Raw genomic sequence first — 57671 nt, forward strand, 5'->3', positions numbered from 1 at the left:
AGCGTTCATCCTGAGCCAGGATCAAACTCTCCAATAAAGTTAGTTTGTCTAGCATCTAAAAATAAAAATTGACGTTTCACGTTGTTTGTTTCGTTCAGTTTTCAAAGAACTACTTAGTCGCTCATTTGCGACTTCCTTATGTTAACATCTTCGTTTTTCGATGTCAACTAAGTTTTTCAATTTCTTTTTGTCGTTTTCTGCGTTTCCGCATCAGCGACGGTTATTAATATATCATGCAGTACATACAGGGTCAATACTTTTTATAAAAAAATTTCACATCCCGTTAAAAATTTAAAAACATGTTCCAAAAGTAATTAAACTCCCCCCTTCATTCTTCATCACATTTCGTATTTCATATCTTATCACTTTAGCACGCTTTTGAGAGAATGAAAATTCTAAATTTTATGTTATTATTATTGTTATAGGAGAGTGGTGAGAATGAGCATTAAGTATTCAAACAAAATTAATAAAATCCGGACCTTTGCATTAAGTTTAGTATTTATCGGCCTCTTCATTGCATACTTAGGAGTCTTTTTCCGTGAAAACATTATTATTATGACAACATTTATGATGGTTGGCTTCTTAGCTGTAATCGCTAGTACTGTCGTTTACTTTTGGATTGGTATGTTATCTACTAAAACTGTACAAATTATTTGTCCAAGCTGCGATAAACCTACAAAAATGCTCGGCCGTGTTGATGCATGTATGCATTGCAACCAACCTTTAACAATGGATCGAAGTTTAGAAGGAAAAGAATTTGATGAGAAATATAATAAGAAGAGCTATAAGTAATAAGTATATATGGAGACAATGCATCCTTACAAAACTAAACATGAAAAGGTGATTTCTTAATCAAGAAATCACCTTTTGTATTTATCTTTAATTAAATTAGGTTGTGTACTGAACATTTTAACTCCCCCTGAACCTAACATAATTCCCCTATATAATAAAGAAAGAGGCTGACGTAAAGCCGTCAGCCTCTTTCTTTATTATATATTACGCCTTATGACACTCTGGACAAACGCCATAAATTTCTAAGCGATGACTATTAATAACGAAGCCTGTCGTTTTCGCAGCTTCCTCTTCAAGCTGTTCCAAACCTCCATAAGGAAAATCAACAATTTTACCACATTTTTCGCAAATCACATGGTAATGTTGACTTGTAACATAATCAAATCTACTTGAAGCGTCTCCATAAGTTAATTCCTTTACAAGTCCAACCTCTTTAAATACACGTAAGTTATTATAAACAGTTGCAACACTCATATTTGGAAACTTACCTTCTAATGCTTTATAAATGTCATCCGCTGTTGGGTGCGTCATAGATTCCACAAGGTACTCTAAAATAGCATGACGCTGTGGAGTAATGCGTACACCCGTATTTTTCAGCATTTCTAGCGCTTCTTTTAATTCTTCTTTGACCACCGTCATGCACCCCGATTCTATACGGATTATTATTTTATAATTCTTATAAATAGTGTACTCCTTTTCTTATAAATCGTCAATATTTCTACTATAAGTATGTGGTTTATTTTTGTATATAGCCTTATTCTTATATATCTTTCCCCATTTTCTATACATTTACATAGAAAAAAAGTGCGACATAATCGCACTTGGAATACTATCATCTGAGGAGGTATGCCCTACACTTCACTTTATGTAAGACGATAAAATATGTATAGACACTCGCCTTACTTCTATATATTTTATCTCCCCAATGAATTTATTTTATATAAGAAAGAACATCTTCAATATGTCCCTTCACTTTCACCTTACGCCATTCTTTTACAAGCTCACCGTCTTTATTAATAAGGAATGTAGAACGCTCAATTCCCATGTACTCTTTTCCAAAGTTCTTTTTCAATTTCCAAACATCGTACAATTCCGCTACCTTATGATCTTCATCTACTAAAAGCACAAATGGAAGTTCATGCTTCTCAATGAATTTCAGATGTCTGTTCGCTGAATCAGGACTTACACCAAGAATAACTGTATCTTTCTCTTGAAATAATCCATATGCATCTCGAAAATCACACGCTTCAGTTGTACATCCTGGAGTCATATCTTTCGGATAAAAATATAGAACTACATTTTTACCACGAAAATCAGCTAAGCGAACTTGTTCCCCGTTACTTCCCTCTAATGTAAATTCTGGAGCCATTTCTCCTACTGTGATCATTGTTATCACTCCTACTCTTTTCTTTTACTATATCAAATGCTATCTTATTTTTCATTGTCTATTACAGACCTCATTACAAAAGCAAACGGTAATGTATATCCAATTAGCGCTTCTGCAATCGCAATCCATCTCCCTATTCCAATCGGAGCTATATCACCGTACCCAACGGACAACAAAGTAACTGCGCTAAAATATAAACAAATTTCTACAAGTTGAAAAGATTGGGCATGCAAGCTTTCTCCATCTTCTTTCAAAACTGCAAAACCCATTTCTTCTAATACAACATAACTTAGCCCAAACGCAATTAGTACCGTTGTATAAATTAGAAATAAGGAGGCTAAATTATACAGCGAAAAGAAACGCCTAGAATCTGAATATGAACTCCATAACAATTGGACACTTCTCAAAATAGCGATTGCTGCAATTAATAGAATAAATCCCCATAACATGTCCTCCACCTCATTTTATATGTATGAGACGGCCATTGGATTTATCCCTTAGAAACAAACAAGCTTCTATAATTAATTGCCAGCACCACGGTACCTTTTTACCCCTTGATTCCAAAGAGTGATTGCAATCATAAAACAGATAACACCAACAAATGGTGTTGCAAATGCATAGCTATTCCACTCTGTTTTTCTTAAGAAATATGCTGCTGGATACACTCCAACAAACGCAAATGGTAAAACAAAAGTTAAAATGAAGCGAATCACCCGGTTATAAATATTAACAGGATAGCGACCATAGTTACCTATGTTATACATTAGCGGCATAATTGAACTTTTCGCATCCGACCAAAAACCAAGGCTTGCAAGCGTAACAAATATCCCTCCGTATACAAGTGCGCCCCCTCCTACCATTAGTAAGAATAAGAAGAAATCGTACCAGTAAAAAGATAATTGCAACTCCACTGCTGCGTAGCCCATTACAACCATCCCTGTAATCGCTCCAATTAAAGATTCAAGCTCCATTCTTTCTAATATAATTTGAAATAAACTATGAATCGGTCTCGTTAATATACGATCCATCTCTCCTTTAATAATATAACGATCATTAAAGTCCCATATGTTAAAGAAAGCAGAGAAAATAGCAAACGGTACTAAAAAGAAACCATAAATAAAGATTACTTCTTCTCTACTCCAGCCTTTTAATGCTTGTGTGTGTCCAAACACAACGAGAATAAAGATTAAATTAACAGCCTGTAGTGATAAATCAGAAAGTAATCCAACGATAAAATCGCCCCGATACTCTAATTTTGTTTTTATATATTGGCTTGCATACTGCAAAAATAGTTTTATATATATCATCTCATCATCCCCCTTGTACAATTAGACGTTTTCTCGCCGTTCTCCACATGAGTACAATTGGAATAATAAGTACAATTGCCCAAATTACTTGGAATAATAATGCCTCATACAATTTACTTCCTTGTATACCTTCTGAAAAAATCATACTCGGAATATAACTAATGGCCTGAAACGGTAAAAACATCATTGCCTTCTGGGCCCATAACGGATAAAAACTAATTGGTAATAATAGACCTGAAAATAAATCAATAACAACACGTTTTGCATACATAATCCCACTATTATTAAATAGGAAGAACGTGAGCATCCCCGTCATTAAATTAATTTGTGTATTAATAATAAAACTAAATATTAAAGATAAGAAGAAATATAACCACGTTTGAAAATTCGTTGTAATTTGCAATGAAAATAATAAGGTAACGATAACCATTCCCGGAATTGAAAAGAACGCAAAACGAAATATCCCTTCACCAAGACCTTGCATCACTTTCATCCCTAAATAGTTATATGGACGGATCAGCTCTACCGCTACACGTCCTTCTTGAATCTCCATCGCAATTTCCCTGTCTATATTATTAAAATAAAAGGCACGTGCCATCCACGCAATTGCGATATACGTAGTCATTTGCGAAATAGATAAACTTTCAATATTCTCTTTTCCGCTATAAATTGCTTGCCATAAAAAATAATACGCGCCGATATTAATTGTATAAATTAAAATCCCGCTATAATAGTTTGTACGATACGCAAGCATCATTAAAAAGCGAATTCGAATCATTTCAATGTACTTACCCATGTTTAATACCTTCTTCATAAATGTTACGAATAATTTCCTCTGTAGACACTTCGTTAATTTTTAAATCTTTAATTTGAAAGGCTTGTACTACTTTAGAAATAAGCATTGAAATAATAACTTCTTCATTCGGTATTTTTGCAATCCACGAGTTTTCCTCTTTCGCTTTCGACCAAACGACATGACTATCTGGCATCACCATTGATAAATCCTGATAGGAAACTGGTGCAACAAACTGAAAATGTATTTCCTTCTCTGCTCCCCACTGCGTACGAAGATTATTTAAAGAACCGTCATACATAATATTTCCTTCATCCAGCATGATAACGCGCTCACATAAAGCTTCAATATCAGTAATATCATGAGTTGTTAATAAAATTGTTGTTTTATAACGTTCATTCATTTCTTTTAAAAATTCACGTATTTTCAATTTCACAAGTACATCTAAACCAATTGTTGGTTCATCTAAAAATAATAACGGCGGATTATGAATTAATGCTGCCGCTAATTCACAACGCATTCTTTGACCAAGAGATAACTTTCGTACTGGCTTATCTAATAAAGGCCCAATATCTAACGTTTCAATCACGTGCTCCATATGTTCTTTATACTGGGCGTCTGATACACCGTACACCTTTTTTAATAAACGAAACGATTCTTGTACAGCAATGTCCCACCAAAGTTGCGAGCGTTGACCGAAAACAACACCAATTGTTCTTACAAATTCTTCTCTCTGCTTATGCGGATTCATCCCATTTACTAAAATCTCACCTGATGTCGGAGTCAAAATCCCAGTAAGCATTTTAATTGTCGTCGATTTACCGGCACCATTCTCACCAATATACCCAACCATTTCACCTTGTTTCACAGTAAAAGATACGTCATTTACTGCTGGTACTATTTTATAATTACGATTTAATAAATCGCGAAATGCACCCTTTAAACCTGGACGACTTGAATAGGCTGTAAACTCTTTACGTAACCCTTGTACCTCAATTACCGATTTCATAACCGGACCCCCTTCCTAAATGTCACAACGAATAGTTTACCCAACTGCCTTCTCTATCACAAACAATACGTCTTTTCGAAAAACATGTTAGAATAATACATAGATTTTTGTAAGGAGATGAATGGTAGTGAAATTCACAAAATCAGAAGCATTACATAAAGAAGCTTTAGAACATATCGTTGGCGGCGTTAATAGTCCTTCTCGTTCTTTTAAAGCAGTTGGCGGCGGCGCTCCTGTTGCTATGGAACGTGGAAAAGGTGCTTATTTCTGGGATGTAGACGGAAATAAATATATCGATTATTTAGCAGCATACGGTCCTATTATTACTGGACATGCTCACCCGCACATTACAAAAGCAATTACAACAGCTGCTGAAAATGGTGTACTTTACGGAACACCAACAGCGCTAGAAGTAAAATTTGCAAAAATGTTAAAAGAAGCAATGCCTGCATTAGATAAAGTCCGCTTCGTAAACTCTGGTACTGAAGCAGTAATGACAACAATTCGTGTCGCTCGTGCTTACACAGGCCGCACAAAAATTATGAAATTCGCTGGTTGTTACCACGGTCATTCTGATTTAGTACTTGTAGCAGCTGGATCTGGTCCTTCTACACTAGGAACTCCTGACTCAGCCGGTGTACCACAAAGTATCGCTCAAGAAGTTATTACCGTTCCATTTAATAATGTAGAAACTTTAAAAGAAGCATTAGATAAATGGGGACATGAAGTAGCAGCTATTCTTGTAGAACCGATTGTTGGAAACTTTGGTATTGTAGAGCCAAAACCTGGCTTCCTTGAGAAAGTGAATGAACTTGTTCACGAAGCTGGTGCACTAGTAATTTATGATGAAGTTATTACTGCTTTCCGCTTCATGTACGGTGGTGCTCAAGACTTACTTGGCGTAACACCAGACTTAACAGCTCTTGGCAAAGTTATTGGCGGTGGACTTCCAATCGGTGCTTACGGTGGTAAGAAAGAAATTATGGAACAAGTTGCCCCTCTTGGACCTGCATATCAAGCTGGTACAATGGCAGGAAATCCTGCTTCTATGGCATCTGGTATTGCTTGTCTAGAAGTTCTTCAACAAGAAGGGCTTTATGAGAAATTAGATGCACTTGGTGCAATGCTTGAAAAAGGAATTCTAGAGCAAGCTGCAAAACATAATATCGATATTACATTAAACCGACTAAAAGGTGCTTTAACTGTATACTTCACAACAAATACAATTGAAGATTACGATGCAGCACAAGATACAGACGGTGAAATGTTCGGTAAATTCTTCAAGCTTATGCTTCAAGAAGGAGTGAACTTAGCACCTTCTAAATATGAGGCATGGTTCTTAACGACAGAACATACAAAAGAAGATATTGAATATACAATTGAAGCTGTAGGCAGAGCATTTGCTGCTTTAGCAGATAATAAATAATCCCATCATTAAAAGGAAAAAAGAAAGCACATCTTTCTTTTTTCCTTTTTTCTATTTCATAAATTCCTTATTAATAGTATAATTATTCATAATTATCTGTTTAATTTTCTTTTATATCCTTACTATCTTTGTATACAAGGCTGCTCACGCCTTAAATAGTAAGATTATTCAAACTTCAATAAGAGGGGGGATTGACGGATGCTCAATAAAACAAATACATGGACACCGTCTTTATTTCGAGATTATAAAAATGCAGAACATGATGCTTGTGGAATCGTTTCCGTTATGGAGAAACGAAAAATTCCTACAAAAGAAAACATTGACCTTTGCATACAATCACTCGTCAAAATGAATCATAGAGCTGGTTTCATTAATGGTGAAGGCGATGGAATTGGCATTCACATTGATGTACCAAAAGCACTTTGGAGTGAAAAACTAAAAAGTAGCGGATATAATCCAACGATCGTGGATCATCCCCACTTTATCGTTGGACATTTTTTTCTAAACAAAAGCGCAAATATAATTAATTTAAAAAATCATATTCGTACACAACTAAACAACGAAAAATTTGCAATCCTTTTCGAAAGTGATGATGTAATAAACTCCGATGCACTCGGTCCACTTGGCAAACAAGAAGAACCTTTATTTTGGCAAGTTGCCCTTATCGCAGAAAATGGAGTTACAAATATTGAGCAAACATTATTTTCAGTAACGATAAAAATAGAGGAAAACGAAGCGATTCATGTTGCTTCCTTAAGTCGTGATCATGTTGTATATAAAGTTCTCGGTGCTGGTGATACACTTGTTGCTTATTATAATGATTTACAACATCCGCTGATCGCTTCAACTATGACACTAGGACATAACCGCTATTCTACTAATACATTATCTAATTTTTTTCGTGTACAACCATTTAGCATTCTCGGACATAATGGTGAAATTAACACCATTGCAAAATTACGCGATCAAGCTGACATGATTCATGTTCCACTTACTGCTGGGGGCAGTGACTCCCAAGATTTAAACCGCACCTTAGAAACTCTACTTGTTCAATACGACTACAGTTTATTTGAAGCAATGGATATACTATTCCCACCAATTATTAATGAAATTAAACTTTATGAACCGCATTTACAAGATTTATATACGTATATACGTGAGGCATGGGGCCATTTTGCGCAAGGTCCAGCTGGTATTATTTCACGTTATAAAGATGAAGCTGTTTTCAGCGTTGATTCCCTTGGACTACGACCAGTATGGAAAGTAGAGACAGCGAGTTCTTATGTTTTCTCTTCTGAACCTGGAGTTGTATCTCCAACTGAATATGTAGCTGAACCGAAACCACTCGCTCCTGGAGAAAAGGTCGGCCTAAAGTGGAATGAACAAGATGAGCTTGTCCTTTATGAATATGACAAATACCAAGCTCAAGTATACGACCGTTTTAAAAAGCGAGTTGATACTAAAGATTATCATTTAAACTTATCTACCCCTGAAACGAAAGAAATCCAAGGATTATGTGATTCTATGCAAGTTGAAACGAAGCAATACGTTGCTTTCGGATGGGATCGTGAACATATTCAGCTTCTTGAACAGATGGCAACAAAAGGCGTTGAGCCAATTCGCTCACTTGGTCATGACTCACCACTCGCTGCACTCGATACTGATAGACGAAATATCGCTGACTTCATTAAGGAGAGTGTAGCTGTTGTTACAAATCCAGCAATCGATCGCGATCGAGAAGTCGAACATTTCTCCACACGGACGATACTCGGAGAGCGCCCAAGTTTATTAAGCGGCGCTAAACAGCCATTTGTAGTTGAGATGCTTTCCCCTATTATTTTAGAAGGAAGTGTAGCACAATCTATTGCAGAGGAATTACACACAATTACGTACGAACAACTTATACAGTTATTCAATACTCATAGCTCTATCGCTACAATCTCTGCTACATTCAGTCCGGCAGAAACTCTACACTGCGCCCTAAATCGAATTAGTTCTGAAGCGATAACAGCCGCGAACGAAGGAGCTTCCCTATTATTAATAGACGATGCCAATGCTCATCTAAATGGACGGTTATGGATTGATCCGCATTTAGTTACAGCTAAAGTACATCAAGTATTAAGCGAAAATAAATTACGCCGAAACTGCTCTCTCGTTATACGTTCAGGTGCCCTTCGCTCCTTACACGATATCGTCACACTATATGGATTAGGAGCAGATAGTATTAATCCATATTTATTATTTGCAACCGTAAATGACGGGACGAAAACACCAATTACGAATTTATATCATGCACTTAATAAAGGACTAGAAAAAGTCATTTCAACAATTGGAATTCATGAATTACGTGGTTACGGTCGCCTCTATTCTTCTATCGGATTACATGAGGAAATCGCAAATATATTACAAATTACGAATTTCCTCGGTTCAAATACTTTAGCTTTTTCGCTTGAGTCACTTGCTGAAGATGCACAAATGCGCGCGGATGATTATAATAATCCTAAAGTTAGAATGCGAAAATCTTTTCATATATTCCCGCGAATTTGGAAAGCAATCGGCGATGTTGCAAAAGGAAATTCTTATGATGATTACCGTGATAAATTAAGTGAGTTAGAGGAAAATAATCCAATCGCGATTAGACACCTTGTTCAAACGAAAGAAACAAAACATGTCGTTCCAGCTGAAGAAGTATCCATCAGCATTCAAAATCATGATTTACCATTTATTATTAGTTCCATGTCATTCGGTTCTCAAAATGAAATTGCCTTTCGTGCATATGCAGCAGCGGCCGATCAGCTAAATATGATTAGTTTGAACGGTGAAGGCGGCGAAATTAAAGATATGATTGGAAAATATCCACATACACGTGGACAACAAGTTGCATCTGGGAGATTTGGCGTAAACGCCGAACTACTAAATTCATCAAACTTAATTGAAATAAAAATTGGGCAAGGCGCAAAGCCTGGTGAAGGCGGACATTTGCCCGGCTCAAAAGTAACAGCAAAAATCGCTGAGGCACGTAATGCTACAATTGGCTCAGATTTAATTTCACCTTCTAACAACCATGATATTTATTCCATTGAAGATTTAGCTCAAATGATTACAGAAATTAAAACGGCTAATCAACTTGCGAAAGTAGCTGTAAAGGTCCCTGTTGTCCCTAATATCGGAACAATCGCTGTCGGTATCGCAAAAGCTGGTGCTGATTTTATTAACATTAGCGGATTTGATGGTGGTACAGGTGCCGCACGTATTCACGCATTGCAACATGTAGGCCTTCCTGTAGAAATCGGTGTGAAAGCCGCTCACAATGCTTTATTAGAAGCAAATATGAGACATAAGGTAGAAATTTGGGCTGACGGTGGTATTCGAAGTGTTAATGATGCCTTGAAAATCATGCTCCTTGGGGCAAATCGTATTGGATTTGGTACATTATCGATGATCGCAATTGGCTGTACAACTTGCCGCGGATGTCATCTAGATACTTGTCACGTCGGAATTGCAACACAAATTGAGTCTGAAGCTCAGGCGAAAGAACACGGATTACGCCGCTTCGTCCCACGCGAATTAGAAAGCGCCGTCGCTGGATTATTACATTTATTCACCACTTTTGGCGTAGAACTAAAACGATTAACAGGAAATCTTGGTTATACAAATTTACAAGAAATTGTCGGGCGGTCCGATTTATTAGAACAAGTTCGAGGCGAAAATTTATTAGACTTATATAATTTACTACAAACGATAGAACATCCATCTGTTACAAACACGGAACAGATGCCTGAAAAACAATTTGAAACAGTTCATTCCCCTCATTCAAAAGAATTAGTAGGCGTTGGTGTAGAGCAACGCGTTATGGGTGGTCTAGAATCTTGCTATCGCGTTCGTAGTAAATTATATGAAGATACAAAGCTTGAACCACTTACATTAAAGTATACGAATGGCTCTATTCCTGGAAATGGGTTAGGTGCTTACAATAGCGAAAACTTATTTATACACGTAAATGGTGGTGCACAAGATGGTATTGGTAAAACCTCCTTTGGTGGTGGTATTTATATAACGAAAGCAAAAGGAAAAGACGGCATATATTATAACGGTTCTGTCGGAAAAGGTTTTGGATACGGTGCACAAAAAGGAGCGCTATACGTTCAGGGTAACGCTGATGCTCGCGCTGGCATTCGCCTCTCTGGAGCAGACATGATAATTGGAGGGCGCATGACAAAGCCACTCCGCGAAAAAGAGCAAGGGAATATAGGAGCATACTCTAATATTAAAGGTTTCGCTTTTGAATATATGACAAATGGGCGAGCGCTTGTTTTAGGGGATCCTGGCCCATGGATCTGTGCTGGTATGACTGGCGGTGTTGTTTATTTACGTCATGATTCAAGCTTAGGTTTAACAGAACAGGCCTTAAAAAGAAGAATCGCAAAAGGGGCCAATGTTACATTACAACCAATTAGTAAAAATGGTGTGCAAGATGTGACTGAGTTATTGCTAGATTATATTCGTGTATTAAATGAGCATGAGCAATACGAGGAAGTTGCTTTATTAACACCGTTACTCGATGATATGCAGCACCAGTTCTTTGAAATTATCCCGAAAAAAGAGCAGGCTGACCCATCTATCTCAACAGAGTGATATAGCTAACTTTCATTTTCAAGAATAAATTGACGAAGTACACTTCTCATAGTAATCTATAGTAACAATTTGAAACCTGCTGAAATTCAGCAGGTTTTTTTACTAAAAATTGATGTTTAAAAAGAATTAGGAAAAAGTATAAATGAATCTTAATTTCTTATTAACGTCACTAAAATATCACTTGCTAACATATTGTAATGAATGTATAGTATCATGTTGTACATTCATTATGACAAGAGAAAGGATCTTATTAAGGGTATGAAACTTGGTGCTCGCATTTTAAAAACGGGTATTGCCATCACATTAGCTTTATTTGCTTGTATTTTACTTCAATTACCGAGTCCGGTATTTGCGGGAATCTCAGCTATTTTCGCTGTTCAACCGTCTGTATACCGCTCGTATTTAACTGCTCTTGAGCAAATTCAAGCAAACGTCATTGGCGCGGTATTCGCTATCGTATTTGCTACTGCTTTTGGACATAATCCTTTTATTATTGGATTAACATGTATATTAGTAATTGCGCTTACACTGCAATTACGATTAGAAAACACAATATCAATTGCTTTAGTAACAGTTATCGCCATTATGGAGTATCAGGGCGAAGATTTCTTTAGTTTTGCCTTACTTCGCTTTGCGACGATTATGATTGGAATTATTGCGGCTTCACTTGTAAATTTAGTGTTTATGCCGCCAAAATACGAAACAAAACTATATCATCGTATCGTTGATAATACAGAAGAAATTGTAAAATGGATTCGAATGAATAGTAGGCAAGCTTCTGATTTTACAACGCTAAAAACTGATATTGATCGTATGAAAGAAAAAATGATCAAATTAAACCATTACTATTTGCTGTATAAAGAAGAAAGAAGCTACACAAAAAAAGTAAAGTTCGCAAAAATTCGTAAGCTCGTTTTATTCAGACAAATGTTAGCGACGACAAGCCGCGCTTTAAGTACGTTAAAATCATTACATCGTACTGAAAATGAACTGCGCTATATGCCAGAAGAATTTCAGGAATCTATTCAAAACGAACTTGATTCATTAACGCATTACCATGAACAAGTTTTATTAAAATTTATTGGTAAAGCAAAAAAACAACAATCCGTTGAAATGCTTGATGAAGTTGAAACAGGTAAACAAGAATTAATTGATATCTTTATGGATTATCAAAACAAAGACGATGAGGAAGCGTATAAAACATGGCTACACCTCTTCCCTCTTATTTCTGCCATTATTAACTATAGTGAAGAAGTAGAGCATTTAGATTTACTTGTGGATAGCTTCTACACATACCATAAACCAGAAGCAGAACTCCAAATCGAAGATAAAAAAGAAGACGAATAAAGAAAACAGCTCCTTTTACGCTAAAGGAGCTGTTTCTGTTATATGTTGAAGTTGATATAAATTGTAATAAAAACCTCTTTTTTTCATTAACTCTTCATGAGAACCTGTTTCTTTAATTTCACCATCTTCAATGTAAATAATCGTATCCACATGCGTAATCGTCGCCAATCGATGTGCAATTATGATCGTCGTTCGATCAGCAGCTAACGTCTGAAGCGCCTGCTGAATATACCGTTCATTTTCTAAATCTAAAGCGGAAGTCGCTTCATCTAATATAAGTAACGATGGATTCTTTAGAAACACTCTTGCAATCGCTACACGTTGCCTTTGCCCACCAGATAACTTCACACCGCGTTCCCCAACGACAGTATCATAACCATCAGGTAACTCTATAATAAAATCATGAATTTGCGCAGCTTTGGCAGCTGCAATCACTTCTTCCTCTGTAGCTTTCGGATTTCCGTATAAAATATTCGCCCCAATTGTATCGCTAAATAACAAATTATCTTGCAGTACAATTCCAATATGACTACGTAAATTTCTCATATCATACTTTCTGACATCTATCCCATCTACATAAACTGCACCTGAAGAAACATCATAGAAACGAGGGATTAAACTAGCAAGAGATGACTTCCCTCCCCCACTCGCTCCTACAAGTGCTACCTTCTCTCCTGGCAACATAGTTAACGAAAGGTTATGTAATATCTCTTTTTCATCTGAATTGTAACGAAAAGATACATTATCAAATATCACTTCACCATTTAATTTTTTCGTTTGTACCGCACTTGGCACATTCACAATATCGTATTTCTCATCTAACAATTCAAACACTCGATCCATCGATGCGAAAGACTGTGTTAATGTTGTAGAGGAATTAACAAGACGGCGAAGCGGACTATATAAACTATCCATATATCCAACAAAGGCAACCATAGTCCCTAACGTTAACTGCCCCTGAACCACCTCATATGCTGCAAAACCAATTACAAGTAATGGTCCTAAATCTGTTAACGTATTTACCGCCGAAAATGTTCTCGCGGTCCAACTCGTATGCGTTAACGCTTTCGTCAAAAATTCATTATTTCTTTTTTCAAACTGCTTCCCCTCATACTCTTCTAATGCAAAGCTACGTGTCACCTGCATCCCTTGAATACGTTCATGTAAATACCCTTGCATCGTTGCTAACGCTTGTGAACGCTCTTTCGTCAATTTTCGAAGACGTCCAAAAAAATATTTCACTGCTACTACATAAATAGGTAAAATTAATAGCGCAACAAATGTCAATTTTACATTCATAGAAAACATAACAATAATAGCAATAGCAATCGTTGCTGTATCTAACCAAACATTCATCAAACCAGTAATTACAAAGTCCTTCGTTTGTTCTACATCATGAATGACACGTGAAATAATTTCCCCTGTTTTCGTATTCGAATAATAGCGTAAACTCAACTTTTGCAAATGACCAAAAATATGTTTTCTTAAATCATATAGGATTGTATTTGCGATACGCTGCGCGAAATATTGACGATAATATTCAATTGGCGGTCTTAACACTGCAAAAATAAAAAAAGCAATCCCAATCGCTGTTACTAGTTGGGACGTTTTATCTTGAAGTGACCCTCCGCCTTGAATTACATCATCGATAATATATTTTAATAACCACGGCATAATAAGCGGGATGCCAAATTTAACTAGACCAATCATAATCGTAATAGCAATAAGCCATCGATATGGTTTAACAAATTGCAAATATCTTTTTATACCTTGCACATAATCCCCCCTCTAATAGGACAAACCTGCCGGGAAATCCCCTGCAGGTTTGTTTTAATTTCTGTACATTAAATATCTTTCATACCACATATCTACAAAGTCTGGCGCAAATGGCCCTTTTCTCTGATGAATCCATTGTGTTAATTGTGCTACATTTCGTTTTAAAATGGTATCAATAACAGGTGGATATTGCATAATTTGACTATGTTTTTCATACTCATCTTCATCTAAAAGCGTATATGTCATATCTGGATACACTTTAATATCTAAATCATAATCAATATACTTTAACGCTTCAGAATCATATGCAAAAGGTGAGCTTAAATTACAATAATAATATACTCCCTCTTCCCTTAACATTCCAATTACATTAAACCAATAGTTGGCATGAAAATAACAAATTGCTGGTTCACGAGTAATCCATGTTCGGCCATCTGATTCTGTCACTACTGTACGATCATTTGCTCCGATCACAAGACTCTGTGTCCCTTTTAAAATTGTTGTCTCTTCCCACATTCTATGAATGGAGCCATTATGTTTATAACTATGTATTTGTACTTTTTCTCCTTCTTTGGGAAATCCCATATATGCTCCCTTCCTTCAACTGCAAATGCTCTTTGAGCTGCATTCACTTTTTTTCTATTATAACTTTTTTGTCGAAATTTTAAAACTAAAGCGACAAGACTCTATTTTTTCACACTGAATACCATATCTCTAATCTTCTTCGGGTACTGGGCTTTCGCTACATTATTTAGAAACGAGGAAATGAGAATAGAAAAAGCCCTTCCTTATTTCTATCTAAAGAAGGACCTTTCACCGAAAGGTAACAATATGTCTTATCCTAAATTCGAAATCATTTTTTCAGTTTCAAAAGATTGAATCACACTATTTGTTTGCTCTTCAAATTTCTCATGTAACAGTTTTAACGCTAATTCTGTTCTATATATTTCTTGGCGGATAAAATGTAATTCCTTTTTATCGCACGTATCCTTTTCACTCATTTCAATTTGCTGATACTTCTCTAGATGAGCTTGTAGCTTTAACAACTCATCCATCGTTTCCAATTGTTCTCCTACCAACTTATCAAAATCGTTCATTACTTACCCCCTTTTAGACTTATTTATCAGTTATTATTCCTCATTACATATTTCTAATCTTTAACTTCCTTTTCCTTTGACTACATTTGTTGACTTATTAGAAGTTATGTCGTTCACTTTCTTTTCATTACCATGCCCCAGGCACAAAGAAAACACTTCTCCTGAATTAGAGAAGTGTTTTTCTTTCATTACTGATTTGAACTAGAAGATTGTGATTGTTTTGCTGCTGATTGTGCATTTTGTTTTTTCACAGCATGCACGTCTGTTTCAGTTGCAAATTCAGTACCATAACTAGTGTTTGCACTTTGTGCACCAGAAGCTTGTGCTTTCTTTGCTTCTGATTGTGCGTTTGCTTGTTTTACTGCTTGTACATTTGTTTCAGTCGCAAACTCTGTACCATAACTAGCATTTGTACTTTGAATGCTAGCGCCAGAAGTTGCCTTGTTATAACCTTGTTGTTTTTTACTCATCTTTCTCACCTCCACAATCAATAATGTAACCAATTAACCTAAGAGCTATCCGTAATTTTCTTTTAAAAAAATTCTGCATATATCTCTCATCACTCATTCAAACTATAGAAAATGGAGGTGGAAATATGTATATAGGACGCGATATGACTGAACTAACGATGGTTTCAAAAAGTGAATGGAAAGAAGATGAATTAGCTTATTTTCATCATTCGTTACAACAGATTCTGCCTTATTTAAATGCAGAAGGTCAAAGTATTTACAAAGAAATTGTAATAGAAATTGAAACAAGAGGCGGCTTACAAGAAGGTGAGGCTAGTTGGACTCATGGGACAAAAATTTCTTACGATTAAAAAAGTGTTCCCAATCTAGGGAACACTTTTTTATTTATCCCGCTTTAATGGGCAGTAAGACCCCCACCTTAAAATTCAGCGAAAGCAAAGAATTTAGGTGGGGGATCAACTGCCCATAAAAGTCCGATTGGTTCAACTAATAATCAGTGGGGGATGAAGAAAACCCCCACTGATTAAAGTTTCACTTTATTGCATTGTAATTTTCTCAACGCAATTTTCATAAATCGTACGATGCGATTTCGAGAAAGGTAACTGTTCAAATGCTTCTTTCGATACAAATTTCAATGTATCTGTTTCAACAATGTCACCAGTTACTTTTCCGTAAAATACGAATATATCCCAAGTACGATGGGTAAACGTATGTTGTACATTCATTGCGTATTCTTCAATAGAAATCGAAAGCTCAAATTTTTCTTTCATATAATCTATAAGCTGTTCCTTCTGATTACGAATCCCTTCGCCAAGTTCAATATTCGGAAACTCCCACATATTAGCTAATAAACCGGTACTTGGACGTTTATTAATGACGTAACGACCATCTTCCGTTTGAAGCACCCCTGCAACAATCGGTACCATCGTAGGAGCTTTCGCTTTACTTTTTACTGGTAACTCTTTTTGAACACCTTCAGCATATCCCCTGCAATGCTCACGTACAGGACAAAGTAAGCATGCTGGATTTTTCGGAATACAAATTAGTGCCCCTAACTCCATCAAACCTTGATTAAAATAAGATGGATTTTCAGCCGAAATAATTTCACGCACAATCTCTTCAAACACTTTTCTCGTTTTCGGTTTTGCAATGTCATCCCATATGGATAAAATACGGGATAATACACGCATAACATTTCCGTCAACTGCCGGCTCTGGTATACCATATGCAATACTTAAAATAGCACCTTTTGTATATGGTCCGACTCCCTTTAATTTTTCAATTTTCTTTACATCACTCGGTACGATCCCGCCGTATACTTCTTTTACTTCTTTTACGGCCGCATGTAAATTTCGTGCTCTAGAATAATATCCTAAGCCTTCCCATGCTTTTAACACTTCTTCATCATCAGCATTTGCCAAAGCTTCTAGAGTAGGAAACTTCCCCATGAAATTCGCGTAATATGGTTTTACAGCTTCTACCCTAGTTTGCTGCAACATAATTTCCGAAACCCAAACACGGTATGGATCTTTATTTTTACGCCACGGTAAGTCGCGCTGCTCTTTTTCAAACCAACCAATTAAATCATTTTGAAACTGCTCTATGTTAAAATTATTTAATATTTCAAGTGTCAAACTTGATCCCCCTCATTTTTTGCATATAAGTACTATTATAAAGATTTTAGGAAAAAATTTAAGTAAGATGACATAGGAAATAGAAGGCAAAGGACTTGAGGTATCGAATAAAAAGAGTTACATTAATAAAAAACGGAGGTGGATTTCTATGGACACAGCCACTCACCTTGTTATGGGCGTTACTCTAGGCAGTTTGGCCACGTTAGATCCAGCCATAGCACAAAGTGATATTGGCCCACAAGCAGTTATGCTCGCTACAATTGCCGGTTCCAATATTCCTGATATCGATACAGTTTTAAAATTGCGTAATAACGCTAAATATATAAGAAATCATCGCGGGATTACTCATTCCATTCCTGCAGTAGTTCTTTGGTCATTCCTTATAAGTGGCATCTCTTTCGCCTTCTTTTCAGACGCTCCATACTTGCATCTACTACTTTGGTCATTTATTGCCGTCTTTCTTCATGTCTTTGTTGATATTTTCAATGCCTACGGTACACAGGCATTACGGCCCTTCACAAAAAAATGGGTAGCGCTCGGCATCATTAATACATTCGATACCGTCATTTTCTTTATCCATATACTTGCAATTGCTTGTATGCTTGTAGGTTCCCACAAAGGGTATACTGCCTTAGCAGCATATATATTGATGATTATTTACTATATCGGACGGATTATGATGCATAGAAATATAAGAAGCGTTGTACAAAAACGTTTCAAACATGTTGAGAAGATAATTATTTCTCCTTCTTATCGATTTTATCATTATCATTTAGCAATCGTTACAACCAATTATTACTACGTTGCTAGATGGCATCGCGGTAACATCATGGTATATGATAAATTCGACCGGGTACCGTTCCCAGACAATGCTATTATGCGCGCAGCTAAACAAGATGAAAACATCTCAGCATTTTTATCTTTCTCCCCTGTGTATCGCTGGGACATTTTCGATTATGATCATTATTACGAAGTTCGATTCATTGATTTGCGCTATCGCAGTAAAGATTATTATCCATTCGTTGCGATCGTTCAACTCGATCATAATTTAAATATTATTAGTTCCTATACAGGATGGATTTTTAGTGAAGAAAAGCTTCGAAAAAAACTGGAGTTACTTCCACATTAAAAAAAGCGACTTAAGTCGCTTTTTTTAATGTTTCAAATGATCTTCTTGATTGATTAAATGGCTATATTTCGGATTATTTGTGCGCATTTCATGAAGACGCGCTCCATGATTATTAATCCATGTTCTTACCACTTGTTCAGTCATTTCATCACCTTGGTAACGTCCTGATTTCGCATAAGTTGTTTGGAAATCTTCCCATAGTAATTCAACCCACGCACGTGCTTGTGCGTAAGAAAGCTTGTCATTTTTTTCTAATAGTTCTTTCGTTAATGCTTCATAAATATCATTCATGTTCTAATCTCCTTTTACCTATTTATCCCTTCATTTCTAAAGGATAGTTTCTTCTATTTTGCACATTCTATAATTGATACTTCTTCAAGAGGTATCAACTGATGATGAGGAGGGCGTTCGCAATGGGTAAACAAGCCGAATTTTGGTCTGAGTCAAAAAACAACAGCAAAATCGACGGTCAACCGAAAGCGAAATCACGCTTCGCTTCGAAACGACCTAACGGCACAATTAACACGCACCCACAAGAACGTATGCGTGCTGCAAATCAGCAGGAAGAGTAGTACAAAGTAAATCAACTTCCTACACGAGGTGATAAAGATGAGCTACCGTGATCGCTTAGATAGTCGTTCTGAATTATTTAACCATACGTGGACTCGTCCGAAACATGCTAAAGCGCAAGTTAACGGACAGACGCAACAAACCCAGTCTCTCATTATATTGGCGAACGAATGTAAAAAACGCCAATTTTAGAATCTCCTATCTCCTGTAACGCCTACCAAAGATGAAAACCAGAGAGATATTCGCTCTCTGGTTTTTATTTTTCTTGCAATAAAGAAATCGGTATTCCAATCTCTTCATTATCATTTTGCTTATGTCCCCAAGCAAATACCCCATTGAAGTACGTAATTTCAAATAATATACCAGGTTCTTCTACTAATTCATATGTCTCACCGATATGGAATTTGTTTATGTCAGTCATATAAGCGCGGGCCATTGCTATCTTTCGCATTAATACATCGAACTCATTTACAATTCCAAGTTGCTCAGCTTTTATCGCTTGCTCTTTCAAAAGCCCAATTTCTTCCCTTAGCTCATGTGGTGTCATTTCACTGTAGCGCTTTGGCATATTCATCTTATTCTCCTCATCCCTCTTCGCGTTTCATTTGCAAAAATACCTCTATTTCATCGATAGAGAATCCTTTGCGGTATAACGCTTGTTTCATCTTATTTTCGAATGTCCATCCATCATACTTCTTATATTTCTCATAATATTTATTCCCATGATAGTGTAACGCCTCTTGTTGCTTTTCGTCATCTTTTTCGTCTTTCAATTCTTCTAAACAAATTTGAATCACATCTCTAGAATATCCTTTACGAACAAGCATCTCGTCTAACTTGAGCTTCATTTGTAAAAAAGAATGCTTTTGATAAGCTTTTTTCTTCTTCTCTATAAGAATTAAAGCATTTTCAATTTGCTTTTCCTTCGGATATTCTTGTAAACTATGCGTAATAATTAAATCCTGAACACCTTTATTTAACAACTCTCTTTTAATAACAGTGGGACCTTTTCGATTCACATTGCTTTGCGTTCTCGTATATAAAACAGCGTACTCTTTATCATTAATATATCGGTCATGTAATAATTTCGAAACGACTTCAGAGATGATGGCCTGTCCCACTTCTTTTTTTCGTAAAAAATCTTCTATTTCTAGTTTCGTTCTCATTTGATAGGATAAATAGGAGATTGCTTGTAAATATGCTTTTTGTACCTCTTCATTGTACAAAATATTTCCTAACGCTATTTCATCAATTTCTAAGCCCTTTTGTAATCCGTGTTTTATTAAGATTACTTCATTCACACTAAATCCGTACTCTTCACCTTGACCTTTATCAATATAAATATTAAATCGTTCTTTCGATCGTTTTTGTACTTCTATTTTTGTAATGACAGCCATACTCTCACCTCTCTATTATTTTAACATAGTCAAGGAACGTTTTTGCTTTTCAAGAATATATATAATGAGGAGGAAATAATTGTGAAAATCGCAATTTCTGGTGGTACCGGCTTTATCGGTAAATACCTTTCTACTTTTTTTATTCAAAAAGGATATACGGTTTACATTCTGACTCGAAACAAAACTACTGAAACTTCCGACCCTAACCTTCAATACGTACAATGGACACCAGATTTACAAACCTTTCCCCTCTCCTCTATTGATATAGTTATTAATCTAGCTGGAGAGTCCATTAATAGTAGATGGACAAAGAAACAAAAGAAAGCCATTTTAAACAGTAGAATTCAAACGACAAAAGGACTCATTAAACAATTACAAACACTCAACATAAAACCGCACACATTTATTAATGCAAGTGCTATTGGATACTATGGAACGTCTGAAACCGAGTCTTTTACAGAACAGCATGAGACTCCTGGAGATGACTTTTTAGCACATACAGTATATTCATGGGAACAAGAAGCATCTAAAGCTCGTTCTCTCGGAATGCGAACAGTATACGCAAGATTTGGAGTCGTATTAAGTGCAGATGGAGGAGCTCTTCCAAAAATGCTACTCCCCTATCAATTCTATATCGGCGGTACAATTGGATCTGGAAACCAATGGTTATCATGGATCCATATAGACGATGTCGTTCGCCTGATTGATTTCATCATACACAAAAAAGAAATTGATGGACCGCTTAACATTACAGCACCCCTCCCTATAAGAATGAAGGAATTTGGAGAAACCATTGCAACTATAATGAAAAAACCTCATTGGTTACCTGTCCCTTCATTTATGCTTCATACTTTACTTGGTGAGATGAGCATACTTGTACTAGAAGGACAACATGTATTACCTAGTAAAGCAATTGAACATGGGTATGAGTACACATTTCCGGCAATAGACCATGCATTACAAAATATACTTTCGCATACAATGTAGTACTTCTAAAACACAGTTTTACAGGGGCCCTTTTCAAAACTTTCATTTTCTAGAATCCGGAGCATTATTACACAAATAATCTTTCAGTTACTTTCCCTTAAATTCCATTAACATTGTAAAGTAACAGAAATGAGGTACCTATGAAAATATTGCTCAAGCAAGCCATTGTCTATCCTATTACATCCCAAAAATTTCAAGGGGATGTACTCGTTATAGGAGAAAGAATTGCCGAGGTCAAGCCTTCCATTCAACCTACTCAAGATATGACTGTTATAGACGCTCGTGCTCTTCATCTTTTACCTGGATTTATCGATGTCCATACTCATCTTGGTCTCTATGATGAAGGTACTGGTTGGGCTGGCAATGATGCAAATGAAACATCTGAAGTTTCAACACCACATATCCGTTCTTTGGACGGAATCCACCCTCTTGATATTGCATTTCAAGATGCTGTACAAAATGGAATCACAACCGTTCACGTTATGCCAGGAAGTCAAAACATTATCGGTGGTACGACTTGTGTAATAAAAACAGCTGGAACTTGTATTGATCATATGATTATTCAAGAGCCTGCCGGCTTAAAGATTGCCTTTGGAGAAAATCCTAAAAAGGTCCATAGTAATGGAACAAAAGAATCCATAACACGTATGGGAATTATGGGGTTACTTCGAGAATCATTCTATGAAGCACAGCACTACGGGCATGAAGCTGATTTTCGAATGCTTCCAATCTTAAAAGCATTACGCCGCGAAATACCCGTACGTATCCACGCTCACCGAGCAGATGATATTAGTTCTGCTCTACGCTTTGCAACAGAATTCAATCTCGATTTACGCATTGAACATTGTACAGAAGGACACTTTATTGTTGATGAGCTTTCGAAACACAATTTGAAGGTTTCAGTTGGCCCCACTCTTACACGCCGTTCTAAAATCGAACTTAAAAACAAAACATGGGATACTTACCATATATTATCGAAAAATGGAGTGGAAGTTTCTATAACAACAGATCACCCTTATACACCAATTCAATATTTAAATGTTTGTGCTGCTGTCGCAGTAAGAGAAGGATTAGACGAAAAAACTGCACTAGAAGGAATCACTATATTTCCAGCACGAAATTTACGTTTAGAGGATAGAATTGGGAGTATTGAAGTTGGAAAAGACGCTGATCTCGTGTTATGGACTCATCATCCTTTCCATTATTTAGCCAAGCCTGTACTAACCATGATTGATGGAAAAATAATTTACAAAAAAAATAAAAAAAACTAGTTTATTTTTTTGACTAGATAAAGTATTATACGATTATAAACTGAATGAAACCATAATCAATTTGTGTCGTGATTATCATTTTCAAATTGATGAATGGGGAAGGCAAATGGTGCGCCACCAGCGTTAGAAACTGGTTCTAGTGGGTTCGATTCCCACCCCGAAATTTTTTAAAGATTGATATAAAAATTTCGAGGGTGGGGTGTTTTTTCGTCATGCTACCCTCGTGTGAGGAGGAGTTAGTATGTTGAAAAAACGCGACTTACACGACAGCCACGTTCTATACGAGTTAATGGTGGATCCAGCTGTCTTCCCTTTTGTGCGTCAAAAGGCTTATTCTTATGAGGAATATTTATTTTTAACGAAACAAACGATTGAAGCTGAAGAGCGTGGGGAATTAATTTCACGCACAATTTTAGATGAATGGGGTAACCCTATCGGAACAATTACTTTATTTGATGTGCAAGAAAAAGCCGGATTTCTCGGCACATGGCTTGGCAAACCTTATCATGGAAAAGGCTATAATAAATTGGCGAAAGATTCATTTTTTAGTGAACTTTTCTATGAATTAGATATCGAAACAATCTTTATGCGTATTCGTAAAATAAATATTCGTTCTATTAAAGCTGCCGAAAAACTACAATATGTTAATCTAGCAAACGAAACAAGAAAAGCCGTTTATGATGAAATTAACGCAAATGAAGAAGTATATAACTTATATGAAATTCCAAAAGATCAATATACACTTGCTACAATGCGAGATACAACGTTCCAAGATACTCACCAATTAAAAGAAGCATAATCTAAATTTTTAGAAAAAATAATTAATCATTAACATTTTGCCATATGCGTATATCACCCGATGTCTTTGGAAACGATAGATAGTGACTTTAGGACACGAGGTGATTTGTAATGGATAAAAAGAAACGTGACAAAGCAAAAAACACATTATCTGGTACACAAGAAGTTCTCTACCAACGAGAATTTCGCAAAGCAGATCGCGCAGCGGGTTATCGCTCGAAAAGTATTTAAAGTGAGAATGAATAATTAGAAGTTTTCCCCCCTAATTATTCATTCTCATTACATATTTTTTCTACGTGATAGAATAGACAAAAAGGTTCCTTATAAATAAGGAACCTTTTTTGTGTGGATAACGTTATCCACACAATTTATAGAATTGTGAATAAATTCAACAAATCCTTCACACGTTTATATGTTGTAACGCATAGTAAATGTTATAATTGTGGATATTTTTCTAAAAATTGTGGACAATGTGGATATAGTTGTTAATATTTCGACTTTACTGTTTAATGAAAGCGTAATCTTCATGTGGATAAGTTACTACTTTATTTTATAAAAACAATAAAAAACCCTCTTTAAACATATAAAAGAGGGTTTCATATTAAGTAAATAGTTGTGCAAGAGCAGGTGATTTAATAGGTATATGATTCGGTTCTACATGATTTTCTGCCAAAATTGTATCCACAATATGACCAGCTGGCTCCGGACGATAAATGCTTCTCATCGCTTCTTTCATTTGAAGAAGCTTCATATCATCTTGTAATAATGCCTCTGTCTTTGCAAAAACCTCACTATCATCACGAATGACAACTGCAGCTCCTTTTCTTTCAAAGTACATCGCATTTTCATTTTCTTGTCCTGGAACAGGCTTATATAAAATGACAGGTACTTGCAATGCTGCCGCTTCACTTAACGTAATACCGCCTGGCTTCGTAATCATACAAGAAGTAACACGGAATAATTCATCAATATTTTCAACATAACCAAATACTTTTAATGCATCAGGATTTTTTTCCTGTAACCCTAATAAATCCTGTTTTAACGCTTCATTTTTCCCACAAACGACAACTACTTGTAAATCAGATACCGACATAAATGATTGGCATAGTTCTTTTACACTTCCTAATACCCCATGAGCACCTGCTACAATTAGTAAAATCTTTTTATTCTTACATAACTGATATTTATTATATATAATGTCTGGATTGATCTTTAGCTCAAAACTATTACGAATCGGAATTCCAGTTTCAACAATTTGCTCCGCAGGCACACCGATATCAACCATAACTTTTTTCACGTGATCAGTTGCTACAAAATAACGATCTACTTCCCGATGAATCCATATTTTGTGCACACAAAAATCCGTTAATACGTTATACACAGGAATTGAAATACCTGTTTGCTTTTTTAATTCTGGTACAGCTATGATCGGAAATGTATTAATAACAATATCCGGTTTCTCTGCTTGTAAAAGTAATTTCAAACGTTTTCTTCCAAAGTTCGCATACCAAGATGCTATTTTTTTATCATAAATTTTTTCTACGCCGTAATAAAACAAGCGGTATAATTCTTTTCCTATTGTATAACTTTTTAAATATAAATATTTTGTAATATCGGTTATAACTGGATGTGATTCTCCGAACAAATCGCATACAATTACATCTTCAATTCCTTTTTGGCGAAATGTTTGTTCTAATGTTTTCGCTACTTGCACATGCCCATTACCGTAATGTGCAGTTAATATTAAAACCTTGGGGTTTTTTATCAAACAAATCCACTCCTAGCTTATTGTTTCTCCATATTGCATATACGACAATAGGAAAAACATTTTCCTTAAAAATTACATAAACAGATTCTAATACTTCTCTTTCAGCTATGTACCTGTCGTGGATATGCAAAGCATATAAGATTGACCCCTTAATCCTATCTGTGCTCATATCTTTACATTATACTTTCCTATAAGAGCTTTCGCAATAACTTACAAATGTTCTCTATTCCATGATACTCACTCTTTTACTTCTTAATTCTTTTTACTATTTTGATTTCCCTTTACAATTATGTAAATTTCTCCACTTATTCCTTACAAAAATATGGATATTCTATTTTCAGTATACTCTTTTCTCTATATATACTCTAGGTTTTATTGTAAAGAAAGCAAAAAGCCTAACCCCATATTTGGATTAGACTGCATGTAAAATATGTCTTGCTTGTTCTACATTTTTTTCAGTAGGTGGTTCTACATTCGCAAGTGGATACTTATGTCCAAGTGCCTCCCATTTATATACACCAAGCTTATGGTATGGTAGCACTTCAACTTTCTGAACATTAGACAGACTTTGAATAAAGCTAGATAATTTTTGTAGATCCTCTTCATTATCCGTAATACCAGGAACTAATACGTGTCGTACCCAAATTGGTTTATTTTTATCCGATAAATAACGAGCAAATTGTAAAATATGTTCATTTGGTTTTCCTGTTAATTTACGATGTTTCTTTGAATCAATATGTTTCAAATCCAATAAAACTAAATCTGTGTAATCCATTAAAATGTTTAGCTTGTTTTGGAATTCTGGTTCCTCTGAATAACAACCACCCGAAGAGTCAATTGTTGTATGAATTCCAGCTTCCTTACATCTCTTAAATAATTCAATTAAGAAATCTAGCTGTAATAATGGTTCCCCACCACTAACTGTTATACCGCCTCCGGAAGCTTCAATAAAAGGAAGGTAACATGTCACATCCTGCATTACTTCTTCGACTGTTATTTCTTTTCCTTTACCGATCTCCCACGTATCAGCATTATGACAATATTGACAACGTAATAAACACCCTTGTGTAAATATGACATAACGAATTCCTGGGCCATCAACAGTACCACAAGACTCTACAGAATGAATTCTTCCTTTTACCATGTTACTTCCTCCTTTATTGAAACAGCCTCCCTCTGCTATTTATAAAATGCAGAGGGACACTTTTTTCACTTACATGCTTTCATGCATTGTACGGTTAATTACATCAATTTGTTGTTCACGAGTTAATTTAATAAAGTTTACAGCGTAACCAGATACGCGAATTGTTAATTGTGGATATTTTTCAGGATGTTCCATTGCATCCATTAATGTTTCACGGTTAAATACGTTAATATTTAAGTGATGTCCTTCTTTTACTGCATAACCATCAAGCATTGATACTAAATTACGTACTTGTACATCATCTTCTTTACCAAGTGCTTTTGGAATAATAGAGAATGTATTAGAAATACCATCTTGTGCATCTTCATATGGTAATTTAGCTACAGATAATAATGAAGCTAATGCACCTTTTGTATCACGTCCATGCATTGGGTTCGCACCTGGTGCAAATGGTTCTCCAGTACGGCGACCATCTGGAGTGTTACCAGTTTTCTTACCGTATACAACGTTAGATGTGATTGTTAAGATTGACATTGTATGAACAGAATTTCTGTATGTTTTATGTTTACGAAGTTTATTCATAAATGTTTTCACAAGATTTACAGCGATTTCATCTACACGGTCATCATTGTTACCGTATTTAGGGAAATCTCCTTCGATTTCAAAGTCAACTGCAATTCCGTTTTCATCACGAATTGGTTTTACTTTTGCGTGTTTAATTGCACTTAAAGAGTCTGCTACTACAGATAGACCCGCGATACCTGTTGCCATTGTACGAAGAACATTTGTATCATGAAGTGCCATTTCAATACGTTCGTAGCTATATTTATCGTGCATGTAGTGAATAACATTTAATGTGTTTAAATATAGACCTGCTAACCATTCCATTGTCATATCAAACTTATGCATAACTTCTTCATAATCTAATACTTCAGAAGTAATTGGTGCGTACTCTGGGCCAACTTGTGCTTTAGATTTTTCATCTTTACCACCGTTAATCGCATATAGTAATGCTTTTGCTAAGTTTGCACGTGCGCCGAAGAACTGCATTTGTTTACCAATTCTCATTGCAGATACACAACAAGCAATTCCGTAGTCATCACCGTAGTCAGCACGCATAATGTCATCATTTTCATATTGAATTGCTGATGTTTTAATAGACATTTTTGCACAGTAGTTTTTAAAGTTCTGTGGTAATTGTTTAGACCAAAGAACTGTTAAGTTTGGTTCTGGAGCTGGTCCTAAATTATCTAATGTATGCAAGAAACGGAATGAGTTCTTTGTTACTAATGGACGACCATCTAATGCCATACCACCGATAGACTCAGTTACCCAAGTTGGGTCACCAGAGAATAATTCATTATAATCAGGTGTTCTTGCAAATTTCACAAGACGTAATTTCATAATGAAGTGATCCACAATTTCTTGTACTTCTTCTTCTGTTAAAGTACCATTTGCCAAATCTCTTTCAATATAAATGTCTAAGAATGTAGAAGTACGTCCAAGACTCATTGCAGCTCCGTTTTGCTCTTTAATTGCTGCAAGATATGCGAAGTATAACCATTGGAATGCTTCTTGCGTGTTTGTTGCTGGCTTAGAAATATCAAAGCCATGAGAGGCAGCCATTTGTTTTAACTCTTGAAGTGCACGCATTTGCTCAGATAACTCTTCGCGTAAACGCATTGTATCTTCGCTCATTACACCGCCAGTTAAATTTAAATCTGCTTTTTTCGCTTCAATTAAATGATTAATACCATATAATGCTACGCGTCGGTAGTCACCGATAATACGTCCACGTCCGTATGCATCTGGAAGACCAGTAATTACACCTGATTTACGTGCATTTCTCATTTCTGGTGTATAAGCATCGAATACACCTTGGTTATGAGTTTTTCTCCAATCTCTAAAAATACGACTAAGTTCTTTGTCCATTTCGTATCCATAAGATTCACAAGCTTGTTCCGCCATACGAATACCACCATATGGTTGTAAAGAACGTTTAAATGGTTTTTCAGTTTGGAAACCGACTACTTTTTCAATATCTTTATTTAAATATCCTGGTTCATGTGATGTAATAGAAGAAACAATTTTTGTATCCATATCAAGAACGCCACCGTTTTCACGTTCTTTCGTTGTTAAATCCATTACTTGATCCCAAAGTTGTTTCGTTGCTTCAGTTGCTCCCGCTAAGAAAGATTCATCTCCTTCGAAAACGTTTACATTATTTAAAATGAAATCGCGAACATCAATCTCTGCTTTCCATTTTTCACCTTTAAAGTTTTCCCATGCGTTTTTAACATTTTCTAATACTTGAGTCATCCTAATCTCCTCCATTTTTGATTAGTACAGGACTAAGATTTTTTATATAACAGCTTACACACTTAGAATACTACTTTTTGGCGAAAGTGAACGAAATAGTTGTGACATGTTTGTGAAATGTTGAGCAAACTACTATATACATAGTGTTAACTTCACTTAAAAGTCTTTATAATTAACCCTTCCCTTAATTGTATTTTTTTGGTATCCTTATATACGAGTCCTATTTTGTAATATAAGAACAATACCCATTGTAGAGCTGTAATACTCTTATCTCCTAATCTGTTATAGTTTTTATAACAGAACAAAAAGTGTACATATGTTGTACACTTTTTTTGTTACTACTCTAAAACATCTCTTTTTCTATCCCCATCATAGAATCCACCACGATTGCCTTCTAATGCAATTAATTGCTCTAATCCTTCTATATGATCACCTATAATTCGCAAAACAGCTGGAGGATGACCTATTTTTGCAAAATGTTCACTGGGACGAATACGGTTCATCTTATCGACCTCTACACGACTTACACATGCAATCTCGAATCCCGACAGAATCGCTTTCACTTGTGCTACACAAGGTGAGAGTAAAGATCTATACCCAATTTCTTTCAAACACTTACGACTGAACGCATTCGGTACAGCAATAAGAGAGCCTACTCCTAGATCTTTTCTATCACAAGCTAAATTTAATGCATATTTAAATGCAGTTACAAGATGAAGTGGTACTCTTAAATCTAAATAATGATTTAGATCATTTAAGGCGACATCCATTCCATCTGCAATAGCTTTTGCGAAAGGATATAACTCCCTTGCCGAAATAACAAAGTCGCCGTCTATAAACAGTACAATATCCCCTTTAGCAAAGTAAGTTCCAAGTGAACGCCCTACATCGTTTCCAAGTGCTTCTTTATATACAATTGTTGTTGCTCCCTTTTCTTTTGCAATCGTTGCTGTTTGATCAGACGAACCATTTACAACAACGATAATTTCAAAAGGTTCAATTTTTCGAAGTTCATCTATAACATTTCCAATTGTTTTTTCTTCATCTTGTACAGGAATAATGACCGATAATTGCTTTCCTTTATACAATTTAGATGTGACGCCCCATCCTTGATAAAGATCTTCGAAATCTAAAGTATGATACACACTATCTCTTTTCCTATTGCCATCGTAATATCCTCCGCGCTCATCGCTACCTACTATTCGCTCCGCTACAGCTTCTATATGATCACCTATCATCCGTTTTTCAGATTGCGAAAGACCCGTGCCATACGCAGCATGCTCGGTCGGCCGAAATTTATTTGGCGTAATAACGTCAATTGCACAATGACGACTAATTCTCCATTTACTTTGAACTAAACGTAAATGAGCGACAATAGGATTAACAAAGCCTTCATATCCAATACTTTGAACAACTTCTTTCGTCAACGCATGAGGTACAGATAATAAAGAATCAACTTTTAACTCTTCACGCTCTAACATTGCATTTAATATTTGGCGCCATACTGCCACAGAATGCGGTTTTTGTTTCTTTAAAAATAACGCATCCAAATTATTTAAAACGATGTCAGCCTGATCATGTAAAATGGGATTCAGGAATAATTGTAATTTTGAAGTTTGAATAGCAAAATCTCCATCTATAAATAGTAATACATCACCTATCGCATGTTTTGCGCCAACCGCACGGCCAACATCGTTCCCTAGTAACTCTGTATACTTAATTACTTTACATCCTAAACGATCAGCAACCTCTTCTGTACCATCATTACAACCGTTTGCTACTACAATAATCTCTACTGGATTTAATCCTTTTGCCGATTGAATAACGTCTGAAATCGTATCGATTTCATTACATGCAGGAATAATAACTGATAACGACTTAGCCATTGTTTTCTTCACGAAACCAATTAATTGTTTCTTTTAATCCGTTTTCCCACGTTACTTTCGCCTGAAATCGAACAAGTTCTTTTAATTTCGTTACATCTGGTCTTCTATTTGGAATTTCTTCAAAGCCATGTGGATATACCTCTTCGAAAGAAACTTGAACAATCTTTGAAGAAGATTTCGTTAGTTTTTTAATTACTTCTGCTACTTCTTTTATACTCTTTTCATTCTCAGAACCTATGTTAATAATTTCACCATTTACCTTTTCATCCATCGCTCGAATCGTTGCCTCTACCGCATCACTTACATACGTAAAGCAACGTGTTTGCTCTCCATCTCCATATACGAGAATGTCTTCTCCCTGCAGGGCCGCACTAATAAATCGCGGGATTACCCCTGCATATGGACCATCTTTCGCTCTTGGACCATAAATATTAAAATAACGCACAATCGTTACAGGTAAACCTTCTAAAGCGTATCCTAAACATAATGTCTCTTCTAATGTTTTACACACTGCATAACTCCAACGTATTTTAGAAGTTGCCCCGTATAATCGATCCCCCTCTTCAGAAAAGGGTGGTTTTGCCTTACCATATACTTCTGAAGTAGACGCAAAGACTACTTTCTTCTTTCCATTTAGCGCTGCTTGTAAAATGTTTCTCGTTCCATCAAAATTCGTTTCAATGAGCTCTATACTCTTTTCCATTGTCGTTTTCACACCTAAAATTGCTGCTAAATGAAACACTACATCATGTTGATTTACTAATTCATAAATAGAATTTTTATCTAAAACGCTTATTGGAATAACCCGAATTTCTTTCATTAACTCATCATGATATTTATTTTTCCCTTTATAGAAGTTATCAACGATCGTAACCCCATACCCTCTTTTCACCAGCTCTTCAGCTAAATGTGAACCAATAAATCCTGCTCCACCTGTAATTAAACATTTCTTACTCATACACTCACCTTCTTTATAATTCCACGTGTATCTATTACTCGCTTCATACCTTTAAAAAGCTTCCAATCGATATTAGAGTGATCAGTTAAAATTAAAATACAACCCGCTTGTTTAACGACTTGTTCATCTAAAGAAACAGATTGGTACACCTTATCTTCAAATTTTGCAGAAGAAATATATGGATCATGATATTCGATTTCATATCCTTCTTTTATTAACAATTCAATAATTGGTAAAGCCGGTGATTCTCTTAAGTCATTTACGTCTTTCTTATATGCAATCCCTACAATTAAAACCGTTGCAGGTGATTGCACCACACCTTTTACTTTCCGGACTATTTTCTCTGGCATTTCTTCATTAATCACATGTGCAGCTTCAATTAATTGACTAATTTCCCCATTCCTTTTTATTCTCCATTGGAAATATAAAGGATCTACTGGAATACAGTGTCCCCCTATCCCTGGCCCTGGCCAATATGGGGTAAATCCAAACGGTTTTGTAGATGCTGCTTCAAGCGCCTCATAAAAATCAATTCCTAAACTTTCACATAGTGTGTTTAACTCATTTACTAATGAAATATTGACTAGACGCTGAATATTTTCAAATAACTTACACATTTCCGCTACTTTCGGAGAACTAACTGGAACAACTACATCAAATGTAGTGCTATACAACTCCTGTACTTTTTGTTTACACTTTTCTGTTTGTCCACTAATAACTTTTGGAATCGTTTGAACGGAATAGTGACTATTAGCCGGATCAATTCTCTCAGGGGAATATCCGATATAGAAATCTTCTCCTACCTTTTTACCTGTTTGAGAAATAATAGGAATGATAACTTCCTCGAGTGTACCTGGATATGTGGAGCTTTCGAAAATGAAGGTTTGTCCTTTTTGAAGGTGTTGTTGTATATAATGCGAAGCTGAAATGAGGGCACTTAAGTCTGGTTCTCTTTTTTCATTAATCGGAGTCGGGACAGTAACAATAACATAATCACTATTTTGAAAATCAGCAATGCCTTGATCCGGTGTGTTCACTATTAATTTTTTTTTCATCAATAAACTTTGTAACTCTTTGGAAGAAACATCCGGAATGTAGCTTTCTCCTTTTATAATTGATACTATTTTTCTAGTATCTTTATCTAACCCAAGTACTGTATGCCCTCTCTCTGCAAAATGGACTGCTAAAGGAAGGCCAACATACCCTAACCCAATAATAGCTACTTTACTACTATTCATTTGTATTCTCTTCTTCCCTTCTCAATTGTTGAATGATATCCCTATCTCTATCTCCATCTGTAAAACCACCGCGTTCGTCCGTACATTGTAATAAATACGCAATCGCCTCAATTTGATCACCGAAAATACGATCAAATGCTGAAATACGCCCATTTATAAATTCGTGTTGCTCTGGACGTACTCGATTTGTTTTTATAACATCTACTAACTCTACTGCTGTAACAGAGAATCCTTCTAAAATAGCTTTCATCTGAGCTAATGGAGGGATCACAAGAGAATCATAACCAATTTTCTCTATTACTTTTTTATGCATAGCGTGTGGTACTGCTGTTAATGAGTTATTCCATAAATCTGGTCGCTTCGCTATCAAATTCACAAAATATTTTCCCATGCTAATTGGATCTGCTGGATGAAACATATCTAATAAACACTGTAAATCATTTAATGCCACATCACTTCCATCTTCAATAGCGCGCAAAAATGGAATTAAATTTTTTGCTGGAATAGCAAAATCACCATCCACAAATAAGCAAATATCTGCCGTAGCATGCATGGCGCCTATTACCCGTGCTACATTATGTCCAAGCACTTCTCCAAATTCAACAACAATAACATTCTCTAGCTTTGCTTGTTTAACAGTCTCAATATGTGCTCCATGTGCAACAACAATAATTTCATCTACACCTGCTGCTTTCACTTCTTGTATAACAGACCTTATAGTTGTTTTCTCTCCTGATATCGGGATAATGGCACTATATTTCGCTTTTTTCCTTTGTAATAAAACTGGTTTATACTTTCCTACAAATTCCCTATCCTTATTGCCCTCTAAAAAACCACCGCGTTTACCGTATGTTTCGATTACGTATTGTAAAGCTCGCAAATGATCACCCATAATACGACTAGTCGCTTTCGGATAAGGAGAGCCAGGTGATGTACCCGTATGCACAGGACGAACTTTATTTGTGTAAATGACATCAACTGAAGCCATATCAGAAATATCTACTCCTCTAGACATCGCCATCGCTTGAAATAGTGCTGGATCCGCTAAATTCCACCACCCTAGTTTTTCAATTACTTCACGACTTATCGCATGTGGTATCGCAATTAAAGACCCTACAACAAACTCTTTCTTGTTCAAATAACGGTTTAACATATATTTTCCAACCGTCGTATAATGCGGTCTCATCTTCAAATAAACGGACCATGTTAAATTATTTAAAACAATCTCATGTCCTTGCTGTATTCCTTTAATAAAATTGTATAATTCTTCACTTTTCATGACGATATCGCCATCTAAAAATAAAACAATTTCTCCTTTTGCTTCTCTAGCACCAATTGCCCGTCCCACATCATTACCAAGAGAAGATCTATAATAAATCACACGGCAATTATGCTGTAATGCTATTTCTTTCGTACCATCTGTCGATCCATTATCTACTATGATAATTTCATATGGTTCCAACTTCCTTACTTCTACTAAAACTTTTGATAAAGTACTTGCTTCATTATGCACTGGAATCACAACTGACACTCTCATACTTGTATCACTCTTACCCTTCCAAGCGAACATAAGCAATAATAGGAATACGTACAACTACATCTTCTGGTGGTCCATAAGAAGGAGAAGTACGAACAATTACTGCCCCATCCGTCACAGATAAAAGAACGCCTGCAATGATTTCTACAGCTGTCACAACTTGCACTAGTTCACCAACATGGTTACGTAGTTCATCAGTAAATAACATATATAACTCTCCTTTCTTACGCTTCTTTAATTGATATAATACTTGTAAATGGTAATAACACTTCTGTTCCTATTCCTTCTTGCAGTGTTAAAAAATCATCCCCAACTGCTACAATCACACCCGTTAACTGTCCAACTGTCACATTAATTTCTACGTTTTTACCCAAATACTGCTCTGCAATTTCTTTAAAAGGTGATGTGTTACATTCTTTTAAAATGTTACAAATAATAGATTGAAATCTACTTGATTCAATAACTTCTTCCGTAGCTTGCTTAGAATTTCTTTGAATAAATCTCGCGAAGTTTTGTGAAAATAAAAGTCTTTCCACAGCGGGCAATAACTTATTGTCTAAAAAATAATCTAATTGCCTATTAAACAATCTCGATAACTTTTTCCAATACTTACCGAACAGACACATATATTTCTCCTCCTATTATTTTTAAATTATAAAAATACATCCATACATCTTAATGTATACAAAGCAGGCTTTTTTTGTGATAGGTAAGACATACATTTTTCAAGGAAACAATCTTTTTTAATCGCATAAAAAAGACTATCCAATAGGATAGTCTCTTACACTTCAACATTTCGCAACATCGTATAAATGTCATTATTCACTTTACCAAACGATTTAATATTGTTTTGGATATTAGATAATAAAACAACATACACACTTCCGTTTTTACTAAATCCATTTAAGCAATTCCATCCTGGCATTACACCGTGATTCGAATAACTTCCCGGGTCTACGTACCATCCAAATCCGTAATCTTTTTTTCCGCCTGTAAACATTTGATCATAGCTCTCTTTTGAAATTAACTTTCCAGAGAAGAGTGCTTCATTAAATAAATATAAATCATGTGCACTTGTATATATATCACCACAACCATATAGTTGTGACATACTTGGAATATTCGGTGTTGTCATATTGTTATTTACTATTTTATAACCTGTCGATGGAAACCTTGTTTGCTCTAACGCTTTACCGAAACCAGAATGTTTCATACCCGCAGTAGCAAAAATATGTTGTTTAATATATTCTTCTAACGGTTGTCCACTTACCTTCTCAGCGATGTAGGCAAGTATCGAATAGTTCGAATCGGAATATTTCCATTTCTCTCCCGGACTCCCAACACGCTTTTGTTTTCCTATTCGTTTTATCAATTCCTCATGAGAAATATCCTCTGTTCCCTGTTCATACTCTGGAATCCCTGATGTATGTGTTAGTAAATGTTTTAACTGAATACCATTACCTCGAGGGAAATCTGGAATATACTTTGCAACCGTATCCTCTACGTTCAACTTATTTTGATCTTTTAATTGCATAATAGTAGTTGCTACAAATGCCTTTGAAATAGATCCAATATAAAAAGTTGTCTCTGAATTATTCGGCACTTGTTTCTCTTTGTTCGCCATACCGTATCCTTTATTCAAAAGAACTTTTCCGTTCTTCACAATAACAGCTGTCCCGCTAAATCCTGCGTTTTGTAAATATTGATCTAATTGAGCGTTTTCATTAATTTCTTGAGGTGGTCCCTCAGCAGGCTTCTCCACAGCTTGCGCTTGCTTCACTTGTTCTTCCTGCTCTTTTTGTTTTTGTGCTTCTTGCTTCTGTTTTTCTTCTTTCTTTTTTAGCTCTTCTTGTTTCTTCATTTCTGCTGCTGCTTTTAAAGTTTCTTCTTTCTTATTATCCGCAACAATTTTTGTATACATGAAATATACAACTGAAAATAGTAAGACGAGAATGATTGTTCTTTTTATGTATACAATCGGCCGACGTGCTTTCCCATTCGCATTATTTTTTTCCTGATCCATGATTGCTTTTTTCCCCTTACTCAACAATAATTTACTCCCTCTACTAAAGATTTTTTTTAGTAGATTATGGATACTCCATTCTATGTCATCCCTACTTTATCACGCACTGCACATATTACCAACCCATATGTATAAAAAAGAAAAAGAAAATTTACAAAAGTAAGATTGCTGTTAAATTGTTAACAAAAAAGAGGATATCCTCTAAAAAATTGATGTCATCAATCTTTTCGGATATCCTCTTATCTCATTATTTATACGTGTTTTTTCATATCATCGGCAACAGATTCAACATTTGTACCTACGATAACTTGGACACTCGTATTACTTAATTTCATAACACCTTTTGCACCAGCACGTTTTAATGCTGCTTCGTTTACTTGACCAGCATCTTTCACTTGTAAGCGTAGACGTGTTGCACAGTTATCAATAACTGTTAAGTTTTCTTTTCCACCTAAAGCTGCTACGTAAGTTTCACCAATTGAACCTGCAACTGGAGCTTCTTCCCCTTCAGCTAGCTCCTCTTCGTCTTCACGACCAGGAGTTTTTAGGTCGAACTTCTTAATTAAGAAGTAGAATACTACAAAGTAAATTGCTGCGTAAATTAAACCGATTCCTGCTAGTAACAATGGTTTTGTTGCAATACCGAAGTTTAAGAAGTAATCGATTGCCCCGGCACTAAATGAGAAACCATCGTGAATGCCAAGTGTTGTTGTAATGAATAGAGACAGACCTGTTAATACAGCATGAATTCCATATAATACTGGTGATAAGAACATGAATGAGAATTCAATTGGTTCTGTAATACCAGTTAAGAATGAAGTTAATGCTAGACCACCTAACATACCTGTAACCATTTTACGTTTTTCTGGTTTAGCAGCTGCAATCATTGCGAAACATGCTGCTGGTAAACCGAACATCATGATTGGGAAGAAACCAGTCATGAACATACCTGCTGATGGGTCTTTTGCAAAGAAGCGTGCAATATCACCATGAACGATATCGCCAGCTGCATTTGTAAAGTCACCAAGTACGAACCAGAAGTATGTGTTCATTACGTGGTGTAAACCGATTGGAATTAATAAGCGGTTTAATAATCCGAATAAACCAGCACCAACTGAACCTAAGTTCACGATACCGTGTGCTACTGCATCAATACCACTTTGAATCGTTGGCCAAATTTGACCGAATACTAATCCTAAAAGAAGCATTACGATTGAAGTAATGATTGGTACGAAACGTTTTCCTGCAAAGAATCCTAACCATTCTGGTAGTTTAATCTTATGGAATTTGTTGTATAGTAACCCAGCAACAACCCCTGCAATAATACCACCGAGTATGGCCATATTAATTTTCGGCGTTAACGCCGCTGCTTTTGAAACCTTTGTCATTGTATCTGCTAATTTAGTTGGATCCACTGAACCGACTAAATCTTGAACACTTTTTAATTTATCATTTAACTCTGCTGCTGAATATGTCTTACTTAGAGCATTCGTTGTATTTTGTAAAACAAGATATCCGATTGCTCCGGCAAGTCCAGCTGCTCCACTACCGTCAATAGACAAACCGATTGCAACACCAATTGCAAAAATAAGTGCTAAATTATCAAAAATTGCTGCACCGGCCTGTGCCATAACAGGAATGTTAAATACGTCTTCTTGTCCTAAACGAAGCAATAATCCTGCTGCTGGTAGTACGGCGATTGGAAGCATTAACGCTTTACCAATACGTTGTAGAAACTGCAACATTTTAATTCCCCCTATCAAATTTATGAAATCGTTATCATTATAAGTACGCCTTAGAAAACGCTTTCTATTTACATAACCATAATAACATATAGTTGTATAGATGTGTAGTTTTTATTTTCGAATTTTTTATGGATAAATCTCCTATTTCCAAACTGTTATATAAAAGGAAAATTCTCCTTTTTCACTAGAGAATACTCGAAACGAAAGACCTGCTATAGAACATGTAACTTTCGTTTTATCATTCCACTTTTTCATGTTATTATTTATTTCCGAGCATATCGGGAAAAGTAAACTTAGTTAATTCGAAATAGGAGCGTTGGTACTATGCAGTGCATTGAAACAAACAACTTACAACAGTTGTTAGAACAAGTAAAACCATATACAAAAAAAGGAAAGCTTGCTACTTATATCCCCGAACTAGGAAATGCAAATCCAGATGATTTAGGGATTGCCATTTTCCATAAAGAAACAGAATACATCCATGCTGGCAACTCACAAACACTATTTACTCTTCAAAGTATTTCAAAAGTAATTACACTTGCACTTGCCCTTTTAGATCGTGGTGAAGAATATGTATTTTCTAAAGTTGGAATGGAACCAACTGGTGATCCATTTAATTCTATTATTAAGTTAGAAACGACAAGCCCTTCTAAACCACTTAATCCAATGATTAATGCAGGGGCACTAGCTATTACAAGCATGTTAGCAGGAAAAGATAATGAAGAAAAAATGGAGCGTATCCTTCATTTCGTACGTGAAATAACAGATAATCCTACTATTAATTATTCTTCTAAAGTTGCCAATTCAGAATTAGAGACAGCTTACTTAAACCGTTCACTTTGCTACTATATGAAACAAAACGGAATTATCGATTGTGACATCGAAGAACTTATGGATTTATACACTCGTCAATGTGCAGTTGAAGTAAACTGTATCGATTTAGCACGTATCGGCTTAATTTTTGCGATGGATGGCTATGATCCATATAAGAAAAAACAAATTATCCCTAAACATATTACAAAAATTTGTAAAACATTTATGGTTACATGCGGTATGTATAACGAGTCTGGCGAATTTGCGATTCGCGTTGGTATCCCTGCAAAAAGTGGTGTAGCTGGTGGTATTTTTGGCTGCGTAAAAGGAGAAATGGGAATTGGTATTTTCGGACCAGCTCTAGATGCAAACGGAAATAGTATCGCTGGTTTTAAAATCCTTGAACTTCTTTCTGCTCAAGAAGGTTGGAGTATTTTTTAATTGAGAGTTATCCTGCTATACTAGCAGGATTTTTTTATTCCATAAAAACCTTAACTTTATCAGCCACCAATCCCTTACAAAAACCGTACTGAAAGTTTCTCTATATTATGCATATTTGCTCCCCCACCCTGAATAGTATAGTACAACCTAGCGCTATATGTGGAGGTGTGAAGGATGAAACTAATATTTCAGATGGAGAAACAGCCTGTTCTTGAAAAAACAATTCTTCTTTTTATATTGAGTATTGTAGAAAGCTTGAAGTTAAAAGTGGTTTCACTCGATGAAGCTCACCGATACATATTCAATTTAGAAGTACTTGAACTGCTAATGGATCGGAACATCGATGATCAAGTACTTGAACTTATTCATTTCGGAATGGGACTTGAAGACATTCATCATGTACTTCCTGAAGAACTTGAACATACGATTGAAGAATTAAAGTGGCTTTGCATTCAAGTTTTAAGTGAATACAGCATGCACGAAGAATCTGAACAACTCATTGAAGATATACGCTAAAAAGCACCTATGTAGGTGCTTTTAATGTTTTTTCAAACTATTTTTATACGTCTCAATATTTACTGGTAGCTCTTCCTCTTCTAAAGTATGTTCATTTACATCTTTATGAACGAACGCACCTTTAGGCGGTTGATGGTCATGCCCTTTTTTCTTATGATCAAATGCTTTTCCTCGTCCCATACGGATCCCCCTTTCTTTAAAAGAAATCCGTATTAGTATGGAGAAAAGTACGTCGATATATGCAATCCTTTGCCATATTTCCAAGGAAATACTCGAACATTGTTTTCTGTTCTCCTTACAACAACTGATCAATCCCAATAAGAATTAATAAAACTCCCGCAATAATAGTAGCCCATTTCCCTAAGTATGCTGCTAAAAATCGTTTTCCTACATACGCAAACCCACTAATACAAATAAAACTAAACACCCCAGAAATAGTTGCTGTAAGCCACAGATTCAAGTTTGTTACCCCAGCATCAAATCCACCCGCAATATTATTAATAGATAATGCAACTCCTAAAACAATTGCTTCTGAAAAACTAATTGTTTTAGAACCATCAAAATCTGCTTTTTCTGGATCACGTAAAATCCCCATAAGTACATTACCATCTTTAGAGCTTACGGTATTTCTTTGCCCCAAGAAAGGCTGGTACAAAATAAACACCCCGATTATCCCTAAAACGATTGCTCCAATCAAGTTTGCAGTAAACTCTGAAATAAATAACGCAAGCCAGTTCCCAAAAAAGCCAGCTAATAAAGTAAATAAAAAACCAAAAAATGCGATGATAAAATTGTTAAGCCCCGAAATTCGAATTTTACGAATGCCATATGCAATCCCGACACCTGCATTATCTAAATTAGAAGCAATCCCAATTAAAAAAATTGAAAATAGACCTGCCGTACTCATAAATAGCCACCCCTTTTTCTCACTTTTCAATGTATCTTATGAAAATGTTGAGCAACTGTGCCTGTCTGTTTCATATACATGTAATAAATGCTCAACATTTTTTCAACAATAAAAAAGGAGTGCCTTCACTATGCCTAAAGAAAATCCAAATGAGCGGCTTAGTACATTAATAAAAAAACTTTTAAAAGAACGTGCCTTATCTATGCGCCAACTCGGAATGCTTACAAATATTGATCCCGCAACAATCTCAAGAATTATGAATGGTAAACAACCACCAAAACAAAAACATCTACAAAAATTTGCAGAATGTTTGCAAGTTCCGCCCCAATTATTATTTGATGAAATGTATCCTGATTCTCCTCACATTAATAAAGAAAAAACGGATATGTACACATCTCTTGATACAATCCAGCAAACGCTGCAATCCTCTAACTTATTTGACTTCGACTACACAACAACTCGCGTAAAACAAGAACTTAAAAACTATGAACGCTATGCTCAAACAGCTGAAGGTGAAAAGCGTATTCATGAAAGTTTCGCGAGTAAATTAGAACAAATTGATAGCGCTGGCCCTTTTATTGAACAATTAACAGATATGTATCAACAATTTTGCAATGAGACTATTTCAAACGAGGAACGTGCGGTTCTCGGAGGCGCATTATTGTATTTCATTTTATCAACAGACATTATCCCCGATTATCTCTTTCCGATTGGCTATTTAGATGATGCAATTGCTGTTGAATTAGCGAAAGAGAAATTAATTGAATTAAAACGAAAGACATAGAAAAATATAGAACTATTTCAGTTGTTTCTATTTACCTCTGAAATAGTTCACAAAAAAATCGTACAAGTATACATACCTGTACGATTTCAACATACTAATCTATTTTTTTGTATGACACCATTCGTATATAAATGCCGTTATTACTTTTGTAAATTCGATTAGCTGTTCTACTTCAACTTTCTCATTTATTGAATGAGCTTCTTCTAATGTACCTGGTCCGTAAATAACAGCTGGAATATGAAATTCACTAAACCAACCACCGTCTGTTACCGTTGCAGACATATCTAAAATTGCATTTTTAGATAGAATTGATTCGTGTACTGAGCTAAGCGTTTTTACAGCTGCATGTTCACTATCTACTTCTAAAGAAGGGAAAATTTCGCCACGATCCACAATCATTGATTCTCCGCCCCACTTAAATTGTGGTGGATTTTCACTTAACCATGGATCAGCAGCCGCTACTTTCCCAATATACTCTTCAATTTCTTTTATTATTTGTTCATGTGTTTCATTCGGATAAAAGTGCACCGTTATCCATAATCGGCACTCATCCGCAATAAACGCTGCATGCCGTCCGCCTTCAATAACAGCTGGATTAATCGTTGTTGTTCCAGATGGATAGCCTTCATATGTTTTCATAACTGCCCAATGACGCTCTAACTCTTGTAAACTTTGCACAATTTTCATCATTTTTTCAATCGCACTCGCCCCGAATAAACGTCCTCCAGCATGGATCATTTGTCTGCGTGTTGCATCATGAAACGTCTCGGGGCTTTTCACAGTAATCCATCCAGTAATTACGCCGCCCTGTCCTTGCATATGTAAATCACTCGTATCCACTACGACTGCAAAATCAGCATCATAACCTCGCCTGCAGCATTGAAGTGTACCTGCCTCTCCAACTTCTTCCCCAATTACGGATTGAAAAATTAAATCTCCAGGTAATTCAATGCCAGCTTCTTGTAAAAGCTGAATAGCAAATAGCGCTCCAGCCAGTCCACCTTTCATATCTGCCGCACCACGCCCGACTAACCAACCATCCTTTATAAACGGCTCAAACGGATTCGTTTCCCACGCCTCATCTGCTGAAACTTCAGCTACATCCATATGTCCGTTAATAATAAGACTTTTATGCGTGTCACTTTCTATTCCTTTTTTCACCCCAACAACGTTCGGGTCATTCGGATATACATCCCATTTATCAACACTAAAATTTCGTTTTCTTAGAAAATGGGCAACAAATTGTTGCGCCTCATTTGTATTTCTCGCCGGCGGTGCTGGTGTTTCAAAACGAATTAATGTTTTTGTAAGTTCTAGTAATTCCTCTTTCCTTAAATCTATTTGTTTTAACAGCTGTGAAACCTCTTGATTCATCGCTAATTCCCCTTTGCATACATAGTATGTTTCCAGCTTTATTTTCACAAAAAAAGAGACTGTTTACAATTTTACAGTCTCCAAATTAATCACTATTATAAACTCTCTATTTCTGTTGTCTTTGTCTTTTCAATATGTTCTACCTTACGTGCCTTATTTCTTGTCGCACGGTAAAACAGTAAACAAACAATCATAAATGGAATACCACAATACAATGCCATTCTTTGTTCTGGAATAAAGGCCATACCAACAATTACTGTTACATTTAATACTAACGCAAGCAGTGGTACGAATGGATACAGCGGTGTCTTAAATTTCAAGTCCTTCACATCCCCGCCCTGCTTCACATATGACCTTCTAGCTAATAAGTTAGATAGAGCAATAGATGCCCAAACTAATATCGCCCCGAACCCGGCAATAGAAAGCAGCCATAAATAAACTGTATCTTCCGCATAAATACCTGATAGTAATGAAAGGCACCCTACAATCGTACTTACAATCAATGCATAAATAGGAACACCATTTTTAGATAACTTACCAAAAATCGGACTAATCATTCCTTGATTAGACATAGACCATAGCATACGAGAAGTTGCATATAATCCTGAATTCGCAACGGATAATACTGCTGTAATAATAACGAAATTTATAATATCGGCTGCATAAGGAATACCAATTTTATCAAATACAACTACGAATGGACTTTCTATTACTCCCGCTTGCTGCCAAGGGAATAGTCCCGCAAGAATGAAAATAGATAATACAAAGAACACAAGTATACGCCAAACTGTATTATTAATTGCCTTCGGGATCGTTTTCTCTGGATTTTCACTCTCTCCAGCTGCAATACCAACTAGTTCCGTTCCTTGGAAGGAAAAATTAACTGCAATCATCGTAATTAAAATAGCTGATAGTCCATTTGGAAACAATCCACCATAATCAGTAAAGCTAGAGAACATCGGTGCTGGTTCATTTCCTTTCATATCTAGAAAACCAAACATTGCTGCCCCGCCCAAAATAATAAATGCAATAATTGTAATTACTTTAATACTTGCAAACCAAAATTCAACTTCTGCAAAACTTCTTGAAGATAACGCATTGATAGCAAAGAGAAGCACCGCAAACACTACACACCAAATCCATGACGGTACATCAGGAAACCATCGTTTCATTAAAATACTAACTGCAATTAGTTCAATACCTATCGTAGCAGACCAGTTTAGCCACGACATCCATCCGACTACATAACCCGCTGCAGGGGAAATGTGCTTTGTAGCATACGTTTGATAAGATCCTGCATCAGGCATCGCAACAGCTAACTCTCCGAGACAGAGCATCGTTAAATACATAACAAATCCTCCAACAAGATACGCTACAATTGCTCCTCCAGGCCCAGCTTCATGAATTGTATACCCAGATCCTAAAAAAAGACCGGTACCAATAACTCCTCCAAGTGCAATCATAAATATGTGCCTACTTTTCAATTCTCTTTTTAACCCTTGGTTTTGATCCATCATATAAATCCCCCCATTTCATGTAAGCGTTTTTAAAAATGTTCATAATAAGAATAATTATTAAAAAGAGCAAAATACATAGTATTAATCACTACCTGTTATTAAAAGATCATCCCTCACTGTTATTAATAGCTTTTTATCAGCGATAGCTTGTCCTTCTACTACTTCTAATGATTCGATATACCCACTGATTCCTACCTTAATTTCTACTTTCTGTTTATCTATTGTTTCAATTAACGCTAATTTCTCCCACTCGTATACGTAAGAACTTTCCGCAACAAATAACTTCTCTACTTTCCCGTAACAAGGACTATACACGCCTTCTATGACCGTCTTCACTTTATAAACTCCTCCTTCTTATTAATTGGTACTGAAACGTTGCATATCCCTCCTTTAGAGATTTCAACTCTTATTTATGCAAAATGCGTACCAATCTTCAATTCCTACTTAAAATGAAGGTTCCTAACAAAAAAATCTTCATAACCGCAAAATTTTTCTATCATGTAAGAAGTTTTAAAAGAAAAATAGCAAAAAAATTTTGCGGTTTTATAAGAATTTTAATAAAATTATAAAAAGTCAGTCTTCATAGGGTGAAATGAGGAGAAGATAATCTATGCGTACAGAAGAAATTAATTTAAAACAGATCGTTGAAATGAATATGCTATATGAAACTTTACTCAATGAGCTCGATATCGGGATTCATATTATTAATGAGGAAAGTAAAACGATTATCTACAACCGCAAAATGATGGAAATTGAATCAATGGAACGCTCAGATGTATTATATAAAAGTCCTTTAGAAGTATTTGCATTTGAAGAAAATAAAAATAGTACTCTTATAGAGGCATTAAAATTAGGAAAAACAAACAAAAATATAAAACAAACGTATTTTAACAATAAAGGGCAAGAAATTACAACGATTAATAATACTTTTCCTATAATAAAAAACGGAAAAATTAAAGGTGCGATTGAAATTTCAACAGAGATTAACCATTCCAAACAAACAATGAAAACAAGCCTTTCTCGAAAACAAAATAATAAGTTTACCTTTGATCACATAATCGGTGATTCTAGTGCTATTCAATCTGTCATTACAGAAGCTAAAAGAGTCATTCGTACATCCTCCTCCATACTTCTCGTAGGGGAAACAGGGACCGGTAAAGAACTATTTGCACAAAGTATCCATAACGAAAGTCAGCGTTCAGGCAAACCATTTATTTCACAAAACTGTGCCGCTATACCTGATACACTCATAGAAAGCTTATTATTTGGTACGAACCGAGGTGCATTTACAGGAGCTATCGATAAAGCTGGTTTATTTGAAGAAGCGAACGGAGGAACTTTGTTATTAGATGAGATCAACTCATTAAGTACAGCACTTCAAGCGAAGTTACTGCGAGCTATACAAGAAAAAACAATACGAAGAATCGGAGGCACACAAGAAAAAGAAATTGATGTTCGTATTATAGCAACTATTAATGAAGACCCTCTTGAAGCTATTACACACAATCGATTACGAGAAGACTTATATTATCGATTAAGCGTCGTTACTTTATGTCTTCCGCCTTTACGTGAACGAAAAGAGGATATTCCGGCTCTTGTTCAGCACTTTATCGAAAAATACAACATTCAATTTGGACTTAGTGTAACAGATGTAGATGTGCATGTAAGAGAATTTTTGTATGTATATGATTGGCCTGGAAACGTAAGAGAATTGGAACATATCATTGAAGGTTCAATGAATTTAGTTGAAGATGAAAACATCATTACAGCGTTTCATCTTCCCACTCGCTTTCGCGAACGAATAAAAAAGGAATTCAATATGCAACCTCTCCTAACTAATAACGATACTGATACACCTAAAACGTTAAAGCACACAATAGAAGAAATGGAAAAAAACTACATCACTCAAATTCTGAAAGAGTATCACGGTAATATTTCACAAGCTGCAAAGTTTTTGGGGTTAAGTAGGCAAAACTTACAATATCGAATTAAAAAACTGCATTTACACATATGAAATGAAACTTGAATGAGTCGATTACTAACTCTCACCTATTCGACTTTTATTGCTTATTCATATAGCAGAAATCTGCTTTAAAGTACAAATAAACATTTGGTAAAATATGCTATAATAAACATATAACATACTAGAAAGGAACGATATATATGAGTAATGATAACAAATTAAAGTTATTACAATACTTAGCCTTCTTCCCTACCATTGTATGTATGATGTTACTAGTTGATATAAACGCCTATCCTTATGCAAAACTATTAGCAACAATTAGCGGCTCTTTTGCAGCTATTATGCTTGCTGCTTTTTGGAATTTGAAGATACGTATGAAGAGAGAAAGATCTTCTTAACTCCAAACCATAAAAAAAATCGAGCCTACACAGCTCGATTTTTTTATTACTATTAAAACTCAACATTCTCCAAATACAAACCACTCGCCTCAGCAAGGCAATTAATTTGATTACGTTGTTTCGACTCTAAAATGTGTGGAATTGCTTCTGCATCTAATTGTCCTAATCCAACTTCAATTAATGCTCCAACAATTTTTCGCACCATGTTATGAAGGAATCCGTTACCACTTACTCTAATTTGTACGAATCCTGCATCTTCCATCACTTCAAGTGTATATACTTCTCGAACCATAGACTTTTTCTTTGATTTTGCATTTGAAAAGGCAGTAAAGTCATGTGAACCAACTAAATGTTTCGCAGCTTCTTTCATGCTTTTCACATTTAATTTTTTATTCACATGCATGCTATATTTACGCATAAATGGATTTGTGTGCTCTTCATTCCAAATTTTATACAGATATGTTTTTGCTTTAGAATTGTAACGAGCATGGAAGCGATCATGTACTTCTTCTACATTCGTAATACTAATATCATTTGGTAAATATTGATTTAAATATTTTTTCACTTTATGTTCCACTAACTTCTCATCACTTTGAAAGTTAGCAACTTGATTCAATGCATGTACACCAGCGTCTGTTCTACTACAACCGATAATTTCAATTTCTTTTCCGACCATTTCAGAGATGACACTTTCAATTTTCCCTTGAATCGTATTATCGTTATTACCGAGACGTTGCCATCCTTTAAAACGTGCACCGTCATACTGAATCGTTAATTTATAATTGTACATTTCATTCTCCTTCATAGAAAATATTCCCTCGAACCGCGAGGGAATATGAATATACTTTACTTTCTAACAAGCTTCACTACATTTTCTACATGAGCTGTATGCGGGAACATATCAACTGGTTGTATATATTCCACTTCATAGCTCTTCATTAATGCTTGTACATCACGAGCTAATGAAGAAGGATTACAAGATACGTAAACAACTTGTTTCGGCTTCACTTTTAAAATTGTTTCCAGTAATTTATCATCGCAACCTGTACGTGGTGGATCGACAACAATTACATCTGGACGCCATCCTTCTTTTACCCATTTCGGTAACCATTGTTCAGCTTTACCTGCTTCATATTTCGTATTTGTAAATCCGTGACGCTTCGCATTTTTTCTTGCATCTGCAATCGCTTCTGGAATTACATCCATACCACGTACTTCCGCTGCATCATTTGCAAGCCAAAGTCCGATTGTACCAACGCCACAATACGCATCTACAATTTTCTCATTGCCTGTTAAAGCAGCAGCTTTTTTCGCTTCATTGTATAAAACAACCGTTTGTTCTGGATTCAACTGGAAGAATGCACGTGCTGATAATTCAAATGATAAATCACCAAGCGTTTCTTGAATTACTTCTTTTCCAGCTAATTTAAATGTTTTATCACCGAAAATAACAGATGTTTTACGCCAGTTTACATTTTGCATAATTGATTTAACAGCTGGCATCTGTTTTTGTACTTCTGCGATAAATTGCTCTTTATTTGGCAATTCTTCTTTTGTTGTAATAAGTGTAACTTGTACTTCCCCTGTTTGCACTGCAGTACGTGTCACAATTGTACGTACTAAACCTTTTTGCTTTTTCTCATTATAAATAGAAACATTTAACTTTTCTAATATACGTCTTACAACTTTTGTCGCTTCATTCGTTGCTTTATGTTGAATCATACAATGAGCAATATCAATTAACTGATGTGAGTTTTGTTTATACAGCCCTGTAATAACCTTTTCGTCTTTACGCCCCACTTGTAGTTGACTCTTATTACGATAATGCCATGGATTTTCCATGCCAAGCGTCGGATGAATTTTCTCTTCCAAACCGTTGTTCATATACTTCTGGAATGCTTGTACAACGATATCACGCTTTTGATTTAGTTGTTCTTTATAATCTAAATGTTGCAATTGGCAACCGCCGCACTCTTCATATACCGGACATGGTGCTTTCACACGATGTGGTGAAGCTTTACGAACTTTTTTCACTTTCGCTTCAGCGAAACCACGCTGAATTTTCGTTGTTTCAGCAACAACTTCTTCTCCTGGTAATGCCCCTGGAATGAAAACAACTTGTCTCTTAAAATAACCAACGCCTTCTCCGTTAATCCCAAGACGTTTAATTGTCACAGGAAACGTTTGACCAACTTCCAACTTACTCTCATGTTGCTTTTGTATCATTATTACACCTCTACTCTATACTTTTCCATAAATATAACGCTGCATAACTGCAGTATGGTTCACACTCTTGTTTCACTTTTTCTAAAAATGCATCATCAGGTTTATCATCTAATTGAAATACACCTTGTACTGCACGCTGAATCCCAATGTCCGCTTTCGGAAACATATTTTTCCGTCCAAGCCCAAACATTAAAAAATTTTGCACTGTCCATGTACCAATCCCCCTAATTGGTAACAGTTGTGCTGAAACCTCTTCTTCCGCCCTGGTTTCTATACTCGCTAAATTTAATGTACCGCTGACAATACTTCTACCTAATCCTACTATATATTCAGCTTTTCGCTGACTAAACTTCTGCTCTCTCAATTCCTCTATTGAAATGTTTGCTACTCTTTCTGGAGTTGGGAAAAAGAATACGCCGTTCTTTTCTGTTCCATATCGTTTCACAAACTGTTCTGTTAACACAGTAGCAAATTTCAAATTTATTTGTTGATGAATGATACAGCGAAGAAGGCAAGCAAAATAATCAAATTCTAAAATAATTGGAGTATAAGCATATGTTTCAAATAGTGGACGTAATGATGTGTTTAAAAAATGATTTTGTATATCTTGAAACGGTTCATTCCAATGAAAAATGGCCCTCATTCGTTTCATGACTTTCTCTGGATCTCCTGTCTGACTAGAAATCCAAAACCGTGGATTTTGAACAGTACCAATCCCTTGCAGGCGAACAACAATCTGTTCCTCGTCTATACAAATCGGGACATAAATAACTTTCTCATCTAATTGAATGACGTTAAGAGGATCAAAAGATAAACGTTTTAATACTTCTTCAAAATGATACGGATACTCTAACGTAACATGTTCGCTCCACATACGTTTCCCCATCCTTTTTACACATCATTATAGCATGAGAAAACCGCAAGCATACATGCTTACGGTTGATTGCTTTTTACTAAGTCATCTAGACTTTTAAAATGATACCCTTTCTCGCGCAAATCATCAATGATTTTCGCAAGTGCTTCTGCATTATCTTTTGATATTGCATGAAGTAATAAAATAGATCCTGGATGAATCATCGTCATAACATTATTATGGGCATATTGCCACCCTCTTTGCTCATCCACTTTCCAATCCAAAAATGCAAGTGACCAAAATACATTATAGTAGCCCATTTCTTTCGTAAGAGCTAACGTTCTTTCACTAAATACGCCGCGCGGAGGACGTACATATTTCACTTCTTTTTGCCCGGTTACTTTCTTAATTTCTTCCGTTACACTCGTTAATTCTTGACGAAGTTTCTCATCATTTACCGCTGTGAAATCAGGATGGCTCCACGAATGGTTTCCAATAATGTGTCCTTCATCTTTCATTCTTAACAATAAATCTTTTTGTGTTTTAATGTAATGCCCCGTTACAAAGAAAGTTGCTGGTACTTTTTTCTCTTTTAATACGTCTAAGATTTTTCCTGTGTATCCATTCTCATAACCATTATCAAATGTTAAATAAATATCCTTTTTCTTCGTATCCCCTAAATAAAAACCACCATTTTTCTGTAGCAAATCTGTATATAACTTTCCTGCATCTGGTACTGTTTCATTTTTAGGGCGCGGGATTCCCCAGTTATGTGGAGTATTTGTATAAGCTAGTGCCGAAACTGGAACAAGTGCCATCATAATTGAAAAAATGAGACCGATATATAACCATTTATGTTTCATAAATAGTCTCCTTTCCATATATAATCGTACTCGTAGTTTCTGTTGCTACGCATTCTTTCATGCTGAACATGTTTTTCTATATATACCAAAAAAATGCATCTCGAATCGTTCGAGATGCATTTTTGTTTACTTAAATACTGGCTCTTTAAAGCTAGCTAATTTTTCAAGTGATGTTTTATCAACATCTGCATGTAAGCTATTACCGTGAGAATCCATTGTTACAACTGCTTTAAATCCATCGATACGTAAATGCCACATTGCCTCTGGAATACCAAATTGTAAGAAATCAACATCTTTCACTTCTTTAATACATTCAGCATAATATTGCGCTGCACCACCGATTGCGTTTAAATATACACCACCGTGTTCTTCTAAAGCTGCTAATGTTTTCGCACCCATGCCGCCTTTTCCAATGACAGCTCTAATACCGAATTTCTTCATAATATCACCTTGGTACGGTTCTTCACGAATACTTGTCGTTGGACCTGCCGCTTTAATTTGCCAATTGTCATTTTCATCTTTCACAACAACTGGACCACAGTGGTAAATAATTTGTCCATTTAAATCTACTGGACAATCGTTATCCATTAAATGCTTATGAATTGCGTCACGACCTGTATACATCATGCCATTAATTGTTACAACATCACCAACGCGAAGTTCACGAATTTGCTCTTCTGTAATTGGCGCTTGTAATACAATTTCACGTTGCTCTGTTTTTTCTTGTACTTCTTGCTCCAGTGTATCTTCACCTTCTTGATATAACCAATCCATAATTTCACCTGTTTCAGGATGGATTGTTACACCAAGGCGACGGTATGCCCAGCAATTATACGCCACAGATACATAGAAACTAGCTGGCAGACGGTTATACACGCCAATTTTACAGCCAAGTAAAGTTGTTTCTCCGCCAAATCCCATCGTACCAATGCCAAGCTTATTCGCATTTTCTAATACGTACTCTTCAAGTTGTTGTAACTCTGGGATTGGATTGACATCATCTAATGTACGGAATAATTGATTTTTTGCTAATTCGTAACCTGATGTGCGGTCTCCCCCGATACCAACACCAATTACACCTGCACTACATCCTTGACCTTGTGCTTGATATACCGCATGAAGAAGGCATTTACGAATCCCTTCTAAATCACGGCCAGCTCTTCCAAGTCCTTCTAGTTCACACGGTAAGCTATACTGAATATTTTTATTCTCACAGCCACCACCCTTTAGGATTAAACGTGCATCAATATAATCTTTTTCCCATTGTTCAAACTTAATAACCGGTGTACCTGGTCCTAAATTATTTCCACTATTGTCTCCAAAAAGAGAATCAACAGAATTTGGACGAAGTTTACCATCTTTTGTCGCCCGCTCAAGCGCATTATAGATAGCTTCCTTCAACTTTAATTGATTCACACCAACTGGTGTATAAATTTTAAACGTTGGCATCCCTGTATCTTGGCAAATTGGCGAGATGTTATCATCAGCCATTTTAATATTATTTGTAATTGTGCCAAGTGCCATCGCAGAACGAGTCCCTGCATTTTCTCGCTCTTTCGCTTGTTGAATCGCACGACGAACATCTTTCGGTAAGTTCGTTGACGTTTCAACAATTAGTTGATACATGCTTTCTTGAAGCTTTTCCATTGTTACTTCCCCCTCAATTGTGAACGCTACCAAAACGTTATGAGCTGAAATTTCCACTATTATGCTCTGCAGCTTTTTATTTGTTTCACGCTATTCAAGCATACATGAAATTTTTCACAACTTGATTATACCTCTTTTTCTATCGTCCTTCTATTATCCGCACAGAAAAAGGCTACCAAATTAGAATTGGCAGCCTTTTTAATATATTATTCGTCTTTTTTAAATTGCTCACATTTTAATTCTAATTCATCTAGCATTGCAAGAAGACGATCTACATCTTCTAATTCTACTTCTTCAGGTTCAATTGTATCAATTACTTCAATGAACATATTTAAACGTTCTTTTAAATATACTAATTGTGTGTCTTTATCTTGAATTGCTTTTCCCATGAAGGCACTCTCCTTTTAATTCGAGTTGCTTTTATTATACCGCAAAAATGATTGCTATGGGTATGTAAATTCATCAATATTGTCACAGTCATCCATTTAAATGTAAGCCCTCTCTCTTTTTTCAAAAAAAGTTTCACTTTATAAAAAGCGCATATTCTTCTATTATAGAGGATGGACAAATTGTTATTTCAATAGTCAAAGGAGTATTTCATATGACGATATCACAAAAAATGAAGCCGATTACTCCTTCTTACGATCCATGGGAAGCGTATATGGACCTTGAAGAGTACGGCAAACTACTATTAACAAATGTTGAGTTTACAACAACGACGTTATGCAATATGCGCTGTGAGCATTGCGCTGTTGGTTACACGTTACAGCCGAAAGACCCGAATCCGCTTCCGATGGATCTTTTATTAAAACGATTAGATGAGATTCCTCATTTACGTTCTTTAAGTATTACTGGCGGAGAACCTATGCTTTCAAAAAAATCCGTCGACAACTATGTAACACCACTCTTAAAATACGCCCACGAACGAGGTGTTCGCACTCAAATCAACTCAAACTTAACTATAGATTTAGCACGTTACGAACAAATTATTCCCTATTTAGACGTATTGCATATATCTCATAACTGGGGAACAATTGACGACTTCGTTGAAGGCGGATTTGCAATGATGGAGCGTAAACCTACGTATGAACAGCGTGCAAAATTATTTGAACGTATGATCACAAATAGTAAAGCTCTATCAGATGCAGGTGTACTCGTATCAGCCGAAACGATGTTGAATAAACGAACTCTACCACACATTGAGCATATTCATCGTCAAATCGTTGATGAAATGGGATGTAAACGTCATGAGGTTCACCCAATGTATCCAAGTGACTTCGCGAGTAATCTAGAGATTTTAACAAAAGCTGAGATTCGTGATGCAATTGAGCATTTACTAGAAATTCGTGATGAAAATGTATGGATGTTATTTGGAACTTTACCTTTCTATGCTTGTAGCGATGATGAGCGAGACATTGCCACATTTAAAAAATTACAAGAGAGTAAAAATGTAACTGTTCGTAACGATCCAGATGGCCGTTCTCGTTTAAATGTAAATATTTTTGATGGAAATATTATTGTAACGGACTTTGGTGATGTTCCACTTCTAGGTAACATTCAAACAAATACGTTACAAGAAGCGTATGAAAAATGGAGCGCTTCAAAAACAGCAAAATCATTAAGCTGTCATTGTCCTGCAGTAAAATGTCTTGGACCGAATGTTCTTGTAAAAAACAGCTACTATCCAACCGAAGATTTCTTATCAAAAACAGCAAATATTACATTATAAAAAAACGTCAGCTTATAAGCTGACGTTTTTTTATCTTATTGTGAATGAGAAGAAGAAATGAATTTAAAATATAAATGATCATGAATTGGGATAGCGGCTCCAATTCCTTGAGAAGTAATATTTTTTACAACAAGCCTTTTTTGATTTCCTTTTAATACGAGGTATACTTCTCCAAATGTTACTTTTCCTTTTTCATTTACTGCTGGTGTATAAGCATATAAATATCCAAGTTGACTCGGACTAATATTATACACACGCTCATGCCCTGTACCATAACCAATAGTCGTTTTAAATGAAAGTGGCAATTGTACTTTTTCAAGTGCTTTGAGAAGCATCATTTTCTTCACATCTGCAGCATCTTTCATATCTGCTGTTAAATCGCCTTCAACCGTCTTTTGTGTTTCTTGCTTATAGCGTAGTGGATATAGGCGATCTCCTCCGCGATTATCGTACACATTGCGATTTACTTGTTTATATTCCCAATTAACCGATGTATCAATCGATTCATAATGTAAAGCCCATTGCCCTAAATAAATCTTTGCTCGGTACCCTACCGCAAGTGGCGCATTCGAAATTGTTGTTTCATTAAACATTCGAATTAAGTCCGGATTTTCAATTTTAATATTTGCTGTTTTTAATAATTCTTGAGCAAACTTACTCGGCTGTAAACGCGGTAAATCTTGCGCATCATTTGGAAACGTATTGTCTTTAGAAATATTTAAAACAGATGAAGGCATTTTTGTTTCTACCGTTGTCTTTGCAAAGCCACTGTTAGGAAATAATAAAATAAACGAGACCATAGTTGAAAGACATATGCTGTATACTCGTTTCACCTGTCTGGCTCCTTCCTACATAAAGGTATATATACTACTTCGTTTATTGTTTTCTCTGAGCACAATTGTTATGCCTATTTTTCATAATAAATAAAAACCAATTCCCATAATGACATACGCAGCTAATAAAGTACCGCCTTCAAACCAGTTTGTATCTCCATCATTTGAAATCGCAATCGTTAAGAAAACAGCTGTAATCATAGAAACAAGTTCTGGTATTGTAAATACTAAAGGCATTCTTTGCGTGAAAAACATAGAAAGCAGTACTAATACAGGAGCAACAAACATGGCAATTTGTAATGTAGAACCTATCGCAATCTCAACTGCAATATTTACTTTATTTTTATACGCCATAATAATTGCAGATGCATGTTCTGCTGCATTCCCAACAATTGCAACGATAATAACACCTATAAACAATTCTGACCAACCAAATGATTTTGCAACTGTCTCAAATGTATGCACGAGCGCCTCTGACACATACGCTACCGCAATTGTCGCTATTGCTAAAATGAGTAGTGCTTTCCCTTTTGACCACTCTGGTTCTTCCTCATGAGCGACTTCATCACTTTTATGCTGATATACACCGCGGTGTGTAACTAACTTAAATAGCAATGCAGCAAGGTACATAATAATCATAATAATTGAAACACCAATACTTAATTGATACGTCTTTCCAGCATCCATCTTCATTGAAAAAATCTCTGGGATAACAAAAGCTACTACTACAGCAAAGATTAATAAAGCTGAATTATGCCTTGCATCATACACATTAAAACTTTGTCTTTTGTATTTAAGCCCCCCTACAAAGAAGGATAGCCCTCCTACTAATAATAAATTTCCAAGTACAGAACCCGTTAATGAGGCTAACACCACTTCAATTAAGCCTGCCTGAAGTGCAAAAATCGAAATGATTAGTTCAACAGCATTACCGAAAGTGGCATTTAATAATCCGCCTATTCTAGGACCCGATACAATTGCCAAACTTTCTGTTGCTCTCCCCATAAAGCCCGCTAATGCGATAATCGTAATGCAATACACAGCGAACATAATTGTTTGAGGCCAATGAAGCGTTTTTCCAAGTACAGAAAGTGGTACCCCGATCAGCGCTACTATAAGAAATATTTTATTAAACATGCTTTTCACCCTTCCATCGTATGTATTTCTCCTCGATATTATTATTATTCTTCTCCTAACTTGTCCGATTTCATCACAATTACGTTTAAAAAGTCGGATTGAAGAAAACAGTATGAAAGATATTCAAATTATCTCGTTTAAACAGAGAAAACAATAAATTATGGAAAGAGGCTAAAAACATGCATTTAAAAGAAAAAATTGAAACTATTATTTTTGGTCAACGAACTGGTGTATTATCTACTGTACGTGAAAATAAACCTCATAGTGCCTTTATGATGTTTTTCCACGAAGATTTTGTGTTATATGTTGCAACAGATCGGAAATCAAAAAAGATAACAGATATTGAAAACAATCCAAATGTTCATGTATTACTTGGACGTGAAGGAAAAAAATTAGATGAAGATTATATTGAACTGGAAGGCTTAGCTTCAATCGAGGAAGACTCCACATTAAAAAATAAGTTTTGGAATAATAGCTTAAAACGCTGGTTACTTGGTCCTGAAGACCCTAATTACGTATTAATAAAAATCAATCCTGACACAATTTATTACATTGATGGTGCTGGTACGACGGAGCCCGAGTTTTTACGACTATAAAACAAAACAAGCCCCCTTTAGGTGGGCTTGTTTTGTCGAAAACTTCTTCTGAAAAAAACAATAAAATAGGTGGAACTTTCTAAAGATTCTGTTATATAATAGCAGTAACTTAAATAAACTGTATTAAAACAGATTGAGAGGAGAAATAACATTGATGAAAAGAGAAGAACGCAAAAACATGATTGAGTTTATTGAAAAGAAAAAAGGGATTGAGCGTGACGAATTATTGTTTATGACAGATGATGAAGTAGAACATATTTATAATGTAACGTACTTTCTATATGAAGAAATTGCAGAGTAGTATAATAATCCCCACCTTATTAAAACTATAAGGTGGGGATTATTTCGTTATGTATTCCACTATTTGCGGGTAGTAAAATCCCACTGATTAAAATTTCACTTTATACGTGAGAATGGTTTTCATGTATAATAATGTAAGATTGGAGGAATTTTACTATGAGTTCATGGCTCTTATTCGCACTATTATCAGCAATTGCTGCTGCCCTTGTATCTATTTTTGGAAAGATTGGTTTAGATGGAATCGATGCCAATGTCGCGACAACGGTTCGTTCTATTATTATGGCATTATTTATGGTAGGTGTTATTATTATACAAGGTAAATTTCAAAATA

At 35.7% G+C, this 57671-nt stretch carries 60 protein-coding genes (1 of these 60 running past the window's edge); 21 read left to right on the top strand and 39 right to left on the bottom strand.

The features are described from left to right. Positions 1-438: 438 nt before the first annotated feature. On the top strand, positions 439-792 hold the full coding sequence (locus tag ACUXEY_RS14815; protein WP_461300989.1) for a YgzB family protein: 354 nt from the start codon (positions 439-441) through the stop codon (positions 790-792). 204 nt (positions 793-996) lie between these two features. On the opposite strand, the gene perR is transcribed toward ACUXEY_RS14815, so the two are convergent. The 6 genes from perR to ACUXEY_RS14845 form a co-directional block, all read right to left on the bottom strand. Then, a complete protein-coding gene (perR, locus tag ACUXEY_RS14820; protein ID WP_000237831.1) occupies positions 997-1425 on the bottom strand; it encodes a peroxide-responsive transcriptional repressor PerR in 429 nt (142 codons plus the stop codon). Between the two features lie 298 nt (positions 1426-1723). Next, the gene (gene bcp / locus ACUXEY_RS14825; RefSeq protein ID WP_000633720.1) at positions 1724-2179 is read right to left on the bottom strand and encodes a thioredoxin-dependent thiol peroxidase; all 456 of its coding nucleotides are present in this window, start codon (positions 2177-2179) and stop codon (positions 1724-1726) included. 44 nt (positions 2180-2223) lie between these two features. Continuing rightward, on the bottom strand, positions 2224-2628 hold the full coding sequence (locus ACUXEY_RS14830; protein ID WP_000964347.1) for a potassium channel family protein: 405 nt from the start codon (positions 2626-2628) through the stop codon (positions 2224-2226). Between the two features lie 72 nt (positions 2629-2700). Next, entirely contained in the window at positions 2701-3486 is a 786-nt protein-coding gene (locus tag ACUXEY_RS14835) for an ABC transporter permease (protein ID WP_166703497.1), read from the bottom strand. A gap of 4 nt (positions 3487-3490) precedes the next feature. Continuing rightward, positions 3491-4282, bottom strand: coding sequence for an ABC transporter permease (locus ACUXEY_RS14840; RefSeq protein ID WP_000521517.1), 792 nt, complete (start codon positions 4280-4282; stop codon positions 3491-3493). After that, complete coding sequence (locus ACUXEY_RS14845) at positions 4275-5288, bottom strand: ABC transporter ATP-binding protein (RefSeq protein ID WP_001994869.1); 1014 nt, start codon at positions 5286-5288, stop codon at positions 4275-4277. The genes ACUXEY_RS14840 and ACUXEY_RS14845 overlap by 8 nt, the downstream gene beginning before the upstream one ends. Positions 5289-5409: 121 nt before the next feature. Here ACUXEY_RS14845 and hemL point away from each other — a divergent pair, with 121 nt between their 5' ends. The 3 genes from hemL (at position 5410) to ACUXEY_RS14860 (ending at position 12696) form a co-directional block, all read left to right on the top strand. Further along, on the top strand, positions 5410-6714 hold the full coding sequence (gene hemL / locus ACUXEY_RS14850) for a glutamate-1-semialdehyde-2,1-aminomutase (RefSeq protein WP_166703499.1): 1305 nt from the start codon (positions 5410-5412) through the stop codon (positions 6712-6714). A 198-nt stretch (positions 6715-6912) separates the two neighbouring features. Next, the gene (locus ACUXEY_RS14855) at positions 6913-11349 is read left to right on the top strand and encodes a glutamate synthase-related protein (protein WP_461300990.1); all 4437 of its coding nucleotides are present in this window, start codon (positions 6913-6915) and stop codon (positions 11347-11349) included. Between the two features lie 258 nt (positions 11350-11607). Continuing rightward, on the top strand, positions 11608-12696 hold the full coding sequence (locus tag ACUXEY_RS14860) for an aromatic acid exporter family protein (protein WP_151631828.1): 1089 nt from the start codon (positions 11608-11610) through the stop codon (positions 12694-12696). 15 nt (positions 12697-12711) lie between these two features. On the opposite strand, the gene ACUXEY_RS14865 is transcribed toward ACUXEY_RS14860, so the two are convergent. The 4 genes from ACUXEY_RS14865 to ACUXEY_RS14880 all read right to left on the bottom strand — a co-directional run bounded on the left by ACUXEY_RS14865 (position 12712) and on the right by ACUXEY_RS14880 (position 16039). Continuing rightward, positions 12712-14472: an ABC transporter ATP-binding protein gene (locus tag ACUXEY_RS14865; protein ID WP_166703501.1), complete on the bottom strand. Its 1761-nt coding sequence runs from the start codon at positions 14470-14472 to the stop codon at positions 12712-12714. Positions 14473-14526: 54 nt separating this feature from the next. Further along, entirely contained in the window at positions 14527-15057 is a 531-nt protein-coding gene (gene ntdP, locus ACUXEY_RS14870; protein WP_000506628.1) for a nucleoside tri-diphosphate phosphatase, read from the bottom strand. A 251-nt stretch (positions 15058-15308) separates the two neighbouring features. Next, on the bottom strand, positions 15309-15569 hold the full coding sequence (locus tag ACUXEY_RS14875; RefSeq protein WP_000997582.1) for a YgaB family protein: 261 nt from the start codon (positions 15567-15569) through the stop codon (positions 15309-15311). Between the two features lie 188 nt (positions 15570-15757). Beyond that, entirely contained in the window at positions 15758-16039 is a 282-nt protein-coding gene (locus tag ACUXEY_RS14880; protein WP_461300991.1) for a gamma-type small acid-soluble spore protein, read from the bottom strand. A gap of 125 nt (positions 16040-16164) precedes the next feature. Here ACUXEY_RS14880 and ACUXEY_RS14885 point away from each other — a divergent pair, with 125 nt between their 5' ends. After that, complete coding sequence (locus ACUXEY_RS14885) at positions 16165-16389, top strand: hypothetical protein (RefSeq protein ID WP_073518180.1); 225 nt, start codon at positions 16165-16167, stop codon at positions 16387-16389. A gap of 186 nt (positions 16390-16575) precedes the next feature. Here the strand turns inward: ACUXEY_RS14885 and mutY are convergent, their stop codons facing one another. Further along, complete coding sequence (mutY, locus tag ACUXEY_RS14890) at positions 16576-17673, bottom strand: A/G-specific adenine glycosylase (protein WP_166703502.1); 1098 nt, start codon at positions 17671-17673, stop codon at positions 16576-16578. 148 nt (positions 17674-17821) lie between these two features. Here mutY and ACUXEY_RS14895 point away from each other — a divergent pair, with 148 nt between their 5' ends. Continuing rightward, on the top strand, positions 17822-18802 hold the full coding sequence (locus ACUXEY_RS14895; RefSeq protein ID WP_166703503.1) for a metal-dependent hydrolase: 981 nt from the start codon (positions 17822-17824) through the stop codon (positions 18800-18802). Positions 18803-18826: 24 nt separating this feature from the next. Here the strand turns inward: ACUXEY_RS14895 and ACUXEY_RS14900 are convergent, their stop codons facing one another. Continuing rightward, positions 18827-19093, bottom strand: a complete 267-nt coding sequence (locus ACUXEY_RS14900) for a YfhJ family protein (protein ID WP_166703504.1) — start codon at positions 19091-19093, stop codon at positions 18827-18829. A gap of 122 nt (positions 19094-19215) precedes the next feature. Between ACUXEY_RS14900 and ACUXEY_RS14905 the strand changes: the two genes are divergently transcribed. After that, complete coding sequence (locus tag ACUXEY_RS14905; protein WP_000517891.1) at positions 19216-19374, top strand: small, acid-soluble spore protein K; 159 nt, start codon at positions 19216-19218, stop codon at positions 19372-19374. A gap of 37 nt (positions 19375-19411) precedes the next feature. After that, on the top strand, positions 19412-19564 hold the full coding sequence (locus ACUXEY_RS14910; RefSeq protein WP_000122093.1) for a YpzG family protein: 153 nt from the start codon (positions 19412-19414) through the stop codon (positions 19562-19564). Between the two features lie 64 nt (positions 19565-19628). Here the strand turns inward: ACUXEY_RS14910 and ACUXEY_RS14915 are convergent, their stop codons facing one another. Both ACUXEY_RS14915 and recX read right to left on the bottom strand, forming a co-directional pair. Continuing rightward, positions 19629-19946 (bottom strand): YfhH family protein, encoded by a 318-nt coding sequence (locus tag ACUXEY_RS14915; RefSeq protein WP_048527867.1) that lies wholly within the window; start codon positions 19944-19946, stop codon positions 19629-19631. Positions 19947-19956: 10 nt separating this feature from the next. Next, complete coding sequence (gene recX, locus ACUXEY_RS14920) at positions 19957-20769, bottom strand: recombination regulator RecX (protein WP_048527868.1); 813 nt, start codon at positions 20767-20769, stop codon at positions 19957-19959. An 81-nt stretch (positions 20770-20850) separates the two neighbouring features. Here recX and ACUXEY_RS14925 point away from each other — a divergent pair, with 81 nt between their 5' ends. The 4 genes from ACUXEY_RS14925 to ACUXEY_RS14940 all read left to right on the top strand — a co-directional run bounded on the left by ACUXEY_RS14925 (position 20851) and on the right by ACUXEY_RS14940 (position 24056). After that, positions 20851-21756, top strand: a complete 906-nt coding sequence (locus ACUXEY_RS14925) for a TIGR01777 family oxidoreductase (protein ID WP_429602205.1) — start codon at positions 20851-20853, stop codon at positions 21754-21756. Positions 21757-21896: 140 nt separating this feature from the next. Continuing rightward, positions 21897-23027 (top strand): amidohydrolase, encoded by a 1131-nt coding sequence (locus ACUXEY_RS14930; RefSeq protein WP_429602206.1) that lies wholly within the window; start codon positions 21897-21899, stop codon positions 23025-23027. 241 nt (positions 23028-23268) lie between these two features. Then, positions 23269-23826: a GNAT family N-acetyltransferase gene (locus tag ACUXEY_RS14935; RefSeq protein WP_098664416.1), complete on the top strand. Its 558-nt coding sequence runs from the start codon at positions 23269-23271 to the stop codon at positions 23824-23826. A 110-nt stretch (positions 23827-23936) separates the two neighbouring features. Continuing rightward, a complete protein-coding gene (locus ACUXEY_RS14940) occupies positions 23937-24056 on the top strand; it encodes a YfhE family protein (protein ID WP_166703508.1) in 120 nt (39 codons plus the stop codon). A gap of 370 nt (positions 24057-24426) precedes the next feature. Here the strand turns inward: ACUXEY_RS14940 and ACUXEY_RS14945 are convergent, their stop codons facing one another. The 12 genes from ACUXEY_RS14945 to ACUXEY_RS15000 all read right to left on the bottom strand — a co-directional run bounded on the left by ACUXEY_RS14945 (position 24427) and on the right by ACUXEY_RS15000 (position 38698). After that, positions 24427-25593, bottom strand: a complete 1167-nt coding sequence (locus ACUXEY_RS14945; protein ID WP_461300992.1) for a diglucosyl diacylglycerol synthase — start codon at positions 25591-25593, stop codon at positions 24427-24429. 412 nt (positions 25594-26005) lie between these two features. Then, the gene (gene pflA / locus ACUXEY_RS14950) at positions 26006-26737 is read right to left on the bottom strand and encodes a pyruvate formate-lyase-activating protein (RefSeq protein ID WP_461300993.1); all 732 of its coding nucleotides are present in this window, start codon (positions 26735-26737) and stop codon (positions 26006-26008) included. Between the two features lie 69 nt (positions 26738-26806). Continuing rightward, positions 26807-29056 carry a formate C-acetyltransferase gene (pflB, locus tag ACUXEY_RS14955; RefSeq protein ID WP_341518609.1) on the bottom strand — a complete coding sequence of 750 codons (2250 nt, stop codon included), beginning with the start codon at positions 29054-29056 and terminating at the stop codon, positions 26807-26809. A 338-nt stretch (positions 29057-29394) separates the two neighbouring features. Next, a complete protein-coding gene (locus ACUXEY_RS14960; RefSeq protein WP_461300994.1) occupies positions 29395-30942 on the bottom strand; it encodes a glycosyltransferase family 2 protein in 1548 nt (515 codons plus the stop codon). Then, positions 30935-31900, bottom strand: coding sequence for an NAD-dependent epimerase/dehydratase family protein (locus tag ACUXEY_RS14965; protein ID WP_461300995.1), 966 nt, complete (start codon positions 31898-31900; stop codon positions 30935-30937). Before ACUXEY_RS14965 ends, ACUXEY_RS14960 begins: the two co-directional genes overlap by 8 nt. Continuing rightward, positions 31897-33138, bottom strand: coding sequence for a nucleotide sugar dehydrogenase (locus ACUXEY_RS14970; protein WP_461300996.1), 1242 nt, complete (start codon positions 33136-33138; stop codon positions 31897-31899). The genes ACUXEY_RS14965 and ACUXEY_RS14970 overlap by 4 nt, the downstream gene beginning before the upstream one ends. Further along, positions 33131-34675 carry a glycosyltransferase family 2 protein gene (locus ACUXEY_RS14975; RefSeq protein ID WP_166703513.1) on the bottom strand — a complete coding sequence of 515 codons (1545 nt, stop codon included), beginning with the start codon at positions 34673-34675 and terminating at the stop codon, positions 33131-33133. Before ACUXEY_RS14975 ends, ACUXEY_RS14970 begins: the two co-directional genes overlap by 8 nt. Before the next feature lie 13 nt (positions 34676-34688). Then, the gene (locus ACUXEY_RS14980; protein ID WP_000899469.1) at positions 34689-34883 is read right to left on the bottom strand and encodes an LSm family protein; all 195 of its coding nucleotides are present in this window, start codon (positions 34881-34883) and stop codon (positions 34689-34691) included. A gap of 16 nt (positions 34884-34899) precedes the next feature. Beyond that, positions 34900-35301: an LSm family protein gene (locus ACUXEY_RS14985; RefSeq protein ID WP_166703514.1), complete on the bottom strand. Its 402-nt coding sequence runs from the start codon at positions 35299-35301 to the stop codon at positions 34900-34902. 155 nt (positions 35302-35456) lie between these two features. Then, complete coding sequence (locus ACUXEY_RS14990; RefSeq protein WP_461300997.1) at positions 35457-36698, bottom strand: serine hydrolase domain-containing protein; 1242 nt, start codon at positions 36696-36698, stop codon at positions 35457-35459. Positions 36699-36949: 251 nt separating this feature from the next. Continuing rightward, the gene (gene nagE / locus ACUXEY_RS14995) at positions 36950-38443 is read right to left on the bottom strand and encodes an N-acetylglucosamine-specific PTS transporter subunit IIBC (RefSeq protein WP_166703516.1); all 1494 of its coding nucleotides are present in this window, start codon (positions 38441-38443) and stop codon (positions 36950-36952) included. A 141-nt stretch (positions 38444-38584) separates the two neighbouring features. After that, positions 38585-38698: a transcriptional regulator gene (locus ACUXEY_RS15000; protein ID WP_347878480.1), complete on the bottom strand. Its 114-nt coding sequence runs from the start codon at positions 38696-38698 to the stop codon at positions 38585-38587. Positions 38699-38767: 69 nt separating this feature from the next. Here ACUXEY_RS15000 and glsA point away from each other — a divergent pair, with 69 nt between their 5' ends. Together glsA and ACUXEY_RS15010 are read left to right on the top strand one after the other, a co-directional pair. Then, positions 38768-39697 carry a glutaminase A gene (gene glsA / locus ACUXEY_RS15005; RefSeq protein WP_001149853.1) on the top strand — a complete coding sequence of 310 codons (930 nt, stop codon included), beginning with the start codon at positions 38768-38770 and terminating at the stop codon, positions 39695-39697. 174 nt (positions 39698-39871) lie between these two features. Continuing rightward, positions 39872-40213 (top strand): DUF3969 family protein, encoded by a 342-nt coding sequence (locus ACUXEY_RS15010; protein WP_000766602.1) that lies wholly within the window; start codon positions 39872-39874, stop codon positions 40211-40213. Positions 40214-40234: 21 nt separating this feature from the next. On the opposite strand, the gene ACUXEY_RS15015 is transcribed toward ACUXEY_RS15010, so the two are convergent. Both ACUXEY_RS15015 and ytaF read right to left on the bottom strand, forming a co-directional pair. Further along, the gene (locus tag ACUXEY_RS15015) at positions 40235-40393 is read right to left on the bottom strand and encodes a hypothetical protein (protein ID WP_166703518.1); all 159 of its coding nucleotides are present in this window, start codon (positions 40391-40393) and stop codon (positions 40235-40237) included. A 115-nt stretch (positions 40394-40508) separates the two neighbouring features. Further along, positions 40509-41120 carry a sporulation membrane protein YtaF gene (gene ytaF / locus ACUXEY_RS15020; RefSeq protein ID WP_461300998.1) on the bottom strand — a complete coding sequence of 204 codons (612 nt, stop codon included), beginning with the start codon at positions 41118-41120 and terminating at the stop codon, positions 40509-40511. 130 nt (positions 41121-41250) lie between these two features. Between ytaF and ACUXEY_RS15025 the strand changes: the two genes are divergently transcribed. Then, positions 41251-41904 carry a helix-turn-helix domain-containing protein gene (locus ACUXEY_RS15025; RefSeq protein ID WP_461300999.1) on the top strand — a complete coding sequence of 218 codons (654 nt, stop codon included), beginning with the start codon at positions 41251-41253 and terminating at the stop codon, positions 41902-41904. A gap of 99 nt (positions 41905-42003) precedes the next feature. Here ACUXEY_RS15025 and ACUXEY_RS15030 read toward each other — a convergent pair whose 3' ends face one another. From ACUXEY_RS15030 to ACUXEY_RS15040, 3 genes are all read right to left on the bottom strand, one after another. Continuing rightward, positions 42004-43278: an acetylornithine deacetylase gene (locus ACUXEY_RS15030; RefSeq protein ID WP_461301000.1), complete on the bottom strand. Its 1275-nt coding sequence runs from the start codon at positions 43276-43278 to the stop codon at positions 42004-42006. A gap of 95 nt (positions 43279-43373) precedes the next feature. Continuing rightward, the gene (locus ACUXEY_RS15035; RefSeq protein ID WP_429602216.1) at positions 43374-44795 is read right to left on the bottom strand and encodes an amino acid permease; all 1422 of its coding nucleotides are present in this window, start codon (positions 44793-44795) and stop codon (positions 43374-43376) included. An 81-nt stretch (positions 44796-44876) separates the two neighbouring features. Continuing rightward, entirely contained in the window at positions 44877-45131 is a 255-nt protein-coding gene (locus ACUXEY_RS15040) for a biotin/lipoyl-containing protein (RefSeq protein ID WP_000859483.1), read from the bottom strand. Positions 45132-45405: 274 nt separating this feature from the next. Between ACUXEY_RS15040 and ACUXEY_RS15045 the strand changes: the two genes are divergently transcribed. Beyond that, positions 45406-46809: a sigma-54 interaction domain-containing protein gene (locus tag ACUXEY_RS15045; protein ID WP_461301001.1), complete on the top strand. Its 1404-nt coding sequence runs from the start codon at positions 45406-45408 to the stop codon at positions 46807-46809. A 149-nt stretch (positions 46810-46958) separates the two neighbouring features. Further along, complete coding sequence (locus tag ACUXEY_RS15050) at positions 46959-47156, top strand: hypothetical protein (protein ID WP_461301002.1); 198 nt, start codon at positions 46959-46961, stop codon at positions 47154-47156. A 52-nt stretch (positions 47157-47208) separates the two neighbouring features. On the opposite strand, the gene truA is transcribed toward ACUXEY_RS15050, so the two are convergent. The 6 genes from truA to ACUXEY_RS15080 all read right to left on the bottom strand — a co-directional run bounded on the left by truA (position 47209) and on the right by ACUXEY_RS15080 (position 53134). Beyond that, positions 47209-47946, bottom strand: a complete 738-nt coding sequence (truA, locus tag ACUXEY_RS15055; protein ID WP_461301003.1) for a tRNA pseudouridine(38-40) synthase TruA — start codon at positions 47944-47946, stop codon at positions 47209-47211. Between the two features lie 56 nt (positions 47947-48002). Beyond that, positions 48003-49382 (bottom strand): 23S rRNA (uracil(1939)-C(5))-methyltransferase RlmD, encoded by a 1380-nt coding sequence (rlmD, locus tag ACUXEY_RS15060; protein ID WP_461301004.1) that lies wholly within the window; start codon positions 49380-49382, stop codon positions 48003-48005. A gap of 10 nt (positions 49383-49392) precedes the next feature. Next, positions 49393-50256, bottom strand: a complete 864-nt coding sequence (locus tag ACUXEY_RS15065; protein ID WP_461301005.1) for a DNA-3-methyladenine glycosylase family protein — start codon at positions 50254-50256, stop codon at positions 49393-49395. A 59-nt stretch (positions 50257-50315) separates the two neighbouring features. Next, positions 50316-51098 carry a delta-lactam-biosynthetic de-N-acetylase gene (gene pdaA, locus ACUXEY_RS15070; protein WP_098320112.1) on the bottom strand — a complete coding sequence of 261 codons (783 nt, stop codon included), beginning with the start codon at positions 51096-51098 and terminating at the stop codon, positions 50316-50318. Positions 51099-51224: 126 nt separating this feature from the next. Continuing rightward, complete coding sequence (fumA, locus tag ACUXEY_RS15075) at positions 51225-52745, bottom strand: class I fumarate hydratase (RefSeq protein ID WP_000413517.1); 1521 nt, start codon at positions 52743-52745, stop codon at positions 51225-51227. A 206-nt stretch (positions 52746-52951) separates the two neighbouring features. Then, complete coding sequence (locus tag ACUXEY_RS15080) at positions 52952-53134, bottom strand: SE1561 family protein (protein ID WP_000513558.1); 183 nt, start codon at positions 53132-53134, stop codon at positions 52952-52954. 212 nt (positions 53135-53346) lie between these two features. Here ACUXEY_RS15080 and yfkAB point away from each other — a divergent pair, with 212 nt between their 5' ends. Then, the gene (yfkAB, locus tag ACUXEY_RS15085; RefSeq protein WP_000156008.1) at positions 53347-54474 is read left to right on the top strand and encodes a radical SAM/CxCxxxxC motif protein YfkAB; all 1128 of its coding nucleotides are present in this window, start codon (positions 53347-53349) and stop codon (positions 54472-54474) included. Between the two features lie 35 nt (positions 54475-54509). On the opposite strand, the gene ACUXEY_RS15090 is transcribed toward yfkAB, so the two are convergent. Together ACUXEY_RS15090 and cax are read right to left on the bottom strand one after the other, a co-directional pair. After that, positions 54510-55307 carry a YfkD famly protein gene (locus ACUXEY_RS15090; RefSeq protein WP_001992424.1) on the bottom strand — a complete coding sequence of 266 codons (798 nt, stop codon included), beginning with the start codon at positions 55305-55307 and terminating at the stop codon, positions 54510-54512. 81 nt (positions 55308-55388) lie between these two features. Beyond that, on the bottom strand, positions 55389-56444 hold the full coding sequence (cax, locus tag ACUXEY_RS15095) for a calcium/proton exchanger (protein WP_000482144.1): 1056 nt from the start codon (positions 56442-56444) through the stop codon (positions 55389-55391). Between the two features lie 179 nt (positions 56445-56623). Between cax and ACUXEY_RS15100 the strand changes: the two genes are divergently transcribed. The 3 genes from ACUXEY_RS15100 to ACUXEY_RS15110 form a co-directional block, all read left to right on the top strand. Continuing rightward, positions 56624-57040, top strand: coding sequence for a pyridoxamine 5'-phosphate oxidase family protein (locus tag ACUXEY_RS15100; protein ID WP_461301006.1), 417 nt, complete (start codon positions 56624-56626; stop codon positions 57038-57040). A gap of 154 nt (positions 57041-57194) precedes the next feature. Beyond that, on the top strand, positions 57195-57341 hold the full coding sequence (locus ACUXEY_RS15105; protein WP_000817786.1) for a BH0509 family protein: 147 nt from the start codon (positions 57195-57197) through the stop codon (positions 57339-57341). A gap of 155 nt (positions 57342-57496) precedes the next feature. Continuing rightward, on the top strand, positions 57497-57671 hold the 5' portion of the coding sequence (locus ACUXEY_RS15110) for an EamA family transporter (RefSeq protein WP_461301007.1). 254 nt of this gene lie beyond the right edge of the window; 175 of the gene's 429 nt are visible here — the first part of the coding sequence; the start codon lies at positions 57497-57499; its stop codon lies beyond the right edge, outside the window.

Source organism: Bacillus sp. F9_6S_D1_P_5 (assembly GCF_054823925.1).

Excerpts from the sequence above, each read along its gene's own strand:
- ACUXEY_RS14815 (WP_461300989.1), top strand. The coding sequence starts at position 439 with ATGAGCATTAAGTATTCAAACAAAATTAATAAAATCCGGACCTTTGCA.
- bcp (WP_000633720.1), bottom strand. The coding sequence starts at position 2,179 with ATGATCACAGTAGGAGAAATGGCTCCAGAATTTACATTAGAGGGAAGT.
- ACUXEY_RS14830 (WP_000964347.1), bottom strand. The coding sequence starts at position 2,628 with ATGTTATGGGGATTTATTCTATTAATTGCAGCAATCGCTATTTTGAGA.
- ACUXEY_RS14835 (WP_166703497.1), bottom strand. The coding sequence starts at position 3,486 with ATGATATATATAAAACTATTTTTGCAGTATGCAAGCCAATATATAAAA.
- ACUXEY_RS14840 (WP_000521517.1), bottom strand. The coding sequence starts at position 4,282 with ATGGGTAAGTACATTGAAATGATTCGAATTCGCTTTTTAATGATGCTT.
- ACUXEY_RS14845 (WP_001994869.1), bottom strand. The coding sequence starts at position 5,288 with ATGAAATCGGTAATTGAGGTACAAGGGTTACGTAAAGAGTTTACAGCC.
- hemL (WP_166703499.1), top strand. The coding sequence starts at position 5,410 with ATGGTAGTGAAATTCACAAAATCAGAAGCATTACATAAAGAAGCTTTA.
- ACUXEY_RS14855 (WP_461300990.1), top strand. The coding sequence starts at position 6,913 with ATGCTCAATAAAACAAATACATGGACACCGTCTTTATTTCGAGATTAT.
- ACUXEY_RS14860 (WP_151631828.1), top strand. The coding sequence starts at position 11,608 with ATGAAACTTGGTGCTCGCATTTTAAAAACGGGTATTGCCATCACATTA.
- ntdP (WP_000506628.1), bottom strand. The coding sequence starts at position 15,057 with ATGGGATTTCCCAAAGAAGGAGAAAAAGTACAAATACATAGTTATAAA.
- ACUXEY_RS14875 (WP_000997582.1), bottom strand. The coding sequence starts at position 15,569 with ATGAACGATTTTGATAAGTTGGTAGGAGAACAATTGGAAACGATGGAT.
- ACUXEY_RS14880 (WP_461300991.1), bottom strand. The coding sequence starts at position 16,039 with ATGAGTAAAAAACAACAAGGTTATAACAAGGCAACTTCTGGCGCTAGC.
- ACUXEY_RS14885 (WP_073518180.1), top strand. The coding sequence starts at position 16,165 with ATGTATATAGGACGCGATATGACTGAACTAACGATGGTTTCAAAAAGT.
- ACUXEY_RS14895 (WP_166703503.1), top strand. The coding sequence starts at position 17,822 with ATGGACACAGCCACTCACCTTGTTATGGGCGTTACTCTAGGCAGTTTG.
- ACUXEY_RS14900 (WP_166703504.1), bottom strand. The coding sequence starts at position 19,093 with ATGAATGATATTTATGAAGCATTAACGAAAGAACTATTAGAAAAAAAT.
- ACUXEY_RS14905 (WP_000517891.1), top strand. The coding sequence starts at position 19,216 with ATGGGTAAACAAGCCGAATTTTGGTCTGAGTCAAAAAACAACAGCAAA.
- ACUXEY_RS14910 (WP_000122093.1), top strand. The coding sequence starts at position 19,412 with ATGAGCTACCGTGATCGCTTAGATAGTCGTTCTGAATTATTTAACCAT.
- ACUXEY_RS14915 (WP_048527867.1), bottom strand. The coding sequence starts at position 19,946 with ATGAATATGCCAAAGCGCTACAGTGAAATGACACCACATGAGCTAAGG.
- recX (WP_048527868.1), bottom strand. The coding sequence starts at position 20,769 with ATGGCTGTCATTACAAAAATAGAAGTACAAAAACGATCGAAAGAACGA.
- ACUXEY_RS14930 (WP_429602206.1), top strand. The coding sequence starts at position 21,897 with ATGAAAATATTGCTCAAGCAAGCCATTGTCTATCCTATTACATCCCAA.
- ACUXEY_RS14935 (WP_098664416.1), top strand. The coding sequence starts at position 23,269 with ATGTTGAAAAAACGCGACTTACACGACAGCCACGTTCTATACGAGTTA.
- ACUXEY_RS14940 (WP_166703508.1), top strand. The coding sequence starts at position 23,937 with ATGGATAAAAAGAAACGTGACAAAGCAAAAAACACATTATCTGGTACA.
- pflA (WP_461300993.1), bottom strand. The coding sequence starts at position 26,737 with ATGGTAAAAGGAAGAATTCATTCTGTAGAGTCTTGTGGTACTGTTGAT.
- pflB (WP_341518609.1), bottom strand. The coding sequence starts at position 29,056 with ATGACTCAAGTATTAGAAAATGTTAAAAACGCATGGGAAAACTTTAAA.
- ACUXEY_RS14960 (WP_461300994.1), bottom strand. The coding sequence starts at position 30,942 with ATGGCTAAGTCGTTATCAGTTATTATTCCTGCATGTAATGAAATCGAT.
- ACUXEY_RS14965 (WP_461300995.1), bottom strand. The coding sequence starts at position 31,900 with ATGAGTAAGAAATGTTTAATTACAGGTGGAGCAGGATTTATTGGTTCA.
- ACUXEY_RS14970 (WP_461300996.1), bottom strand. The coding sequence starts at position 33,138 with ATGAATAGTAGTAAAGTAGCTATTATTGGGTTAGGGTATGTTGGCCTT.
- ACUXEY_RS14975 (WP_166703513.1), bottom strand. The coding sequence starts at position 34,675 with ATGAGAGTGTCAGTTGTGATTCCAGTGCATAATGAAGCAAGTACTTTA.
- ACUXEY_RS14980 (WP_000899469.1), bottom strand. The coding sequence starts at position 34,883 with ATGTTATTTACTGATGAACTACGTAACCATGTTGGTGAACTAGTGCAA.
- ACUXEY_RS14985 (WP_166703514.1), bottom strand. The coding sequence starts at position 35,301 with ATGTGTCTGTTCGGTAAGTATTGGAAAAAGTTATCGAGATTGTTTAAT.
- ACUXEY_RS14990 (WP_461300997.1), bottom strand. The coding sequence starts at position 36,698 with ATGGATCAGGAAAAAAATAATGCGAATGGGAAAGCACGTCGGCCGATT.
- nagE (WP_166703516.1), bottom strand. The coding sequence starts at position 38,443 with ATGTTGCAGTTTCTACAACGTATTGGTAAAGCGTTAATGCTTCCAATC.
- ACUXEY_RS15000 (WP_347878480.1), bottom strand. The coding sequence starts at position 38,698 with ATGAAAAAGTGGAATGATAAAACGAAAGTTACATGTTCTATAGCAGGT.
- glsA (WP_001149853.1), top strand. The coding sequence starts at position 38,768 with ATGCAGTGCATTGAAACAAACAACTTACAACAGTTGTTAGAACAAGTA.
- ACUXEY_RS15010 (WP_000766602.1), top strand. The coding sequence starts at position 39,872 with ATGAAACTAATATTTCAGATGGAGAAACAGCCTGTTCTTGAAAAAACA.
- ACUXEY_RS15015 (WP_166703518.1), bottom strand. The coding sequence starts at position 40,393 with ATGGGACGAGGAAAAGCATTTGATCATAAGAAAAAAGGGCATGACCAT.
- ytaF (WP_461300998.1), bottom strand. The coding sequence starts at position 41,120 with ATGAGTACGGCAGGTCTATTTTCAATTTTTTTAATTGGGATTGCTTCT.
- ACUXEY_RS15025 (WP_461300999.1), top strand. The coding sequence starts at position 41,251 with ATGCCTAAAGAAAATCCAAATGAGCGGCTTAGTACATTAATAAAAAAA.
- ACUXEY_RS15030 (WP_461301000.1), bottom strand. The coding sequence starts at position 43,278 with ATGAATCAAGAGGTTTCACAGCTGTTAAAACAAATAGATTTAAGGAAA.
- ACUXEY_RS15035 (WP_429602216.1), bottom strand. The coding sequence starts at position 44,795 with ATGATGGATCAAAACCAAGGGTTAAAAAGAGAATTGAAAAGTAGGCAC.
- ACUXEY_RS15045 (WP_461301001.1), top strand. The coding sequence starts at position 45,406 with ATGCGTACAGAAGAAATTAATTTAAAACAGATCGTTGAAATGAATATG.
- ACUXEY_RS15050 (WP_461301002.1), top strand. The coding sequence starts at position 46,959 with ATGAGTAATGATAACAAATTAAAGTTATTACAATACTTAGCCTTCTTC.
- truA (WP_461301003.1), bottom strand. The coding sequence starts at position 47,946 with ATGTACAATTATAAATTAACGATTCAGTATGACGGTGCACGTTTTAAA.
- rlmD (WP_461301004.1), bottom strand. The coding sequence starts at position 49,382 with ATGATACAAAAGCAACATGAGAGTAAGTTGGAAGTTGGTCAAACGTTT.
- ACUXEY_RS15065 (WP_461301005.1), bottom strand. The coding sequence starts at position 50,256 with ATGTGGAGCGAACATGTTACGTTAGAGTATCCGTATCATTTTGAAGAA.
- pdaA (WP_098320112.1), bottom strand. The coding sequence starts at position 51,098 with ATGAAACATAAATGGTTATATATCGGTCTCATTTTTTCAATTATGATG.
- fumA (WP_000413517.1), bottom strand. The coding sequence starts at position 52,745 with ATGGAAAAGCTTCAAGAAAGCATGTATCAACTAATTGTTGAAACGTCA.
- ACUXEY_RS15080 (WP_000513558.1), bottom strand. The coding sequence starts at position 53,134 with ATGGGAAAAGCAATTCAAGATAAAGACACACAATTAGTATATTTAAAA.
- yfkAB (WP_000156008.1), top strand. The coding sequence starts at position 53,347 with ATGACGATATCACAAAAAATGAAGCCGATTACTCCTTCTTACGATCCA.
- cax (WP_000482144.1), bottom strand. The coding sequence starts at position 56,444 with ATGTTTAATAAAATATTTCTTATAGTAGCGCTGATCGGGGTACCACTT.
- ACUXEY_RS15100 (WP_461301006.1), top strand. The coding sequence starts at position 56,624 with ATGCATTTAAAAGAAAAAATTGAAACTATTATTTTTGGTCAACGAACT.
- ACUXEY_RS15105 (WP_000817786.1), top strand. The coding sequence starts at position 57,195 with ATGAAAAGAGAAGAACGCAAAAACATGATTGAGTTTATTGAAAAGAAA.